Raw genomic sequence first — 55,393 nt, 5'->3', positions numbered from 1 at the left:
ACGTGCAGCCCTATCTCGACCAGGCCGCCGCCCTGCAACGCGGGCTGGCTGTTGCAACCGTCAATCCGCGCAGCCCTCACGCGGCGGCTGCGCTCGCGCCCTGGTGTGGCGAGGGCCGCACCCTCGCGCTGGTCGGTTCGTCCGGCGTCGGCAAATCGACGCTTGTGAACGCGCTTGCCGGCATCATCGAGGGCGAACCGCAGCAGACCGGCGACATCCGCGCCCACGACGCTAAGGGGCGCCACACCACGACGTCGCGCTCGCTGCATGCGATTGCCGGCGGTGGCTGGGTGATCGACACGCCGGGCATGCGCACGCTCCATGTCAGCGATGCGGCGTCCGGTCTCGAAACGCTGTTCGCCGAGATCACGGAACTAAGCCCGCTCTGCCGCTTCCGCGACTGCACCCATGAGCACGAACCCGGCTGCGCGGTTCAGGAGGCAGTCGCCAAGGGCGTGATCGACCCTGAGCGTCTGGCACGCTGGCGCAAGCTCGGCCTGGAGAACAGGGCAAAGACGCCGCAGGTGAAGGGGCCAAGGGGGAAGCGGCGGTAGGCGGCGTCGCCAAATACCGCGCCTCCGAGGGCAAGACGGTCGAGGTGCCCTATCGCGGCCTGGTCGAAGGCACGATGTCGGAATTGATCGGCGGGGTACGCTCGGCGATGACCTATATCGGCGCGGTCAGGCTGAAGGAAATGCCCAAGCGCACCACCTTCATCATGGTCGGCAGCCAACTGAACACGGTGTTCGGGGGCTGATGGGCAGGCCCGGCGCGGCCTGGCTGGAGGAGCCGCTCCCGATCTATGTCGGACGTTGGGAACCTCGGCTTTCCGGCATGGGTTACGTCGCCTGGCGTCAAAATTGAGCTGTCGGGGATGCGGCCCGGGTCATCGCATTGAGACATAACCTGCGAGACGCAGCGGCAACGATATTCGCTGAAGACCCATGGCGATTCTGCCCATTGACGAGTGTGACCATGATCGACGACCCATTCGAGCTGCCGCACGGCGACGATTTTGACCCAGACTCTCCTGCGGCAGCCATGGCCCGACTACGGGATCGGTTGAGAGACATCCATCCGCAGGCCGCAGAGATCATCACTGCGCATGCGGCCCTGGAACTGGAAGTGGATCAAGTGCTGAAGCGGTTCCTCCTCCGGCCCGACAGGCTGCCTCGGCTCGGTCTGGAGCACCAGTTGGGCATCCTTCGCGCGCTTCTGGATGACGAATGGCTCGACTTTGTGCTGGACGCTATCAGCGCCTATGGCGCGGTCCGCAACTCCATCGCCCATGGCGATAGCCCAAGTACGATCACCAAAGTGATTGGCCGGCTCGGCGACAGAATGCATAAAATCGGAATGCCACTAGCACCTGATACCAACCTGGGCTCATTGGCCATGGGCTTGGCCGCCGCCCTGCACGTGGGCGCGGAGAGCCAAGACGGCTTTCAGCCCAAGCCTTGAGAACCTACACGCCAAAGCAGGCCCTCACTGAGGCTTTGCCAAAGTCCGCTAATCACCCGCAGCAGTCGCCGCCCCCGCTACCACTCTCGCCCCGTCTGTTGCATAGTCGCGTCTTCAACGCAGAAAGCCGCTCACGGCTTCGGGGAGAGCGACGATCATGAAGACGACAATTCTAGCCGCGGCACTGCTGGCCGCAGGGGCTTCGTTTGCCAATGCCCAGCAACTCGCTCCGAGCCCGACGCTCGATGCGATCAAGGCGCGCGGCAATATCGAATGCGGCGTGCATCTCGGCCTGCCCGGCTTCTCCTTCGCTAATGACAAGGGCGAATGGACCGGCCTCGATGTCGATTATTGCAAGGCGCTGGCGGCCGCCGTGCTCGGCGACGCGACCAAGGTCAAGTTCACCCCGACCTCGGTGCAGCAGCGCTGGCCGATCCTGCAATCGGGCCAGGTCGACCTGCTCTCGCGCAACTCGACCATCACCTTCTCGCGCAATGCGACGCTCGGCCTCAACTTCCAGGGCATCAATTTCTACGAGGGCCAGACCTTCATCGTCCGCAAGAAGGCCAACGCCAAGACGGCGGCCGATCTCGACGGCGCCTCGGTCTGCGTCGCCGCCGGCTCGACCGAGGAGAAGAACGCGGCCGACTGGTTCCGCGAGCGCAATCTCAAGGTCACCATCACCAATTTCCAGAAGAATGACGACGCCATCACCGCCTATGATTCCGGCCGCTGCGACGCCTATACCGCCGGCGTCGGCGCGCTCGCCGGCCAGCGCGTCAAGCTCAAGGTGCCCGACGACCATGTCATCCTGACCCAGCCGATCTCGAATGATCCGCAGGGGCCGGTGACGCGCTGGGGCGACGAGCGCTGGCAGTTGATCGTGCGCTGGGTGCTGAACGGCACCATCGCCGCCGAGGCGCTCGGCATCACCTCCGCCAATGTCGACGAGATGAAGGCCAACTCCAAGAACACCGAAGTCCGCCGCCTGCTCGGCGCGGAAGGCGGCTTCGGCGCGATGCTCGGGCTGCCCGACGACTGGGTGTACAAGGTCATCAAGCAGGTCGGGAATTATGGCGAGAGCTTCGAGCGCACCGTCGGCATGGGTTCGACGCTGAAGCTGGAGCGCGGCCAGAACCAGCTCTGGACCAAGGGCGGCCTGCTCTTCACGCCGCCGTTCCAGTGAGAGCTGAGCTGCTTCCGCTGTGACGCCTCGATAGAACGACGCCGTCATCCCGGACAAGCGGCATCGGGGATCCACGCCAGAGTGCCAAGCACCACAGCGGTGCTTGGCACTCGACATTCAACTGAATGGCGCGTTTCGGGCCGAAACCTTTCGTGATTTGGATATTTGGGGATGATCAGCCGAATACCGAATTCCGATGAAATCGCACGGATCGACAGTGAGCATCTCCTAACCACGGAGCTCAAACCAGCCGACCTCTTGTTCGTATTCGGAACGCGCGATGGCGTGAAAGAGCGCATCGATGCCGCCTATCATCTCTGGCGTGATGGATATTGCCGCTGGCTCATTGTCAGCGGCGGCCTTACGCCAGGCTCCGACATGACTGAGTGTCACATCATCAAGGCGGGGCTTGTGTCGCTCGGGGTACCCGCTGGTTCGATCCTTGAGGAGCACAAGGCGACGAACACCGGCGAGAACGTCATATTCTCATTGCCGATCATCGACGCGCATCTTGGCCTCGACACGATCCGCACTGTGATTTGCCTTGGTAACCTCTGGACTTCGCGCCGGTATCCGATGACGCTTCATCGCCACTGGCCGGAGCCCGAGAAAATGCTCGTTGTCGTAAATCACTACGAAACGCCCAATGCGCTCTGGCATACCAACCCGGAACTTTGTGCGCGCGTGCTCGGTGAATGGGATAAGATACAGCCTTACATGGCTAACGGGTTTATTGCCGAATGGCCGCAATAGAATGCCGCTTTAATAAGTCTGAATCTCGAAATTAGCGGATTTTCCGACGTTCTACAAAATTGTTATTAGAGATCAGGATATAGATTTCTTGACCAAAGCCCTCGCCCTCATCAACGACAAGCGCGTGCGCGACTGGATCTACCAACTCGCGCTCGTCGCCGGACTTGTCGTCCTGACCATCTATTTCGTGCGCAACGCCTCGCAGAACATGGTCAAGGCCGGCATCGCCTCGGGCTTCGATTTCCTCTGGCGCACCTCGGGCATCGACGTTCCCTTCGTGCTGACGAGCTACACCCAGGCCGACAATATCCTTAGCTTGTTCTGGGCCGGCGTCGCCAACACCATGCTGGTGACGGTGATCGCGATCGTGCTGGCGACGCTGCTCGGCTTCGTGCTCGGCATCGCAAGGCTGTCCTCGCATTGGCTGCTCTCGACGCTGGCTGGGGCCTATATCGAGTTCGTCCGCAACATCCCGCTGCTGTTCTTCGTGCTGTTCTGGTATTTCGGCGTGATCGCGGCCCTGCCGGCGCCGCGCGACAGCCTGAGCGTCTTCGGTATCGCCTTCCTCAACAATCGCGGGCTGACGATCCCGCTGCCGGATGCGCCCGCGAATTTCCGCTGGGCTGTGGCTGCGATCCTGCTGGCCTGGCTGGCGCAGTGGCTGGTCGCGTTCTGGGCGCGCAGGCGCAAGGAACGTACCGGCCGTGACGCGCCCGTACTCGCCATCGGCGCCGTGCTGGTCGTCCTGGTCCCGATCCTCGCCATAACCTGGGCCAGCCTCGCGACACGCTGGGACATCCCCATCCTGCGCGGCTTCAACTATCGCGGCGGCTTCGTGGTGATCCCGGAATTCGTCGCGCTGCTGGCCGCGCTGGTGACCTATACGGCGGGCTTCATCGCCGAGATCGTGCGCGGCGGTATCCAGGCCGTGCCGCATGGCCAGACCGAAGCCGCCTCGGCGCTCGGCCTGCGACGCGGGCAGATCCTGCGCTTCGTCACCATCCCCCAGGCGCTGCGGGTGATGATGCCGCCGATGACGAACCAGTATCTCAACGTGCTGAAGAACTCGTCCTTCGGCGCGGCGATCGCCTATCCCGACGTGGTCAGCCTGTTCATGGGCTCGGCGCTGAACAACACCGGCCAGGCGATCGAGATCATCGCCATGACGCTGGCGGTCTATCTCGTCATCGGGCTCGCCGTCTCCGCCCTGATGAACTGGTACAATGCCAGGATCGCGCTGGTGACGCGATGAGTGAAGCCACCCTCCCGCTCTGGCGCAAGCGCCTGTTCGGCACGCCCGCGACGGCCGTCGGCACGCTCGTCATCGCGTTCTGCATCGCCTGGATCGCGGTGCCCTTCCTGCGCTGGGCCTTGATCGACGCGAATTGGTCGGGCACCTCGCGCAACGACTGCACGGCCGGAGGCGCCTGCTGGGTCTTCATCCGCGCCCGTTTCGGCCAGTTCATGTACGGGCTCTATCCCGTCGATCAGCGCTGGCGCGTCGATCTGACCGGCATCCTGTTCCTGCTCTCGGTCGTGGCCATCGTATTCGCGCCGAAGCGCCTGCAATTGCGGCTGGGCCTGTTCTCTCTCGTCATCCTGCCGCCGCTCGGCATCTGGCTCCTGGCCGGCGGCTTCGGCCTCAGGCCGGTCGAGACGCGCGAATGGGGCGGGCTGATGCTGACCCTGTTCATCTCGGTCTATTCCAGCCTGATCGCGATCCCGCTCGGCATTTTGTTCGCGCTCGGGCGGCAATCCGAGCTTAAGGTCATCCGCCTCGTCAGCATTCTGTTCATCGAATTCTGGCGCGGCGTGCCGATCATCGCGGTGATCTTCCTCGCCTCGCTCCTGCTGCCATTGATCCTGCCCAGCGGCGTCGGCATCGACAGGCTGGCGCGCGCCGTGATTGGGCTCGGTCTCGTCATCGCGGCCTATATGGCGGAAGCCGTGCGCGGCGGCCTACAGGCGCTGCCCTCGGGCCAGCGCGAGGCGGCGACCGCGCTCGGCCTGACCTATTGGAAGGCGACCGGGCTGATCATCCTGCCGCAGGCGCTGCGCATCTCGCTGCCGGCGATGACGAACGAGTTCATCGCGCTGGTGAAGAACACCACGCTGGTGCTGGTGGTCTCGATCCTCGATCTGCTCGGCATCGCCCAGGCCTCGCTCGCCGATCCGAACTGGGTCGGCATGAACATGGAGGCCTATTTCTTCTCCGGCGGGATCTACTGGCTGATCTGCTACGGCCTGTCGCGCTGGAGCCGGGCGCTGGAACGTCGCGGCCGCCAGAGGCAGCGCTGATAATCCACATGGCCGCCCTTGCTGGCGTTCATGCGGGAAACGGAGCTTCAGCGGCCGCCAGGGGCGGCCGCTGAAGGTATTTTTCCGCATGGATCAGACCAGGTCGAAGCGATCGAGGTTCGTCACCTTGGTCCAGGCCGCGACGAAGTCCTTCACGAACTTCTCCTGCGCATCCGAGCTGGCATAGACCTCGGCCAAAGCGCGCAGCACCGAGTTCGAACCGAAGACGAGATCGACGCGTGTGCCGGTCCATTTCACGGCGCCGCTCTTGCGGTCGGTGCCCTCGAACACGTCCTTGGCCTCGGAGACCGCCTTCCACTGCGTCCCCATGTCGAGCAGGTTGACGAAGAAGTCGTTGGTCAGCGCGCCCGGCCGGTCGGTCAGGATGCCGTGGCCGGAGCCGTCGGCATTGATGTTGATCGCGCGCAGGCCGCCGATCAGCACGGTCAGTTCGGGCGCGGTCAGGGTCAGCAACTGCGCCTTGTCGATCAGGGCCGCCTCGGCGGGGACCTTAAGCGCCGCCTTCTGGTAGTTGCGGAAGCCGTCAGCGGCCGGCTCCATGACCTCGAAGGAATGGATGTCGGTCTGCGCCTGCGAGGCGTCGGTGCGGCCGGGCGTAAACGGCACGGTCACATCATGGCCCGCGGCCTTCGCCGCCTGCTCGACGCCGGCATTGCCGGCGAGCACGATCAGATCGGCGAGCGAAATCTTCTTGCCGCCGCTCGCTGCCCTGTTGAAGGCGATCTGGATGTCCTCGAGCGCCCTGAGCACCTTGGCGAGCTGCTGGGGCTGGTTGACCTCCCAGTCCTTCTGGGGAGCCAGGCGCAGGCGCGCGCCATTGGCGCCGCCGCGCTTGTCGCCGCCACGGAAGGTCGAGGCCGAGGCCCAGGCCGTGCCGACGAGTTCCGACACGGTCAGGCCCGAGGCCGCGACCTGGGCCTTGAGCGCGGCGACATCCGCGTCATTGACCAGGGGATGATCGACGGCCGGCACCGGATCCTGCCAGATCAGCTCTTCCCGCGGCACTTCCGGCCCGAGATAGCGCGAGCGCGGGCCGAGATCGCGATGGGTCAGCTTGAACCAGGCGCGGGCGAAGGCCTCGGCGAAGGCCTGCGGATTGTTCAGGAAGCGGCGCGAGATCTTCTCATAGGCCGGGTCGAAGCGCAGCGACAGGTCGGTCGTCAGCATGGTCGGCTTGTGCTTCTTCGACGGATCATGGGCGTCGGGGATGACGGCCTCGGCGTCCTTGGCCTCCCACTGGATCGCGCCGGCGGGGCTGCGCGTCTGCACCCATTCGAATTTAAACAGGTTCTCGAAGAAGTGGTTGCTCCACTGCGCCGGCGTCTGCGTCCAGGTGACCTCGAGACCGCTGCCGATGGCGTCCGCGCCATGGCCGGTACCGTAATTGCTGGCCCAGCCGAGGCCCTGCGCCTCCAGATCGGCGGCTTCGGGATCCGGCCCCTTATGGGACTCGGCCGAAGCGCCATGGGTCTTGCCGAAGGTGTGGCCGCCGCCGATCAGCGCGACGGTCTCCTCGTCGTCCATCGCCATGCGGGCGAAGGTCTCGCGGATGAAATGGGCGGCCGAGATCGGATCGCCATTGGCGCCCGGGCCTTCCGGATTGACATAGATCAGGCCCATTTCGGTGGCGCTGAGCGGGGCAGCGAATGTGTCGAGGGGACGATGGGTCAGCCAGGCGGTCTCTGCCCCCCAGTTGACGTCCTGATCGGGCTCCCAGCTATCGGGACGGCCGGCGGCGAAGCCGAAGGTGCGGAAGCCCATGGTCTCCAAGGCGACGTTGCCGGTGAGGATCAGCAGGTCGGCCCAGGAAATCCTCTGGCCGTATTTCTGCTTGATCGGCCAGAGCAGGCGGCGCGACTTGTCGATGTTGACGTTGTCCGGCCAGCTGTTGAGCGGGGCGAAGCGCTGCTGGCCGCGACCGCCGCCGCCACGGCCGTCGCTCAGGCGGTAGGTGCCGGCGGCGTGCCAGGACATGCGGATGAACTGGGGGCCGTAATGACCGAAATCGGCAGGCCACCAGTCCTGCGAGTCGGTCATCAGCTTGCGCAGGTCGGTCTTCAGCTCCTCATAGTCGAGCTTGCCGAATTCCTGGCGGTAGTCGAAGGCCTGGTCCAGCGGGTCGGATTTCGACGAGTGCTGGTTCAGCAGATCGACGCGCAGCTGATTGGGCCACCAGTCGCGGCTCTGGGTGCCGCTGGTCCCGTGAGCGACCGGGCATTTTCCCGCGCCCGCTTCAGTCTTCGCATTCATGCTTCTCTCCAGTTCACGTTACGCCGGTTGCGCGGTTCTCTCGACAAGCCGATCGATGCCAGGCATGCGATCCGATGTCGTGGCCTGTTAGACGAGTTGGGTCGGACGCGCGGAACGCCGCTGAGAGCGTCTTAGCAAAGGAGTTTCATTATATTAATTCCGATTTTCTGATTGTAGCGATAAGCTAGGATTATGACGAACCTGACACTGAAGCAGCTGCGCTATTTCGAGGCGCTGACACGCCATGGTCATTTCGGACGCGCGGCGGAGAGCTGCGCCATCTCTCAGCCGGCCCTCTCGATGCAGATCAAGGCCTTCGAGGAAGAGCTCGGCGCCGAGCTCTTCGAGAGAGACAGGCGCCAGCTGCGATTGACGAGCTTCGGCGAAGAGATCGCCCTGCGCAGCAAGGACATCCTGCGTTCGCTCGAGGAGCTGGAAGATTATGCGCGCAGCTCTCGCGGCGGGCTGGTCACGAGGCTGCGCATCGGCGTGATACCGACGGTCGCGCCCTATCTGCTGCCGAGCCTGATAGGCGAGCTGAACCGTCTCTATGACGGCCTTGACCTGCATGTGCGCGAAACGCTGACGCCGAAGCTGGTTCAGGAACTGAATGAAGGTCGGCTCGACATGGCGATTGTCGCCTTGCCGGTGTCGGAGCCTTCATTGACCGAAACCACCCTCTTCACGGAAAGCTTCGTCCTCGTCCGGCCGCGCGAGGACGAGGGCAAACCCGCTCCAAATCCCGAGGATCTCCGCGAAATGCGCTTGCTGCTGCTGGAAGAAGGGCACTGCTTTCGCGAGCAGGCCCTCTCGTTCTGCAACAAGAACCCGCGTGCGGTGCAGTCGCGCGATCTGCTGGATGCAAGCTCACTGTCGACACTGGTGCAGATGGTCGATGCGGGTCTGGGGGTCACCTTGCTGCCGGAAATGGCGGTAGCGGTCGAGACGCGCTCGGCTTCGGTATCCGTCACACGCTTCAAGCCACCCCAGCCATCGCGCACGATCGGCATGGTCTGGCGCAAGACCAGCCCGCTATCCAAGCAGTTTTCGCAGATTTCCGAAGCTGTGCGCCTGTCGGCCGGGGCGGCTCGCTCATAGAGCCCGCAAACGCGGAAACGCGCCGTCATCCCGAGCAAGCCGCGTTAGCGGGCAGATCCGGGATGACGGCGCGTTTCCGAGCATAAGCGGCATGGTCTAGAGGCGCTCAGCCGAAGAAGCCGAGCGCCTGAATTGCTGTCGAGCCCTCAGCCCCGCCCGGCCATCTTGCTGCGATCGCGCCTGCGATCCGCCGCCGGCTGGTAGGCGATGCGCGAGTGGTAGGTGCAGTAAGGCATGCCGGTCTGCGAACGGCCGCCGCAGAAGCGGAATTCCGGGGTCGTCGGATCGCCCATCGGCCAGCGGCACATATATTCGCGCAGGTCCATGATGGTGACGCGTTCGGAGAACGGCACCACCACATCCTCGGAGAGGACCGTCTCCTGCTGGGCTTCAGCATCCGCCTCGGCGGCGTATTGCGGAGCCAGCGCGTTGTTGCCGCGCGTCATGCCGGCGTGAGCGCCGCCCATCGGATGGCTCGGCGAGCGGGTCGGCGCCTTGCGCGGCGTGCTGGCGCGCGGCGTGCTCGCCGCGGCGGGGTTCTTGGCCCGGCCGGACAGGCCGAGACGGTGGACTTTTCCGATCACGGCATTGCGCGTGACGCTGCCGAGCTCACCCGCGATCTGGCTGGCGCTCAGGCCGTCGCTCCAGAGCTTCTTGAGAAGCTCGACGCGTTCTTCCGTCCATGCTCCGGCTTCGTTCATCGGCTTCACCTATCGTCTCCGCCCAGTCCCTTGCGGGTCCAGGCTGGGGTGGCTCATGACGGAATCCATGACCGGCAGCGTCCGTTGCTCAACGGAAGCTGTTACACCCGGAACTGACGGTACAGGGGACGCCGCACGAGATGTCGTATCTGACTGACGAGATCATACAAGATGGCGGGACTCGGCGACAAGAGTCCGCGAATCGGAAAACGGCTTTTCCCCAGGCCATTCGTGAATGTCTCGTCAAGTGAATCCATTCGGCAACGCTGACGTTGCGGCATGAATCCATTTGCGGCGCAATTGACAGGGCCTGACCGCTTTTGCATAGTCAGCCTTGTCGAGCCGCCCTTTTGGGCGGCGCTTATGTTTTTGACGGATCAGGGTCCTCCTGCGATGCGGATGACGGCGCGACGAGAGATCGGGAACTGGCTGCGACGATAACGTCGCCGTCGGGTCGCATGATGCTGGCAAGATGCCGGCTCGCGCCCAGATTGTCGTTCAAGCTCAGCGCCCTTCCGTTCTCATCCGCCCCGTCGCGAGGACCGTCTCCATGTCATCCGCCGTTCCTGTTTCCACTGCCCCGTCCGTATTGTTGCCGACCTATGCCCGCGCGCCTGTCGCCTTCGAGCGTGGCGAAGGCGCCTGGGCGATCACCAGCGACGGCACGCGCTATCTCGATTTCGGCGCCGGCATCGCCGTCAATTCGCTCGGCCACGCCCATCCGCATCTGGTCAAGGCCCTGACCGAGCAGGCGGGCAAGATCTGGCACACCTCCAACCTCTACACGATGCCCGATGGCGAGAAGCTGGCGCGCCGGCTCTGCGAGGCGACCTTCGCGGAGCGCGTCTTCTTCACCAATTCAGGCGCCGAGGCGAATGAGTGCGCCATCAAGATGGCGCGGAAGTATCATGCCGCGAAGGGCCATCCCGAGCGCTATCGCATCATCACCTTCGAGGGCGCCTTCCATGGCCGGACGCTGGCGACCATCGCCGCCGGCGGCCAGCAGAAATACATCGACGGTTTCGGCCCCAAGGTCGACGGCTTCGACCAGGTGCCGTTCGACGACGAGGCCGCGCTGAAGGCCGCGATTACGCCCGAGACCGCAGCCCTGATGATCGAGCCGATCCAGGGCGAGGGCGGCCTGCGTTCGGTGCCGCCGCGCATGTTGCGGCAGCTGCGCGAGCTCTGCGACGAGCACGGGCTGATGCTGATCTTCGACGAGATCCAGACCGGTGTCGGCCGCACCGGCAAGTTCTTCTCCTATGAGCATGCCGGCGTTGCGCCTGACATCATGTCGATCGCCAAGGGCATCGGCGGCGGCTTCCCGATGGGCGCGTGCCTGGCGACCGAAGAGGCGGCCTCGGGCATGACGCTCGGCACGCATGGCACCACTTTTGGCGGCAACCCGCTCGCCATGGCGGTCGGCAACGCCGTGCTCGATGTCATTCTCGGCGATGGCTTCATCGAAAAGGTTGCGCAGACCAGCCTGCGGCTGCGCCAGTCGCTGGCCCAGCTCAAGGACCAGCATCCCGACGTGATCGAGGAGATTCGCGGGGAGGGGCTGATGCTCGGGCTGAAGCTCATTACGCCGAATACCGATTTCGTCGCGGAGGCGCGGGCCGCCGGCCTGCTCGTCGTCGCCGCCGGCGACAATGTCGTGCGCCTGCTGCCGCCCTTGATCATCGGCGATGCCGAGGTCTCCGAGGCGGTCTCGCGGCTCGACCAGGCGGCGCGCGGCGTTGAGGCCACGCTGAAGCGCCCCGCCGCCGAATAAGCCCCGCTCTTTCCATGACCCCCGACCTGCCATGACCCACGACCTGAAGGAAGCGCCCGTGACGCGCCATTTCCTCGACATCTCCGATTTCTCGACCAAGGAATTGCGCGCCATCCTGCGCGCCGGCGAAGAGATCAAGGCGCGCCGGCGCACCCCTGATGCAGCCGGAGATCGTCTGCTCGAAGGCAAGGTCATCGCCATGATCTTCGAGCAGCCTTCCCTGCGCACCCGCGTCTCCTTCGATGTCGGCATCCGCGAACTCGGCGGTTCGCCGATGATGGTGACCGGCCAGGAGATTGAACTCGGCGAGCGCGAGACCATCGCCGACACCGCCCGCGTGCTCTCGCGTTATGTCGACGCGATCATGATCCGCATGCTCGACCATGACGCCGTGGTCGAGATGTCGAAATACGCCACCGTGCCGGTAATCAACGGGCTGACCAAGCGCCAGCATCCCTGCCAGGTCATGGCCGACGTCATGACCTTCGAGGAGCGCAAGGGCCCGATCAAGGGCAAGCGCATCGCCTGGACAGGCGACACCAACAATGTCCTGACCTCCTGGGTCCATGCCGCCGGCCGGCTCGACTTCGAGTTGGCCATCGCCACGCCCGAGGAGTTGGCGCCGCCACCGGCACTGCTCGACTGGGCTCGCGACCAGGGCGCCAGGGTGAAGCTGACGACGCGGCCGGAAGCGGCGGTCGAGGGCGCCGATTGCGTCATCACCGATTGCTGGGTCTCGATGGGCGACGAGGAAGGCACGCGCCACAATCTGCTGCGGCCCTACCAGGTCGATGACCGCCTGCTCGACCGCGCCGAAAAGGATGCGATCTTCATGCATTGCCTGCCGGCGAGCCGCGGCGAGGAGGTCACCGATTCCGTGATGGACGGGCCGCAATCGGCCGTGTTCGACGAGGCTGAGAACCGCCTGCACGCGCAGAAGGGCATCCTGGCCTGGTGCTTCGGCGGAGTCTCCGCCTGATGGCGGCCGATGATCTGGGGGCCGGCGTCGCCGTGCTCGACGACCGGGTGGTGCCGTTCACCGTGCCCGATCTCGACGTGCGCGGCCGCGTCGTGCGGCTCGGCCCCTCGATCGACACCATTCTCGGCCGGCACGATTATCCCGAGCCGGTTTCGCGCGTGCTCGGCGAGGCGGCGGCGCTGACCGTGCTGCTTGGGACGGCGTTGAAATTCGAGGGCCGCTTCCAGCTCCAGACCAAGAGCGACGGGCCGATCTCGATGATGGTCGTCGATTTCAACGCGCCCGACACCTATCGCGCCGTCGCGCATATCGACGAGGCCAAGCTGGAGCAGGCCGTGGCCTCGGGCAATCTGAGCACCGGCGACCTGCTCGGCGAAGGCCATCTCGCCATGACGGTCGACCAGGGCTCGCAGACCACGCGCTATCAGGGCGTCGTGACTCTGAACCGGCAGAGCCTGGAAGAGGCGGCGCATCAGTATTTCCGCCAGTCGGAGCAGATTCCCAGCCGCATCCGGCTCGGCGTCGGCAGCGTCGTCACCGGCGCGGGCCGGGAATGGCGCGCCGGCGGATTGCTCGTGCAGTTCATGCCGCATTCGCCCGATCGGCTGCGTGCGGCCGACCTGCATCCCGGCGATGCGCCTGAAGGCCATGAGATCCTGAGCAACACCGACCCGGACGGCATCAGCGACGATTCCTGGGCCGAGGCGCGCTCGCTGGTCGAGACGGTCGAGGATCATGAATTGCTCGACCCGATGCTGGAGAGCGAGCGCCTGCTCTACCGGCTGTTCCATGAGCGCGGTGCGCGCGTCTTCGAGCCGGTCGCGGTGCAGGAGGCCTGCCGCTGCTCACGCGAGCGCGTGCTCGGCATGCTGCGCGGCTTTTCAGCCGAGGACCGCAAGGCGATGGTTGCCGATGACGGCACGCTCGGCGTGACCTGCGAATTCTGCTCGCGGCGCTATACTTTTGAGGCGTCGGAAGTCGAGGCAGGGCCGCCGGCGGCGGAGTAGAGCTCTGGAACCGCGACGGGAAATCCTTCCTCCCTCGCGGGGGAAGGTGGCATGGCGAAGCCATGACGGATGAGGGGGCGCTGTGAGCCTTCCGCCTCAGCCGAAACACGACGCCAACCGGACAGGGCACGGCGCCCCCTCATCCGGCGCTGCGCGCCACCTTCTCCCGCATCAAAGTCGGCTGTTGCCGACTTTGACACTTTGGGCTGCCCATCTCGGGCAAGCCCGAGATGGGTGGGAGAAGGGAAGAGGGCACGCGCCTCTCTCATTCAGCGCTATGCCCGATTACCCCGGCATTCCGCCAGCAGCCTGCGCATGAAAGCCTCGCCGGCGGCGAACTGCTCCAGCGTGATGAACTCGTCGGGCTGATGGGCCTGGTCGATCGAGCCCGGGCCGCAGACGATGGTGGGCAGGCCGGCGCGCTGGAAATGGCCGGCCTCGGTGGCATAGGCGACCGCGATGGTGCTGTTGCGGCCGGCGAGCCGCATCACCAGCGTCTCGGCTTCCGACCCCGGATCAGGCGCGAGGCCGGGCACATCCGAGCTCATCACCGTCTCGATGGCCGCCGAGGGCGCGGTCTTGTGCATCCGGCCGAGAACCTCGTCCGAGAGGGTCTTGAAACGCGCCGGCACATCCTCCGGATCCGAGCCCGGCAAGGTGCGCACCTCCCAGGACAGGTCGCAGCGATCCGCCAGGATGTTGCGGGCGATGCCGCCATGGAATTTTCCGACATGGACGGTGTCGTAGGGCGGATCGAAGCGACCGCTCGGGTCGAGCCTGCCTTCCCGCTCATCGGCCATCGCCACCAGCCCGGCCGCCAGACGCGTGCCGGCATGGACGGCGCTGGCGCCCAGATGCGGTTTCGACGAATGCGCGGCGACGCCGGTGATCGTGGTGAAGAAGGTGCGGATACCCTTATGCGCATCGGCGAGGTCGAGCGAGGTCGGCTCGCCGACGATGACGGCACGCGGACGCGGCAGGTCCTTCCCCATCCGCGCGATGCCGTCGACCACGCCGAGGCAAGTGACCTCCTCGTCATAGGAGAAGAACAGGTGGATCGGTGTCTTGAGATCGGCGGCGAGGAAATCCGGCACCAGCGCCAGCGCCAGCGCGATGAAGCCCTTCATGTCGACGGCGCCGCGGCCATAGGCCTTGCCGCCCTCGACATGCAGCGTGAACGGATCGCGGCTCCAGGCCTGGCCCTCGACCGGCACGACATCGGTATGGCCCGACAGCAGGACGCCGCCGCGATCCGGCGGGCCGATGGTGGCGAAGAGCGCCGCCTTGTCCCCGGTCGCATTAGGGATGCGTATGGAGGCAACGCCCCAGCCGGCGAGGTAGTCCTCGACGAAGGCGATCAGATCGAGATTGGATTTATGGCTGACCGTGTCGAAGGCGACGAGGCGGGCAAGCATGTCGAGCGGCGCGTAAAGCTGCCCGGTCGGCTGGGAGGAAGCAGTCAATGCAGAACCTTCTTCACATAGGGCGAATCGAGCGGAAAGAGCGGCACGACGACATTGAAGATCGCGCCGTCCTCGCCAAGCATGGCGTAAAAGCCGCTCATCGAGCCGTCCGGCGTCATCAAGGGGCAGCCGGAGGTATAGCTGAAGCTTTCGCCCGGGCGCAGCACCGGCTGCTGGCCGATGACGCCGTCGCCGCGCACCTCATGAACCTCGCCGCGGCCATCGGTGATGAACCAGTGCCGGGTCATCAATTGCACGGTCTGAAGCGACAGATTCACGATCTCGATGGAATAGGCCCAGAAATAGCGGCGCTGCTCATGCGAGGATTCCCCCTCCATGAATTTCGGCGCGGCGGTCACGCGCACGCCATGCGTCTCCGCTTGATACATCGTGACGGCTCCCTCGATGGCGCGGGCGCCGCGCGGCCCGATCGTGGCCGGCGGGCGAGGCCGAGGCCTCTGTTATGAACCGGGCGGCGGCGGCGTCAATCCTGATGCGGCCGGACAGGCGAGCGCAAGCCCGGACGCACGCCCGAGGAGCGGTTCACCGCACCGGCAAAGAGGCCGGGCGATGCCGATCCAGGACCCAGCTGGCGCGTTCAAGCGCCGATTTGCCGCGTCGAGACGCCCAACAGCACTGTGGATGGCTGTGCCGGAGGCGCGGAATGCGCTGCGCTTTCGCTGTAAGCTTCCGGCGAGCCCTTCATCGGACATCTGAGTATGAATTACGGAATTTGGCCTTCGCAGACAATTCGCTCGGCGATCGCGGACGGGACCATACGCGCGAGCTCGCCGATCCATGAGGATCTGATCCAGCCTGCGAGCCTCGATCTGCGGCTCGGCGCCACCGCGTTCAGGGTTCCGACCAGCTTCCTGCCGGGCAAGGGCAAAGCGGTCTCGGAGAGGCTCAAGGAGCTCGCGACGCATGAGGTCGACCTGTCCAAGCCCCAGGTGCTCGAGCGCAACTGCGTCCACATCATCCCGCTGCAGGAGCGTGTCTCGCTGGGAGCGGATACGAGCGCCCGCGCCAACCCCAAGAGTTCCTCTGGCCGCCTCGACATCTTCGTCCGGTTGATCGCCGATGGCGGCATGTCCTTCGACGAAATCCCGGCGGGCTATGACGGGCCGCTCTATGCGGAGGTCGTGCCGCGCTCGTTTCCGATCATCGCGCGCGCCGGCGACACGCTGAGCCAGTTGCGCTTCCGCCACCACGCCTCCGACGCAGCGCAGCCGGCGAACCGGTCGATCTCGGTCTCCATCGACCTGGAGGGCGCTGCGGCTGACGGGGTCATCGCTTACCGGGCCCGCAAGACCACCGGCCTGATCGACCTGCAAAAGGTCGGAGAATACGACCGGAACGATTTCTGGGAGCCGATCAAATGCCGCCCGGGCCGGCGCGAGCTCGTCCTGGTCCCGGACGAATTCTACATCATGGCCTCGCTCGAGGACATCGTCATCAACGAGAACGAGGCGGCCGAGATGGTCGCCTATGACACGGCGGTTGGAGAAGTGCGGGTGCATTATGCGGGCTTCCTGGACCCGTTCTTCGGCCGGGTCACCGATTCCTCCGGCAAGAGCAAGATCGTCCTCGAGATCCGGAGCCACGACGTTCCGTTCATGCTTGACCACGGCCAGAGGGTCGGCACGATCGTCTTCGAGAACATGATCGAGCGCCCCGACAAGCTCTATGGACAGTCGATAAAGTCGAACTATCAGGGCCAGGGGCTGAAGCTCGCGAAGCAGTTTTTCTAGGCCATTCGGATTTGAGCGTTGAATCGAGTGAGGAGCCAATAGGGCGGTCTTATCTGGACAGCCTGCCCTCGTCGTCGATCAGGGTAAGTTGGGTGGGTGGGGCATCGCTCCAGGCCCAGAGCACGAGATTGAGATCACTCGCTCCGGCCCCGGCAGCGAAGCTGCGGACCAAAAGCCCGCGATAGCCATCCGCCATCAATCGCTGCGCGAAGGATTGCGTTCGAGATTTGCCATTCGCCTTCGCCTCGTCGCGCCAGCTTGGCGCTGCGAGCAGATCGGCGTCGATGCCCTCTGCAGCGATTGCTGTGGTATCGCGAGTGTCAAAAATCTGCTCGATCGCCGCTTCATAGGAAACGAGCGTGGTCGGTTGGAGGCTCCCGACTTGGTTGGCCTCGCGCAGCGCTGTCATGACAGACAGCGAGGTATAAAGCGCCGGCACGCCCTTTGGATTGAACCGTCCGCCATATAATTCAGATCCACGGCCCGACAGCGGTTCGCGCGCATAAAGCGGATTGAGCGCGCGATAGAGCTTCCCCTGGTAGTTGAGCGCCATCGTCAGGCGTGGACGCCCGCATCCACCGCGTCGACGTAGTCGAGAACATCTTCGGCACGACCCGCGCGCACAAGCTGCATGGCGGTCTGGCCGGAAAACCCAGGCAGCGGTTCCGAACGATACCAGGCATAGGCGATCAGCGCTGAGCCAAAGCGCGGCTCAACCTTGTTGATGACCTCGATCATCTCGCGCAGCCGGCTTTGCGTCCGGTCCGACTGAACCCGGTCGCGGCGCTGGACGGCGTCCTTGCCGAGACCAGCGGTGCGGGCAACCTCTTCACTGGTGGTGCGGAAAACGTCGGCGATTTTGCGGGGAGCAAAAATGCCGTCATCCGCGTACTGAGCAAGACCCATGACGCCCTCCCTTGCTCCGCTCACTCTGACGCTATATTGCGTCAGAATGAGCGGAATGCAAGAGTGCCGGCCCGTCCATCTTACAGAAATCCGATCGAGATCCACGGGATGAAGGTGATCAGCAGCAGGCCCAGGAAAAGCCAGGCCAGGTAGATCCAGATGCGGTGCATGCCGGCGTCGGGCGGCACGTCGCCGATGATGCAGGCGGCGTAGTAGCAAAGCCCGAAGGGCGGCGCGAACAGCCCGAGCCCCATCGCGAGGATGACGACCATGCTGTAATGCACCTCGTGGATGCCGAACTGCTTGGCGATCGGGAACAGCAGCGGCCCGAACAGCACGATCGCCGGAATGCCCTCCAGCACGCTGCCGAGCACGATGAAGGCGATCACCGAGATCAGCAGGAAGCCGTTGGCACCGCCTGGCACGCCGGCCATGCGTGCCGCGAGTTCGTGCGAGAAACCCGACTGGGCAAGGGCCCAGGCCATGGCGCTGGCTGCGCCGACGATGAACAGGATCGCGCCCGAAAGCGAGGCCGTCTGCACCAGCATGGGCAAGGCGTTTCGCCAGACCAAGCCGCCGCGATAGATCAAGAGGCCGAGTACGAGACTGTAAGCGATGCCGATGGTCGAGACCTCGGTGGCGGTCGCGACGCCCTCGACAACCGCGCTGCGGATCAGGAAGGGCAGGATCAGCGCCGGGATCGCGATCCAGAGCGTCTTGGCCACGAGCGACATCGGCGCGCGCGCGATCTTGACGCTGGAATCCTCTTCTTTTCCGGCGCGATAGCGCGCCACCAGCGCCAGCACGAAGGCAAGCACCAAGGCCGGCAGGATACCAGCCGTGAACAGGGCCGCGATCGAGACGCCTGTGACCGAGGCGATCGCGATCAGCACGATCGAGGGTGGGATCGTCTCGCTCATCGCGCCGGAGGCCGCGAGCAGCGAGACGAGCTCGCCATCCTTCATGCCGCGCTTGCGCATCTCCGGAAACAGCACCGGGGCGATCGCCGCCATATCGGCGGTCTTCGAGCCCGAGATGCCCGAGACCAGGAGCATCGCGCCCAGCATGACATAGGACATGCCGCCCCGGACATGGCCGAGCACCGAGGCCAGGAAGGCGACCATGACGCGCGCCATGCCGGTCGCCTCGACCAGTTGTCCGAGCAAGACGAAGAGCGGCACCGCGAGCAGGATCAGCGAGCTCATGCCCTCGTCGATGCGCCCGACCACGACCAGCAACGGCGTCCGCGTCGTGATCAGCAGGAAGGCCGCCGTCGCCAGGCAGAAGGAAAAGGCGATCGGCACGCCCGCCATGACGGCGAGCCCGAGCAGCCCGACGAAGAAGATCAGCAGGTTCCAGTTGCCGAGCCCCTTCAGCGAGGGGCCGATGAGATAAAGCGCTCCGGCGATCAGCGCATACAGCGCAGCGACCGAAAGCACATCGCGCCATGAATGCCGCGCCAGGCTCAAGAGCACGCTGACCAGCGCGATCAGGCAGCCCACCGGAATGGCGGCGGCGCGGATGGTGCCGGGCCAGCCGAGTGCGGGCGTCTCAACAAAGGACTGGTCCTCCATATACTCCCAGGTCGGATGCAGGATCAGGGCAAGGAAGATCGCCACGCCGCCGGCGGCGAGCGTCGCCGCCCAGGCCTCGGCGCGCGGCGAAAGGAACGAGACGAAGAAGGTCAATCGCATATGCGAGGCGCGCTGGACGGCGATGGCGCTGCCCAGCATGGCGAGCCAGAGGAACAGGATCGAGGCCAATTCGTCCGACCAGATCAGCGGCTGGTGGAAAGTGCGGGCGAGAATCCCTACGAACAGGATCACCACCTCGGCGACGACGACCGCCGCGGCAGGGATTTCGACGAGCAGGCGCAAGCCGCGCTCGATCCTCCCGATCAACCCGGAGCTATGCCCCGGGTTGAGTGCGACCATGCCGGGATCGCCGATCGCCGCGCTCATGCCAGCGCCCCGACCACGGCCTCGAGCGCCTTCCAGTTATCCTCGCCGAACTTACCCCGCCACTCCTTGTAGAAGCCGGCCGCGCTGAGGCCCTTGCGGAAAGCCTCCTTGTCGGCAGCCTCGAAGGTCAGGCCCTTGGCGATGAGCTGGTCCTTCAGCGTGGTGTTGAGCTTGGTCGTATCGTCGCGCTGCTCCAGGGCGGCGCGGTCGAGTTCGCGCTTGACGATCGCCTTCAGATCATCAGGCAGGGCGCTCATCGAGCGGCGGTTGCCCAGGATAAAGAACGGATCCCAGATGTGGTTGGTCTCGGAGACGTATTTCTGGACCTCGTAGATCTTGCCGGCCTCGATGGTGACGAGCCCGTTTTCCTGGCCGTCGACGAGGCGGGTCTGCAGCGCCGTGTAGAGCTCGTTGAAGTTGATCGAGGTCGGGCTGGCGCCGAGTGATTTGAACAGCGAGGTGAAGATCGGCGAGACCGGCACGCGGATGCGATAGCCGGCGAGGTCTGCCGGCGTCCTGATCGGCTTGGCCGAGGAGGTGATCTGCCGGAAGGTGTTGTCGGCCGGTTTGGCGACGACGAGCGCGCCGGTCTTCTCGATCTGCGTGGCGATCAGCTTGCCGAGATCGCCATCCATCGCCTTCCAGACCTGGCCGTAATCGGCGAAGGCGAAGCCGACATTGGCGATGCCCGCCAGCGGCGCGACGGTGGAGAGCACCGAGCCGGCGATGTTGAGGAAATCGACGCCGCCGCTCCGGATCTGCGTCAGCAGATCGGTATCGGAACCGAGCTGCGAGGCGGGGAAGAAGCGGATCTCCATCCGGCCGCCGCTCGCCTCCTTGATGCGCAGCGCCGCTTCGCCGAGCCGGGTGTTGATCGGCTGCGTCAGGGATTGCCCGGTCGCGAGCTTGTACTCGAATTCGGCGGCGCGCGCCGGCGCGGTGCGAATGGCGACGAGCGGGATGGCGGCCGCACCAGCAAGGAGGCTGCGCCGGGTCAGCGTCGCGCATGGCGACGATGCGGGCGCGGATGAAGGCTTCTGATGATCTGGCATGGACGGTCCTCCTGAATTTTGTCTCCAACGTCGCTGATGCGCGTCGGTATCCTGTTCGAGTCTGGCTGCGCCTGGCTTGAAAGCCGCGCCTCGACTGAGCGCCAGTCGCGACAAGCGGCGCGCATGGCGTCGCCGGCATCATCCCGCGGCGAGAATGCGTGTGTTCAGCTTGCGCGTGGTCAGCGATAGCGGGGGCTGTGCGAGCGGTCCTCTTCCTTGGGCGGTCCGACCTTTGGCCGGTATCCAGCGTTCCTGACGCCTCTCTGAACGGAGGCTTTCCCTTCTGGCGCCGGCCTTCCGGCCGTCTCCAGCAGCGTCAGCCTAGATTGCTGGCCACTGCGCACAATTGAGTTATATTTCGCGTCCTTTTAGCTGACCTTAAAGGTTCGCGATGCAGATTCCGTTCCGCTCGATCATCGTCTTCCATGCGGTGGCGCGCGCCGGCAGCGTCTCGCGCGCCGCCGAGGAATTGCGCGTCACGCCCTCGGCCGTCAGCCAGCAGATCCAGGCGCTGGAGCTGCATCTGGGAACGGCGCTGACCCTGAAGGTCGGCCGCAACATCACGTTGACCGAGGCCGGCGAGCGCTATTTCCAGATGGTTGGGCGCGAGATCGAGCATATCGCCGATGTGACGCAGCATGTGCGCGGCATCCGCTCGGCCACGACCCTGACGGTGCGGGCCGCGCCCAGCGTATCCAGCAAATGGCTCCTGCCGCGCCTCCACAGCTTCGTCGACGCCAATCCGGATATCGAATTGCGGCTCGACGGCACCAATGAACCGACCGATTTCAGCAAGGAGAACGTCGATATCGAGATCAGGCATGGCGAAGGCGTCTGGCCCGGCCTGTTCATCGAGGGGCTCGGCAAGGAGCGCTTCTTCCCGCTCTGCTCGCCCTCGCTGCTGGCGCCAGCCAGCCTCAAAGCCGCGGATCTGCCCGAGCAGCGCCTGATCCATTCCGTCAAATCGCAGATGCAATGGCCGCGCTGGTTTGCCGAGGCCGGCGTCGAGCCGGAGCGGCGCTGGCATCGCGTCCTCTTCGACCGCAGCCATATGGCGATCGACGCTGCCGCCAGCGGCATGGGCATCGCGCTCGAAAGCGAATTGCTCGCCTGGCGCGAGCTTGCCGATGGCTCCCTGATCCGCCCGGTCCGCGACGCCCCCGAGGTCATGGCCGCAACGCAATGGATCGTCTGCCCGCATAACCATCTGCGGCACCGCAAGACCCGCACCTTCCTCGACTGGCTCCGGGCCGAGCGGGATCGTTCGCAGCTGCAGCACACTGAGGCCGCGACAGTTTAGCCGTTCTACATCGTTGGCGCAGATAATCTGAATTGCCCCGATGCCGGCCGCTCCCTAACCTTCTGATCGAAGCAAGGCGGGGCAGATTGGCCTCCAGTCGCGACAACCCGCCGCTCGACAGGGAAACGCAATGACCAAAGAGGATGTCGCCTCAAGCCTGGCGACGGCCCTGGCGGCTGTCTGCGCCTCTCCCGGCCGAGCCTTCGCGACGCATTTCCCGAAGACCGCTCCCGATCCGGCTTTGAGGCCGACGCGGTTGAATCCGCTCTCCTAGAGGACACGTCATGAATCTGCATCGCATGCTGCTGGAGCGTCAGGCCGCGGGTAAGCCGGTCACCGTCGGATTGATCGGAGCCGGCAAGTTCGGCCTGATGTTCCTGTCGCAGGTCCGCTCGACCGACGGCATGCATCTCGTCGGTGTCGCCGATCTGAACACCGCCCGCGCCCGCTCGCAGCTCAAGCTCGGCTGCTGGCCTGAACAGCAATACGCCGCGACCTCTGTCGACGACGCGCTCAAGAACGGCAGCACGATCGTGACCGATAATGCCGAGGCGCTGATCACGCATCCCGGCGTCGAGGTGATCATCGAGGCGACGGGCGACCCCGGCGCGGGCATCCGCTTCGCGCTCAAGGCGATCGAGCACGGCAAGCACATCATCATGGTCAATGTCGAGGCCGACGCCGTCGCCGGGCCGCTCCTGGCGCGCAAGGCGAAGCAGGCTGGCGTGGTCTATTCGCTCGCCTGGGGCGACCAGCCGGCCCTGATCGCCGACCATGTCGACTGGGCTCGCGCCGCCGGTTTCAAGGTGGTCTCCGCCGGCAAGGGCACGCGCTACCACCCGACCTACCATCAGTCGACGCCCGATACGGTCTGGGACATCCTCGACAAATACATGAAGATCAAGGATCGCAACTCGATCAATCCGAAGATGTTCAACTCCTTCGTCGACGGCACGAAGTCGGGCATCGAGATGACGGCGGTCTGCAACGCCACGGGGCTGCATTCTCAAGCTGACGGCCTGTCCTTCCCGCCGGCGACGCGCTTCGAGCATGCCGAGATCTGCAAGCCCAAGGCCGATGGCGGCGTATTGGAGCGCAAAGGCGTCACCGAGGTCACCTCCTCGGTCTATCGCGACGGCAGCGACGTGCCCCATAGCCTGGTCATGGGCACCTATGTCGTCTTCGAGAGCGACAGCGCCTATAGCGAGGAGTGCTTCCGCGAATACAGCATGCTGCCCGACAAGACCGGAAAATACGCCTCGCTCTATCGCCCCATCCATATGATCGGCCTGGAGCTCGGCATCTCGGTGGCCTCAGCCGCGCTGCGCAAGGAATCGACGGGCGCACCGATCTGCTTCAACTCCGACGTCGTCGCCACCGCCAAGCGCAAGCTCACGCCCGGCGAGATGCTCGATGGCGAAGGCGGCTTCTGCGTCTGGGGCAAGCAGACCCCGGCCGATGCCTCGCTGAAGGAGGGCTATCTGCCGCTCGGACTGGCTCACAACGTCAAGCTCAAGACCGAGATCGCCGAGGGCCAGCGGATCAAATGGGACGATGTCGTCTACGATCCCGACAGCCAGGCCGTCCGCGTCCGCCGCGAGATGGAGGCGGCTTTCCGCCAGCCCAACGCCGTGTGACGGCCGGCCGAGAGAAGGGCGGGCGGTAACCCGCACGACTCCGGGCCCTGTCGAGAGACAGGGCCCCGTCTGCACGTGATCAGCGGCCGTGCTCGAACGCCTCGTCGATGATGTCACAGCCCATCCGCGCCAGGGCCTCGTCCGCATAGGCCGAGCGGTCCCATGTGCCCTCCGCGATGCTTTCGCGCGTCTTGAGCTCCTTGGCGAGCTTGCCCTTGGCGCGTTCGAGGATGGCCTGCGCCTCGCGCGGCGGAACGATCAGGACGCCGTCGCCATCGCCGAGCACGATATCGCCGGGGTTGACGACGACACCGCCGCAGGAGATCGGCACATTGATCTCGCCCGGCCCGTTGCGATGCGGGCCGCGAGGGGTGGCGCCGCGCGCATAGACGGGAAAATCCAGCTCGCGGATGGCGTCGACATCACGCATTGCGCCATCGACCACGAGGCCGGCGAGGCCGCGCTTGCGCGCCCAGAGCACCATGTTCTCGCCGGCGAGCGCCGTCGTCAGATCGCCGCCATCCTCGACGATCACGACATCCCCGGGCGCGGCCATGTCCAGCGCCTTGTGGACCAGGAGGTTGCAGCCCGGCCGGGCCCGCACCGTGAAGGCACAGCCCGCCATCAGCGCCCGGTTCCACGGCCGGATCGCGGCATCCAGACAGAACAATCGGTTCATCTCGTCGGCGATATTGGCGACCGGGATCACGGCCAGTGCTCGGACCAGGCCCGGATCGGGGCGGTTGATCCTTCGGAAAATCCGGAAGCCGACATTGCTCATAGCGGGGTGTCCAGTCTCAACGGGTTGTGAAATGAAGCGGCTGGGACCTCAGCCGAAACCGTAAAGCTCTGCGGGATTGTCGACGAGGATGCGCGTCCGCACCGCCTCCGCGCCGGACCAGCCATCGAGGAGATCGAGCAGGACGGCATCGTCCGGCTTGTGCCCGGCAGGCTCCGTGACATGCGGCCAGTCGCTGCCCCAGACGAGCCGCTCGGGCGCGAGAGCGACGAAGGCGCGCGCGATCTGGCTGGCGTCGGGATAATCGGGCGCGCCGGCTTGCGTATTGAGATAGGCGCCGGCGAGCTTGACCCAGGCCCGGCCCGCCGCAACCAGATCGCCGATCACCGCGAAGGCTGCGTGCTCTGGCCCGAGTGACAGCGGCAGCCTGCCCATATGGTCGAAGACGATCGGGCATGGCAGGCGCTTGAGCAGGGCCGCATGCGCGACGATCTGGTCGCCCATCATATGCAGCTGCACATGCCAGCCGAGATCGGCAATGCGCCGGGCCAATGGCTCGATCATCTCGATCGTCGTGACGGTGTCGGCCGGGTTCCAGACGCTGAAGCGCAAACCGCGTACGCCGCCCGCGTCGAGCCGCTTCAGTTCGGCGTCGTCGACGCCGGGATCGAGCACGCCGATGCCGCGACCAGCCCCGCCGAAGCGGCGCAATGCGTCGAGCAGGCAGGCATGGTCCTTGCGATGGAATTTGGACTGCACCACCACCGCCCGCTGCGTGCCGAGCCGCCCCTGCAGCCGCCGGTAGTCCTCGAACGTCATGCCGGACGGCTTCACCGCATCCGGGCTCGGAAAGCGCGGATCCAGGATATGGCAATGCGCGTCGCAAGCACCCGCCGGCACGGCAGAGCGAGGCGCCGCCATGCCGGTGGAATTGGGGACCGGACCATCATCCGCCATCGGCGGCTCCTTCGCGTGACCGAGATGCGACGCGCTTCAGTCGATCTTGATGTTGCGGGATTTGACGGTGGTGGCCGCGCGGCCGATCTCGTCGTCCAGGAAGCGCGCGAAGGCGTCAGGCTTGTTGCCGACCGGCTCGAGCCCGAGCTTTTCGAGCTTCGCCTTGATCTCCGGATTGGCGACCGCGGCGACGATTTCGCGCGAGAGGCGCTCGACGATGGCTGGCGGTGTGCCCTTCGGCGCGAAGAGCCCGTTCCATTCCTGCGTCTCGAAATCCTTGAGGCCGCTTTCGATCAGCGTGGGAACCTCGGGCAGCAATGGCGAGCGCTTCGGAGAACCGATGGCGAGCGCCTGCACGGAACCCGAGGTGACCTGGCCGAGCGTGGAGGCCGTATTGCCGAAATAGAGCGAGACGCGGTCGCCGATGACATCGTTGAGCGCCGGTGCTCCGCCGCGATAGGGCACATGCACGATGTTGAGATCCGCGGCACGGTTCAGCGCCTCGCCGGCGAGATGAGAGGCCGATCCCGCGCCTGCCGAGGCGTAGCTCGCCTTCTCCGGGTTCTTGCGCGCGTAGTCGAGCAGCTCCGCGACCGTCTTGTAGGGCGCCTTGGGGCTGGCGACGAGGATATTGGGCGCGATCACGACGAGCGAGACCGGGATGAAATCCGCCTTGGGGTCGAAGGGCAATTTGCGCAGGGTCGGATTGGCGGCGAAGGCCGAGGCATCGAAGAGCAGCGTGTAGCCGTCGGCCAGGGCCTTGGCGACGAAATCGGCACCGATCACGCCGCCGGCGCCCGGACGGTTCTCGATCACGATCTGCTGGCCGAGCGTCTGGCTCATCTGCTGGCCGACGATGCGGGCGGTGCTGTCGGCGCCGCCGCCGGCCGCATAGGGCACGACCATCTTGATCGGCCTGTCCGGATATTGCGCGAGCGTCGGCAAAGGCGACAACGCAAACAGTACGGCGGCGATACGGAGCAGCGTCTGGCTCATTTATGGATGTCCTTGCTGGATCTGCATGGTCTGGGAATATCGATGGGCTGGGATCAGCCGCCGTGGAGCACGCCGGCCTGCGCCAATTCCACTATCGCGTCCTCGGTCACGCCGAGCCCGGCCAGGATCTCGCGATTGTGCTCGCCCAGGCGCGGCGCCTTGGTGCGGATCGAGCCCGGTGTGTCGGTCAGGCGCGGCACGACATGGTGCATCGGCAGGCTGCCCATATCCGGGTCGGGATAGTCGGCAATCAGCTCGCGCGCGATCACATGCGGATCGGCCATGATCTGCGGCGTATCGTAGATCGGGCCGATCGTGACCTCGGCCTTCTCGAAGAAGGCGACGTTCTCGGCCTGGCTTCGCTGCGCGATGAAGGCGCCGATGATGGCGTCCAATTCCTCGACATGGCGCAATCTATCGGCATTGGTGCGGAAGCGCGGATCTTCGATCAAGTCCGGCCGGCCGATCGCACGGAAGAGCCGTTCGGTCATCTTCTGGATCGAGCCGGACAGGCTGACATAGGCGCCGTCGCTGCAGCGATAGGCATTGCGCGGGGCGGAGTTGGTCGAGCGGCTGCCGGTGCGCGGCTTGACCTTGCCGGTCAGGCGGTAATTCGCGGCTTGCGGGCTCAGGATCGCAAAGAGCGGGTCGAGCAGCGGCAGGTCGACGACCTGGCCCTTGCCGCCATTGATCTCGACCTCGCGCAACGCGATCATCGCCGCCGAGACGCCATAGAGCCCGGCGATGCCGTCAGCGAGATACATTGGCGGCAGCACGGGCTCGCGATCGGCGAAGCCGTTGATCGCGGCGAAGCCTGAGGCGCCCTCGATGACCGTGCCGAAGCCGGGGCGCTGGGCATAAGGCCCGTCCTGGCCCCAGCCCGAGATGCGGATGATGACGAGGCGGGGGTTGATCGCAAGCAGCGCTTCAGGCGAGAGCCCCATCTTCTCCAGCACGCCGGGCCGGAAGCTCTCGATCAGGATCTGGGCGCTCGGGACCAGATCGCGGATCAGCCCACAGGCGCGCGGGTCGCGCAGGTTGAGGCACAGGCTCTTCTTGTTGCGCGCATAGACCTTCCAATGCGTCTCGATGCCTTCGGTCTTCCAGGCCCGCAAAGTGTCGCCCTCGGGCGGCTCGACCTTGATCACCTCGGCGCCGAAATCGCCGAGCACCTGGGTCAGCACATTGCCGGCGAAGAGACGCGACAGGTCGAGGATGCGGATGCCGTCGAGGCTGCCTTTCGCGGCCGGCTCGTAATCGCGGCGATGAAGTTCGCTCATGTCTCAGATGTCCGGATTGGTTTGCGCGCGCTCGGTCGCATCAGCCAAGGCGACGATGGCGCGGGCGCGGATCAGGAAGGGCGCATCGATCATCTGGCCATCGACCAGATAGGCGCCGACGCCCTTGGCTTGCGCATCCTCGGCTGCGGCCAGGATTGTCCGGGCGCGGGCGATCTCGGCGGCCGTGGGCATGAAGCTCTCATTGGCGATCGCGATCTGGCTCGGATGGATGCAGCTCTTGCCGGCGAAGCCATGGCGCCGGGCCGCCGCGCACTCGGCGCGATATCCATCGGGATCATTGACCCCGCCGAAGGCACCGTCATAGGCCGCGACGCCGGCTTCAGCGGCGGCGAGGCGGACGGCAACGCGGATATGAGCCAGCGCCGCCTCGTCGCGCCGGTCGATGCCGGTCGGTTCGAGCAGGTCGGCGTAGCCGATCTGAAGCCCGGCGACGCGGGGATGGGCGGTTGCGAGCTCGGCTGCCCGGCGCAAGGCCTTCGGCGTCTCGATATTGATCAGCAGCCCGGTAGGCTGGGCACGACCAGCCGCGGCGTCAAGCGTGTCGAGCAGCAGGGCAGCCTGCCGCACCGTCTCCGCATCCTCGACCATCGGCAGGTTGACGAGGTGCACAGCCGGCATGACCACCGCCATCATATCCGCCTGGAAATGCCGGGTACCCAGCGCGTTGACGCGCACGACGACGGTCTTGCCGCGCGCGGCTTCGGGAGAGCGCAGGAACGCCGCGAGCTGGGCCCGGGCCTCGTCCTTGCGCTCCTCGGCGACGGCGTCCTCCAGATCGAAGGACAGCGAATCCGCAGCCGAGCCGGCCGCCTTGGCGAAGAGCTCCGGCCGCGAGCAGGGGACGAAGAGCTTGCTGCGCATCAGCATGGCGATGATCCCTTGTTCAAAGCGGGTCCCTTGTTCAAAGCGCTTCGGGGCCGTTCTGGAAGATCATGATCGCCTCCGGCGGGATGCGGACCAGCACCTCGGGTGAGCTCACCGCCCGGCTCGTCTGGACACGCAGCCTGAAGCCTTGCCCCGCCATTTCGTGCTCATGGACCGAGCCGAGATAGGAGCTGTGCGTGATCCGCGCGCCGAGCACATTCGCGCCGGGAGCATCGGTCAGTTCGATGCGCTCGGGCCGGACGGCCAGGACGAGCTTGCCGCTGACCGCGTCGGGGCAGGAGCTGGCGACGAGCTGCGTGCCGTCGCCGAGGCGCAATTGCGCCAGCCCGGCGGAGCGGCCGACAAGCTCCGCCTCGATGAAATTGGCCGAGCCGATGAAATCGGCGACGAAGGCGTTGGCCGGGCGCTCATAGATATCGGTCGGCGTGCCCAGCTGCTGGATCTTGCCCATGCTCATCACCGCGATGCGGTCGGACACTGCGAGCGCCTCTGACTGGTCGTGAGTGACGTAGATCGTCGTGACGTTGAGGCGCTCCTGCAATTCGCGCAGCCAGATGCGGGCCCGCTCGCGCAATTTGGCGTCGAGATTGGACAAGGGCTCGTCCAGCAGCAGCAGGCGCGGCCGGTAGACCAAAGCGCGCGCCAGCGCGACGCGCTGCTGCTGGCCGCCGGAAAGCTCGAAAGGGTAGCGCTCGGCGTATTTGCCCATCTCGACGAGGTCGAGCGCTTCCTTGATGCGGCTGTCGCGTTCTGCGCGTCCGATCTTGCGCAGCTCCAGCGGGAAGGAGAGGTTCTGCGCCACCGTCTTGTGCGGCCAGAGCGCATAGCTCTGGAAGACGAGGCCGATATTGCGCGCCTCCGGCGGCACGGCGATGCGCTTGGCGCCGTCGAAGAAGACCTTGTCGCCGATGCGGATCGTGCCGGAGGTCGCCTCATTCAGGCCCGAGATCGCAAACAATGTCGTCGATTTGCCGCAGCCGGAGGGGCCGAGCAGCGTCAGGAACTCGCCCGAGGGGACCGTGAGCGAGATGTCGTCGACGGCATTGACGTCGCCATAGGCGATGGTGAGACGGTCGAGAACGAGATCAGCCATAGATTTTGGCTCCCAGGACGCGGCGTGCGACGAGCACGAAGATGGCGGTGATGACGACCTGGATGGTCGCGAGAGCCGAGACGGGGCCGTTATCGCCCTGGGCCCAGAGCTGCAGCATCGTCGTACCGATGATCTCGGAGCCGGGCTGGAACAGGAAGACGGCCGTCACATACTCCTTGAAGAAATGGATGAAGAGCAGCGCAAAGGTCGAGAACAGCGCCGGCTTGAGCAGCGGTGCGATGATCCGCGTCACCGTCGTCCACCAGTCGGCGCCGGAGATGCGCGCGCCGCGATCGAGTTCGTCGCCGATCTGGGCCAGCGCCGGCGCGATCGTGCCGAAGCCCACCGGGATGTAGCGCACCATGAAGGCGAGGATCAGGATCCAGATCGTGCCACGAATCGTGTCGAGCCCCGGCACCCAGATCACCGCGTAGAAGAAGCCGAGGCCGGCGATGATGCCGGGCAGCGAGCGCGGGAACAGTGCGATGTATTCCAGTGGGCGCGCGCCCTTGAATTCGGAACGGCGCGAGACCAGCGTGATGATCGCGACCAGAACGGTGCCGATCACGCCGCCGATGAGCGAGATCAGCACCGAATTGCCGATCGAGCGCATATAGTTCGGCGTCTGCAGGATCAGGTCGAAATTCTTCGTCGTCAGCAGCGTCCAGAACGGCACGAGCGGGGTCAGGAAGCTGACGCTCGCCCGCATCAGCGTGCCGGCGAAGACGAGGACGATGGTGAAGAAGACATAGGCGAACACCGCCGCGAAGACGATCCAGCGCCAGCGGCCGAGATCGAGGAGAGCGGGCCGGCTCGCCTTGCCGCGCACGGTGACGAAGCGGTTGCTGCCGACCATGAGGCGGCCCTGGAGCCAGACCAGGAAGGCGACGATCGCGAGCAGGATGAGCGCGGCCGCGCCGACGATACCGTAATCGGGCTGGACGGCGGCGTTGATGCCCTTGTCATAGAGGAAGCTGGTGATGGTCTCGATCTTGTTGGGAGCGCCGAACAAGAGCGGGATCGAGAGCATCTCGATCGCGACGACAAAGTTCAGCACGGTCGAATAGATCAGGGCCGGGCGCATCATCGGCACGGTGACGCTCCACAGCGCCCGGAACGGACCGGCGCCGACCGAACGCGCCGCCGCCTCGAGCTGCGCATCGGCCTTGCTGACGGCGCCCAGGCACATGAGAAAGGCGAGCGGCGCCTGCGACAGCCCGGCGACGACGCCCATGCCGGAGAGGGAATAGAGATCCCACGGCGTCACGCCGGTCCAGCTCCGTACCGCGAGCGTGACGTAGCCCGAAGGGCCGTACATGGTGAGCCAGCCGAAGGCGATGACGAGATGGCTGACGAAGAGCGGCCAGACCAGGACCTCGCCGAGCCAGCCTCGGCCGGGCAGGTTGGTGCGCCCGATCACAACCGCAGCCAGCGCCCCGAAGACCTGGGCGAAGATGGTCGAGAGAACCGCGAAGATCACCGTGTTGAGCGCGATCTCGCCGATGCCGGCTTCAGTGACGAGACGGCCGAAATTGGCCGCGGTCAGCGTAGCCGAGGCGTCGTAGAGCGGCTTGTTCAGGAAGGCCTGCATCGCGATCGGCGCGATCGGCCCGATGACGAGCAGCGTCGTCAGCGCGGCGACGCTCCAGAAGATCAGGCGCGAACGGTCGAAGCCCGTTCGCTCGAGGGCGGCATCCATGATGGGGCGAACCTTGTGATTGGAGCGGCTGCAGCGTGCGGACGGCCTCAGCGGCCCTGCATGGCGGCGTTCCATTTCTCGACGAAGGGTTTGGCCTGCTCGATCAGGGCCTTGTCGAAGCCGACGACGATCATGTTCTTCTCGCCGACCTTCTGGGCGATGCCCTGATAGGTGTAGCGGACCTCGCTTTCCGCCACGTCCTCGCGATAGGGCACGAGACCGCCCTTGCCGAGCAGGGTCTGGCCCTTGTTGCTGAGCAGGAAATCGAGAAAGAGCTTGGCGGAATTGATGTTGGCGGCCTGCTTGGGAATGCCCATGCCGCGCAGCATCACCGGCGTACCGTCATCGGGGAAGGCAAAGCCCAGGATCTTGCCGCCCGGCTCGTCGAGGCGCGGGAAGATGGTGATACCGGAGACCGCGATGCCGACGACATATTCGCCGGCCGCGATCTTCTCGTTCATCGGCCCGCCCGAGACCTCGCCGCGGATCATAGGCCCGATCGCGCGCAAGGCCGTCCAGCCGGCATCGCCCTTCTCGTGCAAGGTCTGCCACCAGGCCGCTAGGCCGAAGGAGTTGCGCGCCGCGTCATAGGTGGTGATCCGGCCCTTATAGGTTCCGGGATCGGCTGCGGCCATCTTGGCGAGCGAGGCGAGGCCGGTCGGCCGCTGGCCCTCCTTCAGAAGCGCCGTGTTGTAGGTCAGCACCAGCGGATCGGACGAGGCCACGAACACGCCGGGATAGGGCTTGCCGAAGGCGGGCACCTTCTCGGCCTCGGGGCTCCTGTAGTCGAGCATGCGCCCGTCCAGGCCATAGGCGGCCCAGCGGTCATTGGCGCCGGAGATCAGCAGATCGGCCGTGCGCGCGCCGCTGCCGGCCTCGGCCTCCCAGCGTGAATGCACGGTGCCGGAGCCGAGATCGAGCGTCTCGACCTTGATCCAGGGATAGCTCTGGCGGAAGCCGTCGAGCACCGGCTTCCAGTTGTTGTTCGCCATGTTGGAATAGATGACGAGCCCGTTTTCCTTGCGCGACGCCTCGATCGTCGCGCCGTAATCGGCGGGATAATAGCTCGGCGTGGCAGGCGCCTGCGCCGAGCCGATGCCGGGCGAGGCCACCAGCGCGGCAGCGGTGAACAAACTAGTCAGAAGGCCCTTGATCACGGTCGTTTCTCCCTGTGTTTTTCGCAAAGAACGCCGAGCGCTTCGCAAGCTCGTGGCTTGCCTGCGCCGCGGCGGCGATGGTCAGCGCCTTCAGGCGCTCTTGGTCTTGCGCGATCCGCTCACGCGGTCCCGAGATGTTGAGGGCCGCGACGACCCTGCCGTCCTGCGACAGGATCGGCGCCGCGATTCCGGCTGCGCCTTCGACGACCCCCTTGAGATTGACGAAGGCGCCGTCGCGCCTGGCGGCTTCGACATGCGCCCTCACGGTGGCCGCCGTCGCCTCGTCGAGCCCGGCGAGATAGGCCTCGCGCTCGCCCGGGCTCATTCCGGTCAAAAGGACGATGCCGCTGGCGACTTCGTGCAGGGTGCGCGCATGCGAGATATCCCGGTCGTAGCGGATCTCGCGCAGGGGCAGGAGCTTGTTGAGGTAGCGGACCTTGCCTTCGGTCAGGATGGCGATGAAGCCCGACTCGCGGGCGGCATTGACGGCCTCGCGCAGGACGGGTTCGACGACCCGCAGGATCGTGCCCCAGCCCTGCTGCCCGGCGGAAGGCTCGCCCGGCAAACGGATGAGCACATAAAGCCCGTCGGGCTGCCGCAGCACATAGCCGGCCGAAACCAACGAGCGCAGCAGCAACAGCGCGCTGCTCTTGGGCACCGCCATCGCCTGCGTGATCTCGGCAAGCGTCGCCGGCTCGTAGCGGCGTGCCAGCCATTCGATGAATTCGAGGATGCGCTCAGCGCCTCGCCCACTCATCCTGTCGCCTCATCCCATCGTTCAGTATTTTGAACGCGTTTTATTTTATGAATGAGCCATAGCGCCTGGGCACCTGGGCTGTCAAACCGCAGGCCTGAGCACAGGGCCGCCTCGGCGCGGGCCCGCAGCGGGATCGACCGAGGTGATGATTGTGTTGGTTGGTGGATTGAGAGCATCGCCCTCTGCGAGCGATGCCTGACGGCGACCTTCGGCCTCGCCTCAGCTCATGGTCAGCAGGCCCGGCGCCTTCGTCTCCACAAGCCCGGACCAGTCGGCCCCGATCCGAGCGCTGACCTCGGATGCGAGCGCTTCGGGACGGCCGCGGCCCTCCGCCCCCTCCTCGATCCAATAGGCGATCAGCTTGCTGCGGCCGTCCTGGAAGACGGGCATCTTGCGCGCTCTCTGGCGGATCGCGCGGATGGCGGTCTGCTCGCCCGATCCCCAGAGATAGCCGCAGCCCTCCGGTAGAGGAATCCGCTGGAAAACCTCCGCCAGCCTGCTGGCGCAGAGCCCGTTGCCGGAGCCATGCAGCCAGGTCACCAAGGCCCGGGGATGAGGCGGCAGCGCCTGCTTATGCGCCTCATCCGCGACTTCGATGACGACGCGGCTGGCGATAGCGTCGGGCGTGTCCTCGATGAGCCGCGCCAGGGCCGGCAAGCCGGTCGCGTCGGCCAGCAGCACTTGCCAGCGGAAATCCGGAGGCGGCTGATACAGGCCGCGCGGATTATTGATGACGATGCGGTGCCCGGGCGGAGCAGCCTGCGCCCATTCGCTGGCCAGACCGCCCTCATGCACGACGAAATCGATGTCGAGCTCGCGCGCAGCCGCATCGAAGCGGCGCACGGTATAGGTGGAGTAGCGGACCGGCGGCTTGCCTTCCGGATAGGTCCAGCGCCCCTCGCCATCGATGATGGGGAGCACCGTTTCGCCGGTCGCCTCGTCGGGAAAGAACAGGCGGACATATTCGTCCCCGATTCCGGTGGAGGCAAACGCGGCGAGGCCCTCTCCCGCGAATGTCAGCCGCACCATGCCCGGCGTCAGGATCTGGCGCCGCGCGACCGCTATTTCGTGAAACATCTGCTGCGTCATCGATCGTTCCAAACCTGCCGGCGGCAAGAACGTACCTGCCCTTGGATCGCCAGGGCCTGTCTCATAAGTCGTCGCGCGCAAGTTGAAAACCGCTCTGCAAGACTATCTCATTGGTATATTTCTAAACTATACATGGTTAAGCAAGGAGTGGCGGCCTGAAAATGGATCATATTCTACCGTTTTCGCTGGTGCGAGGCGATATGCCATGTCCGCAAGTCCGGACGATGTCGAGAGTCTGCACATCTCCTAGCATCGTCGGCTCCTATCCGGGGCGGCAAGCGACAAGCTAGACGAGACGTTCCGTCTCACTTAACTTAGCTCATGACCTCCGCCGCCATCACCGCTCCCCGCCGATCGGCACAGTCCCACGAGGCCGTGCTTGCGGCCGCGGCCGACATCGCCGGCCGGCGCGGCTATGGCCATACAGGGATCGAGGACATCGCCGCGCAGGCCGGCGTCGGCAAGCAGACGATCTACCGCTGGTGGCCAAACAAGGCCGCGCTCTTCATCGAGGTCTATGGCAGGCTCGTCCCCGCCGGCCTCGGGGCCGAGAATGCGGGCAGCCTGGCCAGCGATCTGACGAGGCTCCTGCAACGATTATCTGACCTTTACGCGGACACGCCCGCCGGCAACATCCTCTCGGGGCTGATCGCCGAGGCCCAGACCGATCCGGGCCTCGCCAGCCAGTTGCACGACGCCTATGTCGCGCCGCGCCGGGAGATTCTGCGCTCCATCCTGAAGCGGGCCACTGATCGCGGGGAAATCGCCTTTCCCGACAATGCGGATTTCGTCATCGACCTGTTCTCGGGCGCCGTCTGGTTCCGGATCCTGCTCGGCACGCGCCGGCTGGACCCGACATTCATACAACAGCTCGTCGACGCGCTGCTGCGCATGGTCCAGCGCGCTCAGCCTGCCCCCGCGATGCCTGCGGACATCCAGGCGAAGGATTGATCGGGGAGGGTTTCTGCCATGGCGCGCATCGATCCACTCAATGTGGCCCATTACTGGCGGGACCACCGCTGGGATGGCTTGAGCCTGATGCACGCCGACTTCCAGACGCAGCACTATGCCCCGCATCGCCACGAGGCTTTCGTCATCGCCGCAACCGAGTTTGGCGGCTCCGTCTTCCGCAGCAGGGGGCTTGTCGAACAGGCGAGCGCCTCCACCCTGCTGGCCTTCAATCCCGCCGAGCCGCATTCGGGCGGAATGGGAGCAAGCCCGAGATGGCGCTACCGCTCGCTCTATCTCGAGCAAGCCGCGATCGACGCGGTGGCGCGGGGGCTCGGCATCGACACGGTGCCCTATTTCACCCGGAACCTGTTCCCCGATCTCGACCTCATCTCGCGCTTCCTGTTGCTGCACGGCGTGCTCCAGGATGGGCGCGACGCGCTCCAGGCCAATGAGCTGATGATCTCGACATTCGCGATGCTGTTTGCGCGCCATGGCAGCGGCGGCGGCCGCATCGAGCCGGCGCCGCGTGATCGCGCCCGGCTGAAGATGGCCCTCGAGATGATACGGGCGAGGCTGAACGAGGCTGTCTCCCTGTCCGATCTCGGCCAGGCGCTGGCGCTGACCCAGTATCAGGTCATCAGCCTGTTCAAGCGGACGACGGGGCTGACGCCCCATGCCTATGTCACGCAGCTTCGCCTGGATGTGGCTTGCCGCCGCCTCGGCCAAGGCGCTGGTATCGCCGATGTCGCGGTTGATTGCGGCTTCTACGATCAAAGCGCCCTGACCCGGCACTTCAAGCGCTGCTACGGCGTGACCCCGCTGCAATTCGCCACCGCCGCTCGCAGCTGAATGGGCCGGGGAGCGATCGACCCCGGCCCTTGATCGATCAGCCTTCGCGACCGGCCGGAGCCAGGATCGGATCGGGCATCCCGCGGCTTTCGGACGCCCCACGCGGGCGGCCATGCAGCGCCAGGATGATCGCGGCGCTGAAGGCCACCGCCGCGGTCACATACCAGGCCGGCGACAGGCCGTTGCCGGTCCTGGCGATGAGCCAGGTGGCGATGAACGGCGCAAAGCCGCCGAATATCGTGACGGCAAGATTGTAGGCGATCGAGGTTCCCGTCGAACGGATCTCCGCCGGGCATATTTCCGCGATCGCGGCCGGCGCGGTTCCGGTGAAGGCCGCGATCAGGGTCGCGAAGACGATCTGGAAGGCGAGCAGCGACCATAGCGTCGGCGACGCGCTGAGGAGCGCGAGCAAGGGATAGGTCAGCACCACGATGGCGAGGGCGGGACCGACCAGAAGCGGGCGGCGGCCGATGCGGTCCGACAAGGCTCCGAAGACCGGCGCCAGCACGAGCAGCACGACCAGGCTGACCGCATTGGCCAGGAAGGTCGTGCTCTGCGGCAGGTGGAGCTGGCGCACCGCATAGGTCGGCATGTAGATCAGGAAAAAATAAGTGCAGACGGTCCAGGTGATCGTGATGCCGAAACCCGTGGCGATGCTGCGCTTATGGAAGCGCAGTGCCTCGCTCAGCGGCGAACCGGGCAGCTTGTTGGCGGCTTGCGTGAACTCCTCGGCTTCCTCGGTCTGGGCGCGGATATAGAAGCCGACAGGGCCGATGAGCAGGCCGAGCAGGAACGGAATGCGCCAGCCCCAGCTCTCCAGCGCTTCCTGGGAGAGCAGGCCGGTGATGGCCGCGCCCAGGAGCGAGCCGAGCAGCAAGGCGCAGGCCTGGCTGGCCTGCTGCCAGCTCGCGAAGAAGCCTCGGCGGCCTGGCGGCGCATGCTCGACGAGGAAAGCTGTCGCGGCGCCGATCTCGCCCCCGGCCGAAAAACCCTGGATCAGGCGCGCCAGCACGATGATGGCGGGAGCCCAGGCGCCGATGCTGGCATAGGTCGGCGCGAAACCGATCATGGCGGTACCCAGCGCCATCAGCAGGATCGTCACCGACAGCGCGAATTTGCGCCCCCTGCTATCGGCCATGCTGCCGAGCACGATCGCGCCGACGGGCCGCATGAAGAAGCCGACGCCGAAGGTCGCGACCGTGAGAAGCAGCGACACCGTCTCGTCGCCGGCGGGAAAGAAAAGCCGCGAGATGATGATCGCGAAGAAGCCATAGACCGCGAAATCGTAGGTTTCGAGCATATTGCCGATCGTCGCCGCGATGATGGCGCGACGGGATTTGGCACGCATGGGCGCCGAGATTGGCCCGGACTGTCCGAGGCCTGCTTGCATCTGTTCTGCCGACATGAAGATCCCCTTGTTTTTGTGTTGCCTTAAGCTGTTTTGTGTTGCCTCAGGCCTCGGCCCATTGCGTCGCGCGAGCGAGGAAGCGCATCGCTTCCTCCAACTGTTCCGCCGCGATCCATTCATCCGCCTGATGCGCCTGCTCGATCGAGCCCGGGCCGCAGACCACGGTCGGGATACCCGCCGCCTGGAAGAAGCCGGCCTCGGTTCCAAAGGGCAGCTCCATCAGCGGCAAGGTCGCGCCGAGCTCCTGGGCGATCGCGAGCGCCGGATTGTCCGCCTCCGGCCGCAGCGGCGGGATCGTCACGGTTTCCCGGGTTTCAGGCGGCAGGCCCGGCGGCGCGGCGCGCGCGATGAACGCCTCGGTCGTGCTCCTCAACGCAGTGATGTCGGCGCTCGCGGCCGGCCGTATCTCCCAGAGGACCTCGCAGCGGCCTGGCACGACGTTGATGCCGGTCCCGCCGGAGATCTGGCCGACATTGAACGTCGTCCGGTCGTCGCCTTCGGCGTCGTGCGCCCCATGCCCGTCGAGAAGGCCGACAAAACGCGCCGCAGCCGCGATGGCGCTCACCCCCCTGCCGGGATTGCCGGAATGCACGGCATGGCCGTGGAAAACCGTCCGGAAGCCGAGATAGCCGCGATGGCGATCGCCGATGCGCATGCCGGTGGGTTCGCCGACCACGACGAGTGCCGGCCTGGACAGGTTTGCGACGAGATCAGCGACGAGCCTCGGCACGCCGAAGCAGCCGACCTCCTCGTCATAGCTCAAGGCCAGGTGGACCGGGCGCTTCAATCGCGCCTGGCCCCATTGCGGCGCGAAAGCCAGGCAACAGGCGACGAAGCCTTTCATGTCGGTCGCGCCACGCCCGTAGAAGCGGCCGTCGCGCCGCGTCAATTCGAAAGGGTTGCTGCTCCAGCTCTGGCCGTCGACAGGCACGGTGTCGGTATGGGCGGAGAGCACGATCCCACCCGGCGCATCCGGCCCGAAGCTGGCGAGCAGATTGGCCTTGGCGCCGCCGCCGTCATGCGTGAGCCGGATTCTGGCGCCGGCGGTTTCGAGCAAGGCCGCCGCCCAGCCCACGAGCTCCAGATTGGAGTTGCGGGAGGTCGTGTCGAAGGCGACGAGACGGTGGAGCAAACCGGCGGGCGTCATCGCATCGCTCATGCCGCCCGCGCCCTGGCCGATGTCAGGCGCTCCTGCGATCCTCCGGACAGGGCGCTGCCGGAGCCGATGCCGACGGGTTTCGCCGGTGCCAAGAGCTTCGCAGCGGGCCTCAGCTTATCGGGGTCGTGATGGTGGAATCTGTGCGCCATGCCCTGCCAGCCATTTCGAGCGTGCCGGGCAGCGTGATGCGGAGGCGCCTGATGCTATTGGTGAAAATCGAGGGTTTGGGAAAAGAACCGCCGCCTCGTCATCTCCCTGGCCAACCGGCGATGCCGCTTTGCCAGGGAGATGACCGCGCGAATCGAGATCGTGCATTGGCCCTTATTGGGAGATGACTCGCGCCGGCGATCCCGCTATGGAGGGCGATGTCGGCGGCAGGCGCATGCCCGCGAACCGGCATGCGGGCGTAGTTCAGTGGTAGAACGTCAGCTTCCCAAGCTGAATGTCGTCGGTTCGATCCCGATCGCCCGCTCCATTTTATCCCGGTATCTCAATATCTTAGAAAGCGACCGTCGCCCTAGCATGGCTGTGGTCGCGAATGACCGGTCGATTGCCCGTGCCCTGTTGGTCGGCGTCCGAAGCGATTTCATCAGGGAAAAGATCAGAGCCGATTTTGACCCGAACGCATGATGGGTTAGGCGTTCCCAGCGATCAAGATCACGCGCGGCTAACTATTAATGTGCAGCTTGGTCAGGACGCCGCGATATAGTCTTGCATCAAGATCGTAAATTTCGCGAGGCATTCCCGATCCGGAGAAAGTCAGATGTCGATTTGGACTCTCATTCGCTTCGGGAGAGAAGCCAGAAGGATGCTTCGCCAAATCGAAGCCGAGCTTGAGAGCACCTTCATGCAGTTTGTGATGATGCCGGATGACAAGCGCTTCCTTGTCTCGACCTACATGGTCCAGACGATCCAGAAAGCGATCCCAGACTATGATTTCCGGCGGCAGTTCTATGCGCAGTTCGTGGCGCACATCATCCACCTGTCCGATGAATCCATCGGAGTCGAAGTGATCTCATATCGGCAGTTGCGCGATCGGTCGAAGGAGCAGGGCGACCATGAAGCGGAAATCGCATTCAATCTCCTTATGCTGTTCTATTCGCTGTTTCTAATTCGATACCGATCGCAGGATTTCAGTCGCATCTTCACCGAACGATCACGCTCGATGAACGATGTCATCCAGAACTTCCTAGCCACCAAGCTCGATCAGGTGGCCGGCATGCGAGTGGACACGGCCTCCGAAAGCTTCCGGTTCGCTGCTAACGCTAGGGCGAACGGAACCGTCGTCCCAACGAAGGGGATGCCTTAGGGGCTGGCTTTCGCGATATCTACTTCCCACCCCTCGTCCGACCTTCCGAACGTCTGCAAACGGGCAAGGCCGCCCCGCTCTTCTCGGACCCGTTAGGGCGCCCTCGGGCGGATACCAAGCGTCTGATTAGTGTCATCTCCGCACTTGAGTGCATACGCTCAATCAGCGACAATGTTAACGCGGGCGGTGCCATGAGATATTTTTGTTTCGGACCCGAAAAACATGCAATTGCTGCCGCTATATGAGGTGATATGGACGATAGGGCGACTCTGATCTATAGGATAGTCGATAGGTACGATGTGACTTTGCCGCCGAGCGGCAAACATTACTGGAGATACCAAATTTAGACATACTCTCTATTGAGATTGGGGGAGAAATTACGCCAATGCCGGCTCCATCCAACGTGCCCCTCAAAGGATCACAGTCTCGGTAGGCATCCGCGGTAGGGGAGCCCCGAACTTTCCGGCATGGTCCGGCTGGGGACACCGTCGTGCATTCTCAATCGTTCAGGAATTTCCCCTGGCGCTGCGCAAGCATCTCAGCCGGTGCGTTCGGCGATGGCGGTCCCTGCCGCCCAGCCTGATGACCATGCCCATTGGAAGTTGTAGCCGCCAAGCCAGCCGGTGACGTCGACCACTTCACCGATGAAGTACAGGCCGTCGACTGTGCTTGCTTCCATAGTCCGTGAGTTCAGACCGGACGTATCGACGCCACCGAGCGTCACCTCCGCTGTCCGGTATCCTTCCGATCCGATGGGCATGACGTCCCAGCCCTGAATGGTGGACGCGATCGCGGCGAGCTTCTTGTCGCTTGCGTCGCCGATGGGTCCCGCCCAGCCATGGGCATCGGCGAGATAAGCCGCCAATCGCTTCGGCAGGATATCACCAAGCGTATTGGCGATGCTTCTGCGGCCGTTATCCTGTCTGGAAGCGCGCAACGCGGCGAACACGTCCTGCGTGGGCAGGAAGGCGATCCTGATCGGTGCTTTCTCGCGCCAGTAGGACGAAATCTGCAGGATCGCGGGGCCGGAAAGTCCGCGATGCGTGAACAGCAGCGCCTCGTCGAATGTCGCCTTGCCGCACGAGACGCGCGCAGCCGCGGCAACGCCGGCCATGTCGCGAAACCCGGCAAGCACGTCTTCACCGAATGTCAGCGGCACCAAAGCCGGGCGTGTCTCCGTCACCGCCAGACCAAACTGGCCGGCGATCTGGTAGCCAAGACCGGATGCCCCCATTTTCGGGATCGATTTTCCTCCGGACGCAACGACGAACTGCCGGCACCGAATCTTTGTAGCGCCATCGCCGCCAAGCGTGACTGCAAAGCCGCCGTCAACCCGCTCAAGGCTTTGCAGCGTGGTTTTGAGGCGCAGCTCGCAGGCCGCGCGCGCCATCTCGTCCATCAGCATTGCGATGATGTCCTTGGCGGACTCATCGCAGAAGAGCTGCCCGAGCGTCTTCTCGTGATAGGCGATGCCGTGTTTTTCGACCAACGCCACGAAATCATGCTGCGTGTAGCGGCCCAACGCGGATTTGGCGAAATGCGGATTATTCGACGAAAAATTGCGCGCGCTCGTACCGATATTGGTGAAGTTGCAGCGGCCCCCGCCGGAAATGCGGATTTTTTCGCCGGGCGCTTTGGCATGATCGACGATGAGAACACGCCCACCGCGCGATGCGGCATGGATCGCGCACATCATTCCAGCAGCACCGGCGCCCAGGACGACAGTGTCGAAACGCTCAATCGACATCGAATGCTGCTAGCCTCGGAAGAGCCCTGACGGGGCATTGCGCAGCGTTTCGGGTGGCATCGCGCTACGCTTAAGCTTCGGGTAGATGATCCGCGCCCCTCCATCAACCGATGAGATCGCGAGCGAGCGTCTTATCGCAATCCAGCCATTCCGCCGGTCCATCTGTACGGGAACACAGGCGCAGTATTTCAATGGCTTGGTCCCGCTTCCCAAGCTGAATGGCGTTGGTTCGATCTCGATCGCCCGCTTCATTTCCCGTATCTCACGCGATTTCGCTTCGCTCACCGCTCCGATGGGGCGGCCTGACCGGCCGGCGGGCAGTCGCCCTTGCGAACCCTTCGGGTTCGACCTCGCTCCGCTTCGTCGCTCCAATCCTCCCCAAACGCTCATGACCTGCGTCACGGAGGCCGCTTCCGGCGGCGGCCGCGCGGGGGTAAGAGTTAGCGCATGACGCAAGCGCAGGACGATCCGCAGCAGGATACGGCCCCGCCGTCGCGAGCGGGCATCCTGCTGCTCGCGGGCGGCGCGCTCGGCCTGCTTTTGACCGGGCTCTTGCTGTGGTGGCGCGAAGGCGATCGGCTTTTCACCGATGGCCTCATCGCCGCCCTCGTCGCCTGCTTCTGAGCCCCGTCCAAACGCCCTGAAACCGGATCGTCCGCCGTGCAACGCCGCCTCATCCTGCCCCTGATCGTCTTTCTTCTGGGGGCGCTTGCGCTCGCCGCGGCCGCGATCATCACCTTTTCGCCGACACGACAGAATCAGACCGGGACGGCGAGCGTTGGTGGGCCATTCTCGTTGACGACGCCGGACGGCAAGACGCTGACCGACAAGGAGCTGCGCGGCGCGCCCTTCCTGGTGTTCTTCGGCTTCACCCATTGCCCCGACATCTGCCCGACCAAGCTGTTCGAGATCTCGGAGATGCTGCGCGCCGCCGGCGCCAAGGGCGAGAAGCTGCGCGCGCTCTTCATCAGCGTCGATCCCGCGCGCGATACGCCGGAGACCCTGAAGAGCTATCTCGGCAGCTTCGATCCGCGCATCGTCGGACTGACCGGCGATCAGGCGGCGATCGACGCCACGGTCAAGGCCTACCGCGCCTACGCCAAGAAGGTCCCGCTCAAGGATGGCGACTACACCATGGACCACACCGCGCTGGTCTATCTGATGGGCAAGGACGGCAACTTCATCGGCGCCTTCAACAGCGAGCGGCCGCCGGCCGAGGCTGCAGCGGAGTGGCTGCGGCATCTATAAGGCTCGCGCTGCCGCGCACGGCGCAAACTAAGCCGGCAGCTTGTTCATGAGTTCCAGCTGAGCCAGGTGCTCTTTGATATGGCCGCGAATCAGCATCGCGATCGAGCGATGGGTCTGATTCTTGCCGTTGGTCAGATAGACCTCCTGGATTTGCAGAAGCCGCTGGTGGCCCTCGACCTGCCCTTTCACATAGGCCTTGTCGAATTCCGGACCGTTCGGCATCGCCTTCAGAATCTCGACCATGGCTTTCGCCTCGGCAGTCAGGGGTGGAGGAGCGGTCTCCGACATGCCGGTGGCGGCCTTGACCACGGATGCCGCCACCTCTTGCTCAGCCGCCTCGAACTGGGCAAATCGTCGGACATTCGCATCGACGGCCTTGGTGGCCGCCGCGCGGCTTGCCTCCAGCGACGTCGCGCTCGCTTCCAGGGTTTCCGCCGCATGTTTCTGTTCAGGTGACATCCCAGCCGGCGCGCTTTGTCCAAGTGCTGCCGAGGGGAGAGCAGAAACCATGGCTGCTTGCAGAAATGACCGGCGATCCATGAAACTCTCCCCAGATTAGCTAAAACTTAAAAGGGGTGAACTTCCGCCAGCGATGAATGTTCATTTGCGCGCGAAGCTTGGTATCCGCAGGTTACGGACCTGCCCAGACCGGCATCAACTGGTGAGGCTGCTTGATTGCGACGGATGCCGCCCCGGCCACCATTCGATCACGGCGCATTCGGACGATGCCGTCCGAATGCGAATAACGTGATCGATTCTAAAAGCTTGGAGCATTGCTCCCACGAAAAACCGGTACCCACTTTTTCGCGCAATGCTCTGGGAGGGGAAGGGCCGGGGCGGCAAGGCTGCGCAAACGCGATGCCCGATCGGTTAGTCGCGGCAGAACGGCAACAGGTTCACGAGCACGCCACATTCCGGATCGGGCGCCTGGAGCGCTTTCGAGCGAAGGGGGCACCGGTTCGCTCGCGACAAACGCGAAGCGTTTGCGCGGAGAAAGCGCGCTCCAACACAGGGCAAGCGGCCATGCCGAGCGTCGCGGCCGCACAGACTGCTGCCTTAAACGTGCCAGCATCGATGTAGCCTTTCGACATAAGGCTGCCTTCGAGGGTCGGGAGGATGCCGGGCGAAACTCCAGAACCGAACGTTGTCGAACATGCTGCTCGCCATGCTGACACTGATGATGAAAGCCGTCAGACGCCGGCGTGCGCGCTCCAACCGGCGGCGCAGGCGGTAGGGCGTTTTCGAGCGAGCGACCCGGCCGGATCGGAAATGCTCGAGAGCCGGATCAATGCGAAAAACCGGCTTCCACTTTTTCGCATCCTGCCCCAGCCGCAGCCAGGCACTCCCCGTGAAGACGGCGTTGGCGCGGGATTTGCTCCTCATGCCCGGCGAGGCTTCTTAAGGCTCGGGTAACCATGAAGCATCACTTTTGAGCGGAGAGAGGCCACCCCCGGCGCAGAGCCACCTTGGGAGTGAATTCATGGATGCCTTTACGATGGTCATCATGGCCTGCGTGTCGGGGGAGCCGACCTGCACGGCAACGCGAATCAGCGAGATGGGCTTCACCAGTGTCGAAGCCTGCGAGGCCCGGATCGACGAGATCACGCGCTCCATGACCAAACAGCTCGCCACTCATCAGGAATTCAAAGGTCGCGAAGTGACCTATGACGTCTCCTGCCTGGACAGGGCGCAGCTCCGGCGACAGCTCGGTGTCACGCAGGCTGATACTTAGCAGCGGTCGTAGGGCGCGGCTTGCCAGCTGATTCGCCGGTAACCGTCACCAATCTTCATCGGTCGCGGGTAAAGGCTGGGATCAGCGTGCCCTTTCAAAGGCGCATCGCCCCCTCATGGCCACGGCGTTGCCGACTCCGGCGCGTCTCCTGTCAAGCTGAGGTTCTGAACGAAGATCACGCGCGAGAGGCTGAAGACACGCACGAAGGTTGCTTGCGGCTCCCACCAAGGCTCCACGACGGTGCCCCAGTAGTTCATGGCCACGTGCGGCAATCGCAGCAGCTTGGCCCGGACAAACAGCTCCTCCAGCGCCCGCTGCTGTTGTGCCGTGCCAAACAGCTGGAGATGCAGGGAGGGCGGGCTGCGCGTCTCCCAGTTCGTCGTTTGGCCCCAGCCCATTGCCCCTTCACCAAGCCGGCTGGCGAGCCGCAAGCTCTCAGAAGTGGGCTCGAACCCGACACTGACCCGCATTTGCCTCAATGCACTTTGCGTGTCCGCGCCCAGTCTCCCCGAAAACTGGACCTTAATGTCTGCGGGGTGGCCGGGGTCATCCATGTCACAGCGAGTGTTCATGGCGTCTAGGCCGACGAAGCCTTGCACCACATGGTTCTTGCGCGAGAACTCGTCCCATAGGTCTGAGGTCCACTCCCCGGGCAGGGTGGGAGGTGGCGTGTCCTTCTTGCTCCAGAATCCCAAGGCGCCCCCCAACAGCGAGTTCCGCATGCACTATGGAGGTCCTTTTGTGACCGTCCCGTGCGAACCGCACAAGACGTTCAGCCACCTCCCGAGTGGTTCTGGCGAAAGCTCGGTGTCGCGCAGGCCGATACTTGCCACGGTCGCGGGGCGTGCTGCCGGCTGATTCGCCGGAAACCGTCGCCAATCTTGATCGATCGGGGTAAAGACGGGGATAGTCCCGGTCGATCCCGGGCAATCCTGCCTCGTTCCAGCTATTCAGCTTGGAGAAGAAATGGTGGAGCCAGGCGGAATCGAACCGCCGACCTCTTGAATGCCATTCAAGCGCTCTCCCAACTGAGCTATGGCCCCACGCTAGCCGGCTGATTTGGGGGTCAGCCGGGATATTCCCGGGCGGTCATGCCTCACCTTTGCGGTGATCGACCGTCCCGTCCTTGTCGCCGCTGCGAGCGGCGAAGCGCTCTATAGGCGGGAGTGCCGGAAGACTCAAGCGCTGAATGTCGCCTAATCGTCATTCCTTCACAGGGCCCGCCCAGAGGGCGGAATCCTCAAACGTCCTCGTCGCCCTCGATGTCGCCATCGATCAGGTCGGCGACGTCGTCATCGCCTTCCTCGTCTTCTTCGAGGAAGGTGTCGTCCTCGGGGGCGATGTCGTCGTCCTCGACTTCGATATCGTCCTCGCTGGTGACGACGGCCTCCTTCTCGGTGGCTTCCGCATCGGCCTCGTCGAGCGAGACGAGTTCGACTGCGCCGTCGGCGACCTCGATCTCATCCTCGTCATCGGCAGGCTTGGCGGCAACGGCCGCCGCCTTCGCCTGGGGCTCGAACATCGAACGCGGGAACGTCTGCCCGGTATAGGGCGAGACGATCGGATCCTTGTTCAGGTCGTAGAATTTGCGGCCCGTTGTCGGGCAAACGCGCTTAGTTCCAAGTTCCGGTTTCGCCACTGCGTCGGACCTTCAATCATTCATGTTCTGAAAAGCAGGCGCGTCCGTTAGTCGGGGCAGGCGGCCCTGTCAAATGTTGATTTCGCCCCGAGGGGCGCGTGACGCCTGGCTAAGGGTCATGCTAGGCAGCCCGCGCTTCCCCGAGACCAGCCGGCAGAGACCAAAGTGGCCCACGCGCAGCCCCCGATCCCCGTCACCGCACGCAGCAGGGGCCCACTTGCGGGACGCGTGCGCGTGCCCGGCGACAAGTCGATCTCGCACCGCTCGCTCATCTTCGGCCTGCTCGCAATCGGCGAGACGAGGATCAGCGGCCTGCTCGAGGGCGAGGACGTGATGCGCACGGCCGATGCCGCGCGCGCGCTCGGCGCGATCGTCCATCACGACAGGCCGGGCAGCTGGCGCATCCGCGGTGTCGGTGTCGGTGGCTTGCGCGAACCCGGCGGCGTACTCGATTTCGGCAATGCCGGCACCGGCTCGCGCTTGATGATGGGCGTTTGCGGCGCCCACCCGATCACCACGGTTTTCGACGGCGACGCCTCGCTGCGCAAGCGCCCGATGCGGCGCATCCTCGACCCGCTCGAACTGATGGGCACGACGATCGTCGCGCAGGAGGAGGGCGGGCGCGTGCCGCTGACCCTGCGCGGGCCGAAGGAGGCGGTGCCGATCACCTATCGCACGCCGGTCACCTCGGCGCAGATCAAGTCCGCCGTGCTGCTGGCGGGCCTGGCCGCTCCCGGCGAGACGACCGTGATCGAAACGGAGGCGACGCGCGACCATACCGAAAAGATGCTGACGCATTTCGGCGCGGATGTCTCGGTTTCGCCGGATGGAGCGCATGGACGGCGCATCATGCTCAAGGGCCAGCCCGAATTGCAGGCTGCGCCGATCGTGGTGCCGGCAGACCCGTCCTCGGCCGCCTTTCCGCTGGTCGCGGCCCTGATCGTGCCGGGCTCGGACATCCTGATCGAGAGCGTGATGACCAATCCGCTGCGCAGCGGGCTTTTGACCACTTTGCGCGAGATGGGCGCGGATATCAGCGTCGAGAGCGAGGCGAATGAGGGCGGCGAGGCGGTCGCGACGCTGCGCGTGCGGGCCGGCGCCCTGAAGGGCGTCACGGTTCCGCCCGAGCGCGCGCCCTCGATGATCGACGAATATCCGGTGCTGGCGGTCGCGGCCTCCTTCGCCGCGGGCACGACGCGGATGCGCGGCCTGCAGGAACTGCGCGTCAAGGAATCCGATCGCCTGGCTGCCGTGGAGGCCGGGCTGAAGGCAGCCGGCGTCATTTGCGCGATCGAAGGCGACGATCTCATCGTCGAGGGCCGTGGCGGCGAGGTTGCCGGCGGCGGCCTGGTAGCGACCCATCTCGACCACCGCATCGCCATGAGCTTCCTGGTGATGGGGCTGGCGACGCGGCAACCGATGACGGTCGATGACGGCGCGATGATCGCGACGAGCTTTCCGAGCTTCGTCGCCTTGATGAACGGGCTTGGAGGCGACATCGCATGAGCCGCAACGATGGGCGGGAGCGGCTTGTCATCGCGGTCGACGGTCCCGCCGCCTCCGGCAAGGGCACGTTGGCGCGCCGGCTCGCCGCGCATTACGGCCTGCCCTATCTCGATACCGGACTGCTCTACCGCATGGTCGCGAGGGCCGTGCTCGATGCAGGCCACGACATCCAGGACGCGGACGCCGCAGCGGCAATCGTCGCGAGCTTCGATGAAGCCGCCTTTCCCGAAGACAGCTTGCGCGGGCGCGAGATCGGCGAGGCCGCCTCCGTCGTCGCGGCGATGCCGGCCGTGCGCAGCGGTTTGATCGCGCGCCAGCGCCGCTTCGCCGGGCAACCCGGCGGCGCGGTGCTGGACGGGCGCGATATCGGCACGGTGATCTGCCCGGAGGCGGGCGCAAAACTCTTCGTCACCGCCACGCCCGAAGTGCGTGCCGCGCGCCGCCATCGCGAGCTGACGGGACGCGGCGAGCCTGCCACTTTCGAAGGCATCCTGGCCGATATCCGCCGGCGCGACGCGCGCGATTCCGGTCGCAGCGACGCTCCCCTCAAGCTGGCGGAGGACGCCGTCCTGCTCGACACCTCGGCCCTGACCATCGAGGAAGCGGCCGCCGCCGCGATCGGCATCGTCGATGCCCGTCGCGTCGGCTGACGATCCGCAGGCCAATCCAAGTCACGAGAATGCGATAATAAGCGACTGAGCCTGCCCAGCTTTCGCCCTTGGCGGGGATCGAAACCGAGCGCACACTGCCATCACGATAGGATGACGGAGGTGGCGATGCGGCGTTGGCTGTTCGGTCTCTTGAGTCTCACGGCGGCGAGTCTGCTGACCGGTACGGCGCCCAGGGCGCAGCAAGCGCCTGTGCCTACCGAGGAGGTCGATGTCGCGCTCGTCCTGGCGCTCGACGTGTCCTATTCGATGGATATCGACGAGCTCGCCTTGCAGCGAAACGGCTATATCGAGGCCTTCCGCTCGAAAGAGCTGCATAACGCCATCGCCAAGGGGGCGATCGGCAAGATCGCCGTGACCTATTTCGAATGGGCCGGCGGCGATTTCCAGCACATCGTCAAATCCTGGACCATCATCGACACGCCGCAATCGGCGCTGGCCTTCGCCGAAGAGCTGGGCGAGGCGCCGACGCGGCGTGGCCGGCGCACCTCGATCTCGGGGGCGATCGACCTCGGTATGGCGCTTCTGGAAAAGTCCAACGTCACGGCGATGCGCCGGGTCATCGACATCTCCGGTGACGGCGCCAACAATGACGGGCGCCCCGTCACCGCCGCGCGCGATGCCGCCGCCGCCAAGGGCATCAACATCAACGGCCTGCCGATCATGCTGAAGCAGGCGAGTTATTTCGATATCGACAATCTCGACGTCTACTACAAGGACTGCGTGGTCACCGGCATCGGCGCCTTCGTGATCCCGATTCGCGAGCGCCATCAATTCGTCGATGCGACGCGGACCAAGCTGGTGCGCGAGATCGCCGAGATGCCGCGTGACGGCGAGGCGCTCGTCCAGAAGGCGCAGTCGACCGGCCAGAACCCGAGCTGCCTGGCGGGCGAGCGGCAATGGCGCGACCGAATGGGGAATTGAGACGGCCGCCTCATGTCCCGCGCGGCTTCGCCCTTGTCGTCGGCGGGGCGGCGGCCGGATCGTCCGGCCAGGGATGGCGCGGGTAGCGGCCCTTCATCTCGGACTTCACCGCCGACCATGAGCCGCGCCAGAAGCCCGGCAAGTCGCGGGTGATCTGGATGGGCTTGTGCCCCGGCGAGAGCAATTCCAGCACCAGCGGCACGCGCCCGCCGGCCAGCGCAGGGTGGAGGCCAAGCCCGAAGAGCTCCTGCACCCGCACCGAGATCGTCGGGCCGGCCTCGGCGGCATAGTCGACTGCGAGATTGGAGCCTGTCGGCGCGGTAAAATGCGTCGGGGCCTCGGCATCGAGCCGGCGTTTCAGATCCCAGGGCAAAAGCTCGATCAGCGCCGCATCGAGATCGGAGGCCTGGATCGCCGCAAGCGAGGCGCGCCCCAGAAGATGCGGCGCGAGCCATGTCGCGGCATCGGGGCCAAGCCCCTCATCCGTCAGATCGGGCCAGGGATTGTCGCCACCCGAGGCCAGCATCGCCTTGCGCAGGAAGTCGACGCGCCCGCGCAATTGCATTTGTGCCTTCGTCCAGGGCAGGAGCCCGATGCCGAGCGCTGCAATGCCCCCGGCCAGCGCCGTGGCGTTGTCGAGGGAAGCCTCGACCGGCAATGGCCGTTCCGCCAGCAGCAGCGCGCCATAGCGCCTGACGGCGCGGACACGCAGCGCGCGCGCGGCCCGCTCGAATGTGACCTCGCTGCGCTCCTCGATCGTGAAAGGCGCGAGCCCCTCGCCCGCGAGCCAGAGGATGTCCGCCTCCGTGATCGCCACAGCCGCCATGATCCGCGCCTGCTGGGCGGCCCCGGTCATCTCCGCCACCACGAGCCAGGGCTCGCGTGCCAGCCGCTGGGAGGGCTCCAGCGCCGCGCCGCGGCCATTGGCGAGCAGATACTGGCCGGAGCCCGCGCTGCGCGCCCTGGCGATGCGGTCAGGATAGGCCAGCGCCAGCAAGAGGCCAGGCCGCAGCGCCAGCTCCCGCAGCTTCGGACGCGCCTTCTCCGCGCTGCGCGCCCAGCCTTCGGCCAGCCGGCGCATATCCGCAGCGCGGCCGCCGCGCTCGCGACCGAGTCGCTCCAAGCGCTCGGCCAGATCGATCGCATCGCCGCCCAGCCCGCGCTCGACCAGCAGCGCGGCAAGCGCGGCGGCCGGGCTCGCTTGGCCGAAGCCCGCGGCGGCCACGACCATGCGCGCCAACCGGGGCGGCAGCGGCAGCGCCTGCAGCGCCTTGCCTTCCGGCGTGATGCGGCCATCGCCGTCGAGCGCGTGCAGCGTCGTCAGCAGGGCGCGCGCCTCCTTCAGGGCAGGTGCGGGCGGCGTATCGAGGAAGGCGAGGCTCGTCGGGTCGGTCACGCCCCAGGCAGCGCAATCGAGCAGCAGGGGGGCAAGGTCGGCGGAGAGGATTTCGGGCCGTGCGAAGGCCTCCAGCGCGCCGGTGCCGGCCTCCTCCCAGAGCCGGTAGCAGATGCCGGGCTCGGTGCGCCCGGCGCGGCCGCGACGCTGGTCGGCCGCTGCGCGGCTGACGCGGCGCGTCTCCAATCGGGTCACGCCGATATCGGGCTCGTAGACCGGTACGCGGGCAAGGCCTGAATCGATCACCACGCGCACGCCCTCGATCGTCAGCGAGGTTTCGGCGATGGCGCTCGCCAGCACGACCTTGCGGCGGCCCTTGGGCGCAGGCAGCACGGCGCGATCCTGCTCGGCCTGGTCGAGCGCGCCATAGAGCGGCGCGATCTCGACGGAAGCCTCGCGGATGCGTTCGCGCAGGCGCTCCTCGACACGGCGGATCTCGCCCTGGCCGGGCAGGAAGACGAGCAGCGAGCCCGCCTGCTCGTTCAGCGCCAGAAGCACCGCATCGGTGACCTGATCCTCGATGCGCTTCAGCGGATCGCGGCCGCGATAGCGCGTCTCGACGGGAAAGGCCCGCCCCTGGCTCTCGATCACGGGCGCTTTGCCGAGCAATCGCGCCACGCGCGCGCCGTCGAGCGTCGCCGACATCACCAGGATGCGCAGATCCTCGCGCAGGCCTGCTTGCGCATCGAGCGCCAGCGCCAGGCCGAAATCGGCATCGAGCGAGCGCTCGTGGAATTCGTCGAAGAGCACGGCCGCGACTCCCTCGAGCCCGGGATCGTCGAGGATCATCCGGGCGAAGACGCCTTCGGTGACGACTTCGATGCGGGTCTTCGGGCCGATCTTGGAGCCGAGCCGGACGCGCAGGCCGACCGTCTCGCCAACGCGCTCACCCAGCGTCTGAGCCATGCGGTTGGCGGCCCCGCGCGCCGCCAGACGGCGCGGCTCCAGCAGGATCAGCTTGCCGCCCTTCGTCCAGGGCTCGTCGAGCAAGGCGAGCGGCACGCGCGTGGTCTTGCCCGCGCCGGGGGGGGCGACGAGGACGGCGTTGGGCCGCGCCCGCAGCGAGGCTGCAAGTTCGTCCAGGACGGCATCGATGGGGAGCTTCGTGTCGAAGGCGCGCATGACGTCTCGCCTGTGGCGCGACGGGAGGCGAAGCGCAAGCCTTTGAGCGGAATGCGGCGCCCGGGTTTCCGGCAAGGCCTGATGCTCAACCGGGACGCTTGCAACAGGAATCGATTGCCCAAGGCCGACAGGATTCGGCAGGATCGCGCGGGCCCGCTGAAGCAGGCCCCGCTTTCGAGAGACCCAGCGTCAGGCGGCCTGCTTCAGCCCGACCTCGAAGGGCGACAGCACGACCGCACCATTGCGCACCGTGACCAGCGTGTTGGCCGGCAGAGCCTGCCAGCAATCGCGCGCGGCATCGACCGGCTCGGAGGCGATGATGACGCTGTCGCCGCGGTCGCAGAGATAGAGCGTCGGCGGCTTGGGGTCGGAGGACCAGCGCACGGCATGGACGCTGTCGCCATCGGCAAGCGCCGCAGCGCAGCGCAAGGGCTCGCGGATGCCAGCCTGCTGCATCAAGGAAAGCGCTTCGCCCAGCGCCCAGGCGAGCGCTTCGCCAGGCGCCATTCCGTCGGCCATGCCGGCCAGGGTGAGCAGGAAGATCGCCTCGGAATCGGTCGTGCCGACGCGGACGCCATAGAGCGCATCCGGAATCAGGCTCTCCAGCTTGCGGCGGATCAGGCCGTAGCCGCCGATCTGGCCGTTATGCATGAAGAGGTGGTGGCCATGGGCGAAGGGGTGGCAGTTGGCCCGCGTCGTCGCAGTGCCGGTCGCGGCGCGGACATGGGCGAAGAACAGATGCGAGCGGACCTGGCGCGCGATCGAGAGCAGGTTTTCGTCCGCCCAGGCGGGCCTGACCTCCCGGTAGAGCCCAGGCTCCGGCCTGTCGCCATACCAGCCGACGCCGAAACCGTCGCCATTCGTACCGGTCTTGGTTTCCTCGGCATGGAGCGATTGGTGGATCAGCGAATGGCAGGGTGCCGCGACGAGATCCTCAAGAAAGACTGGCGCGCCTGAATAGGCGAGGAAACGGCACATGTTCGGTCCCGAATCGGCCGCGGCCGGGGTGCCGCTAGGAGGAGATTATTCTACAGGGATGAATGCCGGCATAACAATCGACCAATGCGGGTCATTCCGCATCTGCGCAGCGGCGCGCAGTGCCGCTGCGCAGATGCGGAACCGCAAGACGCGAAGGCGCCTCATCCTGACGACGGGCTACTCGCCGCAGCTGAAATCGAGCTTCGCGCTCTTGGCGCTGCGGCCGACCTTGACCTCGATATCGAGCGGCGCGCAGGTCGCGTTGTCGAGCAGGAAAGCCTTGTGGATGCGCCCGCTCTCGCCGAACAGGAAACCGCCATAAACGCGCCGCAGCAGGGTCTTCTCGCCGGTCTTGGCGCTCTGCTTGACCGTGATGGAGGCAAGGTCGCGGGCGATCTTGTCGGAGGATTTGGTGTTCTTCGCGCCGGTGAACACCAATGTCACCAGGACCGCATCTGCCGGCTCGCCGGCATCGCCCTCGCCGATGACCGTGTTGTGCAGCGCCTTGTTGGCGCCGATGAGATTATCCGAGAGCTTGCCGGAGCGTTCGAGGAAGATCTGGGCCCTGATCTCGGCGACCGCGACCTGGGCGAAGACCGGGCTGACCAGGGTCGGGGCGAAGATAAGGGCCAGCAGAACTGGCAGAAGCGCTCGCATCCTCGAAATCCCCCGTCGTCTCTCGTTGCGTCAACCGGGCCTATACTGATTTGGCCCTCGGTTGCTAGGCTTTCGGTCCTCGTCTAACCAGCTAGGCTCGGCGATGATGACAACCACGCGAAAAGCGGGCGGGGAATGGCTTTGGCGAGCTTTCTGACACGAACCGGCGCGGTGCTCGCGCTATGCCTGATCTCCAGCGCGGCGCTGGCCGCAGGCGATATCGGCGGCGCGACGATGGGAGCGGCCTGGGCGCTGCCCTTCGCCGGCATGCTGCTCTCGATCGCGCTCGGCCCCGTGCTGTTCCCGCATTTCTGGGAGCTGAACTACGGCAAGTTCGCTGCTTTCTGGTCGGTGCTGGTGCTGGCGCCGCTGGTCCTGTCGCGCGGCTTCGACCCGGCGCTGGGCGCGCTCCTGCATATGGGGCTGCTCGACTATATCCCCTTCATCATCCTGCTCTTCGCCCTGTTCACGATCGCTGGCGGCATCCTGATCATGGGCAATCTGCACGGCACGCCCGCGACCAACACGGTTCTTCTGGCGATCGGCACGCTGATGGCGAGTTTCGTCGGCACCACGGGCGCCTCGATCATCATGATCCGTCCGATCCTGCGCGCCAATGATGCGCGGCGCCGCAATGTCCATGTCGTCGTGTTCTTCATCTTCCTGGTCTCGAATATCGGCGGCTCGCTGACGCCGCTCGGCGACCCGCCATTGTTCCTCGGCTTCCTGCGCGGGGTGAGCTTCTTCTGGACGACCACGCATCTGCTGCCGGAGACCGGCTTTGCCGTCATCGTGCTGCTCGCGCTGTTCTATGGGCTCGACAGCTGGTTCTACCGCAAGGAGGACGGCCTGCCGCCGCTCAAGGACCCGACGCCGGACCGCGACATCAAGCTCTATGGCAAGGTCAACATCGCCCTGCTCGGCGGCGTCATTCTCGCCATCCTGATGTCGGCGAGCTGGAAGCCGGGCGTCGCCTTCACCGTGCACGGCATCGCGGTGGAATGGCAGAACCTGGCGCGCGACGTCATCCTGCTCGCGCTGGCGGGACTTTCGCTGAAGCTGACGCCGGGGCCCGTGCGCGCCGGCAACGAATTCAGCTGGGGGCCGATCAAGGAGGTCGCGAAGCTCTTCGCCGGCATCTTCATCTGCATCATCCCGGTGCTGGCGATGCTGCAGGCGGGCCGGAACGGAGCCTTCGCGCCGCTGGTCGCGTTGGTGACGAACCCGGACGGAAGCGCCAACAACGCCGCCTATTTCTGGCTCGCTGGCGGCCTGTCCTCCTTCCTCGACAATGCGCCGACCTATCTCGTCTTCTTCGAGCTCGCCGGCGGCGATCCGCAAAAGCTGATGACGACGGGCGCGCTGACGCTGACGGCGATCTCGGCCGGCGCGGTCTTCATGGGCGCCAACAGCTATATCGGCAACGCGCCGAACTTCATGGTCTATGCCATCGCCAAGGACCGGAAGGTCGCGATGCCGAGCTTCTTCGGCTACATGCTCTGGTCGGGCGCGATCCTGATCCCGCTGTTTCTGGTGCAGACGCTGATTTTCTTCAGGTGAAGCGGCGATCTCGTCACGCTCGGGCCTGATCCGAGCGTCTCTTGCCGGGAGCTCGGGTTCCCACGGCTTGCATTGCGGCTTGCGCGTCGATCAACGCCACGCATGGCTGATGTCACCGTCTCTGACTTGAAGCGGGACTGCCTGTGCTGGCAGATAGCGTTGAGACGATCACGCCGCAGGATACATTTCCATGACCGACGCAACCGCCAGCAAGCCCTCCCTGCCGACCTATGCCGATGTCGAGGCGGCAGCAGCGCGCATCAAGGGCG

General features: G+C 65.4%; 53 protein-coding genes and 2 tRNA genes (2 of these 55 running past the window's edge). 27 read left to right on the top strand and 28 right to left on the bottom strand.

Translation table 11 applies throughout. The features are described from left to right. The 7 genes from rsgA to ACSQ3P_RS31145 form a co-directional block, all read left to right on the top strand. On the top strand, window positions 1–554 hold the 3' portion of the coding sequence (gene rsgA, locus ACSQ3P_RS31175) for a ribosome small subunit-dependent GTPase A (protein WP_436169284.1). It extends 460 nt beyond the left edge of the window; 554 of the gene's 1,014 nt are visible here — the last part of the coding sequence; its start codon lies off the left edge, out of view; it ends in the stop codon at window positions 552–554. Next, complete coding sequence (locus tag ACSQ3P_RS31170; RefSeq protein WP_436169308.1) at window positions 482–757, top strand: IMP dehydrogenase; 276 nt, start codon at window positions 482–484, stop codon at window positions 755–757. The genes rsgA and ACSQ3P_RS31170 overlap by 73 nt, the downstream gene beginning before the upstream one ends. A 218-nt stretch (window positions 758–975) precedes the next feature. Then, complete coding sequence (locus ACSQ3P_RS31165; RefSeq protein WP_436169283.1) at window positions 976–1,461, top strand: hypothetical protein; 486 nt, start codon at window positions 976–978, stop codon at window positions 1,459–1,461. A 157-nt stretch (window positions 1,462–1,618) separates the two neighbouring features. Further along, a complete protein-coding gene (locus ACSQ3P_RS31160; protein WP_436169282.1) occupies window positions 1,619–2,647 on the top strand; it encodes an amino acid ABC transporter substrate-binding protein in 1,029 nt (342 codons plus the stop codon). Between the two features lie 171 nt (window positions 2,648–2,818). Continuing rightward, a complete protein-coding gene (locus ACSQ3P_RS31155; RefSeq protein WP_436169281.1) occupies window positions 2,819–3,400 on the top strand; it encodes a YdcF family protein in 582 nt (193 codons plus the stop codon). An 88-nt stretch (window positions 3,401–3,488) separates the two neighbouring features. After that, window positions 3,489–4,652, top strand: coding sequence for an amino acid ABC transporter permease (locus ACSQ3P_RS31150; protein ID WP_436169280.1), 1,164 nt, complete (start codon window positions 3,489–3,491; stop codon window positions 4,650–4,652). Further along, window positions 4,649–5,698 carry an amino acid ABC transporter permease gene (locus tag ACSQ3P_RS31145; RefSeq protein ID WP_436169279.1) on the top strand — a complete coding sequence of 350 codons (1,050 nt, stop codon included), beginning with the start codon at window positions 4,649–4,651 and terminating at the stop codon, window positions 5,696–5,698. Before ACSQ3P_RS31150 ends, ACSQ3P_RS31145 begins: the two co-directional genes overlap by 4 nt. A 93-nt stretch (window positions 5,699–5,791) precedes the next feature. Here the strand turns inward: ACSQ3P_RS31145 and katG are convergent, their stop codons facing one another. Next, window positions 5,792–7,969 (bottom strand): catalase/peroxidase HPI, encoded by a 2,178-nt coding sequence (katG, locus tag ACSQ3P_RS31140; protein WP_436169278.1) that lies wholly within the window; start codon window positions 7,967–7,969, stop codon window positions 5,792–5,794. A 192-nt stretch (window positions 7,970–8,161) separates the two neighbouring features. Here katG and ACSQ3P_RS31135 point away from each other — a divergent pair, with 192 nt between their 5' ends. Beyond that, the gene (locus tag ACSQ3P_RS31135; protein ID WP_436169277.1) at window positions 8,162–9,067 is read left to right on the top strand and encodes a LysR substrate-binding domain-containing protein; all 906 of its coding nucleotides are present in this window, start codon (window positions 8,162–8,164) and stop codon (window positions 9,065–9,067) included. Window positions 9,068–9,213: 146 nt separating this feature from the next. Here the strand turns inward: ACSQ3P_RS31135 and ACSQ3P_RS31130 are convergent, their stop codons facing one another. Next, window positions 9,214–9,768: a GcrA family cell cycle regulator gene (locus tag ACSQ3P_RS31130; RefSeq protein ID WP_436169307.1), complete on the bottom strand. Its 555-nt coding sequence runs from the start codon at window positions 9,766–9,768 to the stop codon at window positions 9,214–9,216. Window positions 9,769–10,318: 550 nt separating this feature from the next. Between ACSQ3P_RS31130 and ACSQ3P_RS31125 the strand changes: the two genes are divergently transcribed. Genes ACSQ3P_RS31125 through ACSQ3P_RS31115 form a run of 3 tightly spaced genes read left to right on the top strand, consistent with a single transcriptional unit; the run spans window position 10,319 to window position 13,528 of the window. Then, window positions 10,319–11,542, top strand: a complete 1,224-nt coding sequence (locus tag ACSQ3P_RS31125) for an aspartate aminotransferase family protein (protein ID WP_436169276.1) — start codon at window positions 10,319–10,321, stop codon at window positions 11,540–11,542. Between the two features lie 31 nt (window positions 11,543–11,573). Then, entirely contained in the window at window positions 11,574–12,521 is a 948-nt protein-coding gene (gene argF / locus ACSQ3P_RS31120; RefSeq protein WP_310155742.1) for an ornithine carbamoyltransferase, read from the top strand. Continuing rightward, window positions 12,521–13,528, top strand: a complete 1,008-nt coding sequence (locus ACSQ3P_RS31115) for an Hsp33 family molecular chaperone (protein WP_436169275.1) — start codon at window positions 12,521–12,523, stop codon at window positions 13,526–13,528. Before argF ends, ACSQ3P_RS31115 begins: the two co-directional genes overlap by 1 nt. Window positions 13,529–13,803: 275 nt before the next feature. On the opposite strand, the gene argE (ACSQ3P_RS31110) is transcribed toward ACSQ3P_RS31115, so the two are convergent. Together argE (ACSQ3P_RS31110) and apaG are read right to left on the bottom strand one after the other, a co-directional pair. Beyond that, a complete protein-coding gene (gene argE / locus ACSQ3P_RS31110; RefSeq protein ID WP_436169306.1) occupies window positions 13,804–14,943 on the bottom strand; it encodes an acetylornithine deacetylase in 1,140 nt (379 codons plus the stop codon). A gap of 44 nt (window positions 14,944–14,987) precedes the next feature. Next, a complete protein-coding gene (apaG, locus tag ACSQ3P_RS31105; protein WP_069689217.1) occupies window positions 14,988–15,380 on the bottom strand; it encodes a Co2+/Mg2+ efflux protein ApaG in 393 nt (130 codons plus the stop codon). Window positions 15,381–15,710: 330 nt separating this feature from the next. Here apaG and ACSQ3P_RS31100 point away from each other — a divergent pair, with 330 nt between their 5' ends. Next, complete coding sequence (locus tag ACSQ3P_RS31100) at window positions 15,711–16,742, top strand: 2'-deoxycytidine 5'-triphosphate deaminase (protein ID WP_436169274.1); 1,032 nt, start codon at window positions 15,711–15,713, stop codon at window positions 16,740–16,742. Between the two features lie 49 nt (window positions 16,743–16,791). Here the strand turns inward: ACSQ3P_RS31100 and ACSQ3P_RS31095 are convergent, their stop codons facing one another. From ACSQ3P_RS31095 to ACSQ3P_RS31080, 4 genes are all read right to left on the bottom strand, one after another. After that, window positions 16,792–17,295, bottom strand: coding sequence for an RES family NAD+ phosphorylase (locus ACSQ3P_RS31095; protein ID WP_436169273.1), 504 nt, complete (start codon window positions 17,293–17,295; stop codon window positions 16,792–16,794). Between the two features lie 2 nt (window positions 17,296–17,297). After that, a complete protein-coding gene (locus ACSQ3P_RS31090; protein ID WP_436169272.1) occupies window positions 17,298–17,648 on the bottom strand; it encodes an antitoxin Xre/MbcA/ParS toxin-binding domain-containing protein in 351 nt (116 codons plus the stop codon). 80 nt (window positions 17,649–17,728) lie between these two features. Beyond that, a complete protein-coding gene (locus ACSQ3P_RS31085) occupies window positions 17,729–19,609 on the bottom strand; it encodes a TRAP transporter large permease (protein ID WP_436169271.1) in 1,881 nt (626 codons plus the stop codon). Next, window positions 19,606–20,661, bottom strand: coding sequence for a TRAP transporter substrate-binding protein (locus ACSQ3P_RS31080; protein ID WP_436169270.1), 1,056 nt, complete (start codon window positions 20,659–20,661; stop codon window positions 19,606–19,608). Before ACSQ3P_RS31080 ends, ACSQ3P_RS31085 begins: the two co-directional genes overlap by 4 nt. A gap of 391 nt (window positions 20,662–21,052) precedes the next feature. Here ACSQ3P_RS31080 and ACSQ3P_RS31075 point away from each other — a divergent pair, with 391 nt between their 5' ends. The 3 genes from ACSQ3P_RS31075 to ACSQ3P_RS31065 all read left to right on the top strand — a co-directional run bounded on the left by ACSQ3P_RS31075 (window position 21,053) and on the right by ACSQ3P_RS31065 (window position 23,598). After that, window positions 21,053–21,961 carry a LysR substrate-binding domain-containing protein gene (locus tag ACSQ3P_RS31075; protein WP_436169269.1) on the top strand — a complete coding sequence of 303 codons (909 nt, stop codon included), beginning with the start codon at window positions 21,053–21,055 and terminating at the stop codon, window positions 21,959–21,961. Between the two features lie 130 nt (window positions 21,962–22,091). Next, window positions 22,092–22,235 carry a hypothetical protein gene (locus ACSQ3P_RS31070; protein WP_436169268.1) on the top strand — a complete coding sequence of 48 codons (144 nt, stop codon included), beginning with the start codon at window positions 22,092–22,094 and terminating at the stop codon, window positions 22,233–22,235. A gap of 10 nt (window positions 22,236–22,245) precedes the next feature. Beyond that, a complete protein-coding gene (locus ACSQ3P_RS31065; protein WP_436169267.1) occupies window positions 22,246–23,598 on the top strand; it encodes an NAD(P)H-dependent oxidoreductase in 1,353 nt (450 codons plus the stop codon). 79 nt (window positions 23,599–23,677) lie between these two features. On the opposite strand, the gene ACSQ3P_RS31060 is transcribed toward ACSQ3P_RS31065, so the two are convergent. The 10 genes from ACSQ3P_RS31060 to ACSQ3P_RS31015 all read right to left on the bottom strand — a co-directional run bounded on the left by ACSQ3P_RS31060 (window position 23,678) and on the right by ACSQ3P_RS31015 (window position 34,271). Further along, window positions 23,678–24,379, bottom strand: coding sequence for an RraA family protein (locus ACSQ3P_RS31060; protein WP_436169266.1), 702 nt, complete (start codon window positions 24,377–24,379; stop codon window positions 23,678–23,680). A gap of 48 nt (window positions 24,380–24,427) precedes the next feature. Continuing rightward, window positions 24,428–25,294: an amidohydrolase family protein gene (locus ACSQ3P_RS31055; protein WP_436169265.1), complete on the bottom strand. Its 867-nt coding sequence runs from the start codon at window positions 25,292–25,294 to the stop codon at window positions 24,428–24,430. Window positions 25,295–25,330: 36 nt separating this feature from the next. Further along, on the bottom strand, window positions 25,331–26,290 hold the full coding sequence (locus ACSQ3P_RS31050; RefSeq protein ID WP_436169264.1) for a Bug family tripartite tricarboxylate transporter substrate binding protein: 960 nt from the start codon (window positions 26,288–26,290) through the stop codon (window positions 25,331–25,333). Between the two features lie 53 nt (window positions 26,291–26,343). Further along, the gene (locus ACSQ3P_RS31045) at window positions 26,344–27,570 is read right to left on the bottom strand and encodes a CaiB/BaiF CoA transferase family protein (RefSeq protein ID WP_436169263.1); all 1,227 of its coding nucleotides are present in this window, start codon (window positions 27,568–27,570) and stop codon (window positions 26,344–26,346) included. 3 nt (window positions 27,571–27,573) lie between these two features. After that, complete coding sequence (locus ACSQ3P_RS31040) at window positions 27,574–28,458, bottom strand: HpcH/HpaI aldolase/citrate lyase family protein (RefSeq protein WP_436169262.1); 885 nt, start codon at window positions 28,456–28,458, stop codon at window positions 27,574–27,576. A 34-nt stretch (window positions 28,459–28,492) separates the two neighbouring features. Continuing rightward, window positions 28,493–29,569, bottom strand: coding sequence for an ABC transporter ATP-binding protein (locus ACSQ3P_RS31035; protein ID WP_436169261.1), 1,077 nt, complete (start codon window positions 29,567–29,569; stop codon window positions 28,493–28,495). Continuing rightward, window positions 29,562–31,268 (bottom strand): ABC transporter permease, encoded by a 1,707-nt coding sequence (locus ACSQ3P_RS31030; RefSeq protein WP_436169260.1) that lies wholly within the window; start codon window positions 31,266–31,268, stop codon window positions 29,562–29,564. The genes ACSQ3P_RS31035 and ACSQ3P_RS31030 overlap by 8 nt, the downstream gene beginning before the upstream one ends. Before the next feature lie 47 nt (window positions 31,269–31,315). Continuing rightward, window positions 31,316–32,425: an ABC transporter substrate-binding protein gene (locus ACSQ3P_RS31025; RefSeq protein WP_436169259.1), complete on the bottom strand. Its 1,110-nt coding sequence runs from the start codon at window positions 32,423–32,425 to the stop codon at window positions 31,316–31,318. Then, on the bottom strand, window positions 32,403–33,182 hold the full coding sequence (locus ACSQ3P_RS31020; protein ID WP_436169258.1) for an IclR family transcriptional regulator domain-containing protein: 780 nt from the start codon (window positions 33,180–33,182) through the stop codon (window positions 32,403–32,405). Before ACSQ3P_RS31020 ends, ACSQ3P_RS31025 begins: the two co-directional genes overlap by 23 nt. A gap of 219 nt (window positions 33,183–33,401) precedes the next feature. Continuing rightward, entirely contained in the window at window positions 33,402–34,271 is an 870-nt protein-coding gene (locus ACSQ3P_RS31015) for a siderophore-interacting protein (protein WP_436169257.1), read from the bottom strand. A 321-nt stretch (window positions 34,272–34,592) separates the two neighbouring features. Between ACSQ3P_RS31015 and ACSQ3P_RS31010 the strand changes: the two genes are divergently transcribed. Next, window positions 34,593–35,222, top strand: coding sequence for a TetR/AcrR family transcriptional regulator (locus ACSQ3P_RS31010; protein WP_436169256.1), 630 nt, complete (start codon window positions 34,593–34,595; stop codon window positions 35,220–35,222). 18 nt (window positions 35,223–35,240) lie between these two features. Beyond that, complete coding sequence (locus tag ACSQ3P_RS31005) at window positions 35,241–36,071, top strand: helix-turn-helix domain-containing protein (protein ID WP_436169255.1); 831 nt, start codon at window positions 35,241–35,243, stop codon at window positions 36,069–36,071. Window positions 36,072–36,108: 37 nt separating this feature from the next. On the opposite strand, the gene ACSQ3P_RS31000 is transcribed toward ACSQ3P_RS31005, so the two are convergent. Continuing rightward, the gene (locus ACSQ3P_RS31000) at window positions 36,109–37,419 is read right to left on the bottom strand and encodes an MFS transporter (protein WP_436169254.1); all 1,311 of its coding nucleotides are present in this window, start codon (window positions 37,417–37,419) and stop codon (window positions 36,109–36,111) included. Between the two features lie 103 nt (window positions 37,420–37,522). After that, on the bottom strand, window positions 37,523–38,638 hold the full coding sequence (gene argE, locus ACSQ3P_RS30995; RefSeq protein WP_436169253.1) for an acetylornithine deacetylase: 1,116 nt from the start codon (window positions 38,636–38,638) through the stop codon (window positions 37,523–37,525). A gap of 400 nt (window positions 38,639–39,038) precedes the next feature. Between argE (ACSQ3P_RS30995) and ACSQ3P_RS30990 the strand changes: the two genes are divergently transcribed. Next, window positions 39,039–39,113: transfer RNA gene (locus ACSQ3P_RS30990), tRNA-Gly, on the top strand. Window positions 39,114–39,401: 288 nt separating this feature from the next. Then, on the top strand, window positions 39,402–39,947 hold the full coding sequence (locus ACSQ3P_RS30985; protein WP_436169252.1) for a hypothetical protein: 546 nt from the start codon (window positions 39,402–39,404) through the stop codon (window positions 39,945–39,947). 538 nt (window positions 39,948–40,485) lie between these two features. Here the strand turns inward: ACSQ3P_RS30985 and ACSQ3P_RS30980 are convergent. After that, window positions 40,486–41,688 carry an NAD(P)/FAD-dependent oxidoreductase gene (locus tag ACSQ3P_RS30980; RefSeq protein ID WP_436169305.1) on the bottom strand — a complete coding sequence of 401 codons (1,203 nt, stop codon included), beginning with the start codon at window positions 41,686–41,688 and terminating at the stop codon, window positions 40,486–40,488. A gap of 453 nt (window positions 41,689–42,141) precedes the next feature. Here ACSQ3P_RS30980 and ACSQ3P_RS30975 point away from each other — a divergent pair, with 453 nt between their 5' ends. Both ACSQ3P_RS30975 and ACSQ3P_RS30970 read left to right on the top strand, forming a co-directional pair. Next, complete coding sequence (locus ACSQ3P_RS30975) at window positions 42,142–42,318, top strand: hypothetical protein (protein WP_158516160.1); 177 nt, start codon at window positions 42,142–42,144, stop codon at window positions 42,316–42,318. 36 nt (window positions 42,319–42,354) lie between these two features. Next, window positions 42,355–42,942: an SCO family protein gene (locus ACSQ3P_RS30970; RefSeq protein ID WP_436169251.1), complete on the top strand. Its 588-nt coding sequence runs from the start codon at window positions 42,355–42,357 to the stop codon at window positions 42,940–42,942. Between the two features lie 27 nt (window positions 42,943–42,969). Here ACSQ3P_RS30970 and ACSQ3P_RS30965 read toward each other — a convergent pair whose 3' ends face one another. Beyond that, the gene (locus ACSQ3P_RS30965; protein ID WP_436169250.1) at window positions 42,970–43,482 is read right to left on the bottom strand and encodes a DUF4142 domain-containing protein; all 513 of its coding nucleotides are present in this window, start codon (window positions 43,480–43,482) and stop codon (window positions 42,970–42,972) included. Window positions 43,483–44,422: 940 nt separating this feature from the next. Between ACSQ3P_RS30965 and ACSQ3P_RS30960 the strand changes: the two genes are divergently transcribed. After that, window positions 44,423–44,674, top strand: a complete 252-nt coding sequence (locus ACSQ3P_RS30960) for a hypothetical protein (protein ID WP_436169249.1) — start codon at window positions 44,423–44,425, stop codon at window positions 44,672–44,674. Window positions 44,675–44,787: 113 nt separating this feature from the next. Here the strand turns inward: ACSQ3P_RS30960 and ACSQ3P_RS30955 are convergent, their stop codons facing one another. The 3 genes from ACSQ3P_RS30955 to ACSQ3P_RS30945 all read right to left on the bottom strand — a co-directional run bounded on the left by ACSQ3P_RS30955 (window position 44,788) and on the right by ACSQ3P_RS30945 (window position 46,313). After that, a complete protein-coding gene (locus ACSQ3P_RS30955; RefSeq protein ID WP_436169248.1) occupies window positions 44,788–45,396 on the bottom strand; it encodes a hypothetical protein in 609 nt (202 codons plus the stop codon). A 245-nt stretch (window positions 45,397–45,641) separates the two neighbouring features. Then, window positions 45,642–45,717, bottom strand: a tRNA-Ala gene (locus ACSQ3P_RS30950). Between the two features lie 197 nt (window positions 45,718–45,914). Next, window positions 45,915–46,313: a TIGR02300 family protein gene (locus tag ACSQ3P_RS30945; protein WP_436169247.1), complete on the bottom strand. Its 399-nt coding sequence runs from the start codon at window positions 46,311–46,313 to the stop codon at window positions 45,915–45,917. A 165-nt stretch (window positions 46,314–46,478) separates the two neighbouring features. On the opposite strand from ACSQ3P_RS30945, the gene aroA reads away from it, so the two are divergent. From aroA to ACSQ3P_RS30930, 3 genes are all read left to right on the top strand, one after another. Beyond that, window positions 46,479–47,819: a 3-phosphoshikimate 1-carboxyvinyltransferase gene (gene aroA / locus ACSQ3P_RS30940; RefSeq protein WP_436169246.1), complete on the top strand. Its 1,341-nt coding sequence runs from the start codon at window positions 46,479–46,481 to the stop codon at window positions 47,817–47,819. Next, on the top strand, window positions 47,816–48,469 hold the full coding sequence (cmk, locus tag ACSQ3P_RS30935) for a (d)CMP kinase (protein WP_436169245.1): 654 nt from the start codon (window positions 47,816–47,818) through the stop codon (window positions 48,467–48,469). Before aroA ends, cmk begins: the two co-directional genes overlap by 4 nt. Window positions 48,470–48,595: 126 nt before the next feature. Continuing rightward, entirely contained in the window at window positions 48,596–49,411 is an 816-nt protein-coding gene (locus ACSQ3P_RS30930) for a DUF1194 domain-containing protein (protein WP_436169244.1), read from the top strand. 10 nt (window positions 49,412–49,421) lie between these two features. On the opposite strand, the gene hrpB is transcribed toward ACSQ3P_RS30930, so the two are convergent. From hrpB to ACSQ3P_RS30915, 3 genes are all read right to left on the bottom strand, one after another. Continuing rightward, window positions 49,422–51,929: an ATP-dependent helicase HrpB gene (gene hrpB, locus ACSQ3P_RS30925; RefSeq protein WP_436169243.1), complete on the bottom strand. Its 2,508-nt coding sequence runs from the start codon at window positions 51,927–51,929 to the stop codon at window positions 49,422–49,424. A 189-nt stretch (window positions 51,930–52,118) separates the two neighbouring features. After that, window positions 52,119–52,907: a class II glutamine amidotransferase gene (locus tag ACSQ3P_RS30920; protein ID WP_436169242.1), complete on the bottom strand. Its 789-nt coding sequence runs from the start codon at window positions 52,905–52,907 to the stop codon at window positions 52,119–52,121. A gap of 177 nt (window positions 52,908–53,084) precedes the next feature. After that, entirely contained in the window at window positions 53,085–53,564 is a 480-nt protein-coding gene (locus ACSQ3P_RS30915; RefSeq protein ID WP_436169241.1) for a hypothetical protein, read from the bottom strand. 135 nt (window positions 53,565–53,699) lie between these two features. Here ACSQ3P_RS30915 and ACSQ3P_RS30910 point away from each other — a divergent pair, with 135 nt between their 5' ends. Together ACSQ3P_RS30910 and ACSQ3P_RS30905 are read left to right on the top strand one after the other, a co-directional pair. Further along, window positions 53,700–55,124: a sodium:proton antiporter gene (locus ACSQ3P_RS30910; protein WP_436169240.1), complete on the top strand. Its 1,425-nt coding sequence runs from the start codon at window positions 53,700–53,702 to the stop codon at window positions 55,122–55,124. Between the two features lie 190 nt (window positions 55,125–55,314). Continuing rightward, window positions 55,315–55,393, top strand: the 5' portion of a protein-coding gene (locus ACSQ3P_RS30905) for a threo-3-hydroxy-L-aspartate ammonia-lyase (RefSeq protein ID WP_436169239.1). The gene runs 911 nt beyond the window's last position; 79 of the gene's 990 nt are visible here — the first part of the coding sequence; it begins with the start codon at window positions 55,315–55,317; the stop codon falls past the right edge of the window.

It is taken from the genome of Allobosea sp. LjRoot9, assembly GCF_964252745.1.
In the GTDB taxonomy this organism is placed as follows: Bacteria; Pseudomonadota; Alphaproteobacteria; order Rhizobiales; family Beijerinckiaceae; genus Allobosea.
The sequence above is the reverse complement of the archived record's forward strand: the minus strand, read 5'-3'. Positions and strand labels throughout refer to the sequence as shown.

Bases quoted from the DNA above. Each gene is read 5' to 3' on its own strand.
- ACSQ3P_RS31165 (WP_436169283.1), top strand. From the start codon at position 976: ATGATCGACGACCCATTCGAGCTGCCGCACGGCGACGATTTTGACCCA.
- ACSQ3P_RS31160 (WP_436169282.1), top strand. From the start codon at position 1,619: ATGAAGACGACAATTCTAGCCGCGGCACTGCTGGCCGCAGGGGCTTCG.
- ACSQ3P_RS31155 (WP_436169281.1), top strand. From the start codon at position 2,819: ATGATCAGCCGAATACCGAATTCCGATGAAATCGCACGGATCGACAGT.
- ACSQ3P_RS31145 (WP_436169279.1), top strand. From the start codon at position 4,649: ATGAGTGAAGCCACCCTCCCGCTCTGGCGCAAGCGCCTGTTCGGCACG.
- katG (WP_436169278.1), bottom strand. From the start codon at position 7,969: ATGAATGCGAAGACTGAAGCGGGCGCGGGAAAATGCCCGGTCGCTCAC.
- ACSQ3P_RS31135 (WP_436169277.1), top strand. From the start codon at position 8,162: ATGACGAACCTGACACTGAAGCAGCTGCGCTATTTCGAGGCGCTGACA.
- ACSQ3P_RS31130 (WP_436169307.1), bottom strand. From the start codon at position 9,768: ATGAACGAAGCCGGAGCATGGACGGAAGAACGCGTCGAGCTTCTCAAG.
- ACSQ3P_RS31125 (WP_436169276.1), top strand. From the start codon at position 10,319: ATGTCATCCGCCGTTCCTGTTTCCACTGCCCCGTCCGTATTGTTGCCG.
- argF (WP_310155742.1), top strand. From the start codon at position 11,574: ATGACCCACGACCTGAAGGAAGCGCCCGTGACGCGCCATTTCCTCGAC.
- ACSQ3P_RS31115 (WP_436169275.1), top strand. From the start codon at position 12,521: ATGGCGGCCGATGATCTGGGGGCCGGCGTCGCCGTGCTCGACGACCGG.
- argE (WP_436169306.1), bottom strand. From the start codon at position 14,943: ATGCTTGCCCGCCTCGTCGCCTTCGACACGGTCAGCCATAAATCCAAT.
- apaG (WP_069689217.1), bottom strand. From the start codon at position 15,380: ATGTATCAAGCGGAGACGCATGGCGTGCGCGTGACCGCCGCGCCGAAA.
- ACSQ3P_RS31100 (WP_436169274.1), top strand. From the start codon at position 15,711: ATGAATTACGGAATTTGGCCTTCGCAGACAATTCGCTCGGCGATCGCG.
- ACSQ3P_RS31095 (WP_436169273.1), bottom strand. From the start codon at position 17,295: ATGGCGCTCAACTACCAGGGGAAGCTCTATCGCGCGCTCAATCCGCTT.
- ACSQ3P_RS31090 (WP_436169272.1), bottom strand. From the start codon at position 17,648: ATGGGTCTTGCTCAGTACGCGGATGACGGCATTTTTGCTCCCCGCAAA.
- ACSQ3P_RS31085 (WP_436169271.1), bottom strand. From the start codon at position 19,609: ATGAGCGCGGCGATCGGCGATCCCGGCATGGTCGCACTCAACCCGGGG.
- ACSQ3P_RS31080 (WP_436169270.1), bottom strand. From the start codon at position 20,661: ATGCCAGATCATCAGAAGCCTTCATCCGCGCCCGCATCGTCGCCATGC.
- ACSQ3P_RS31075 (WP_436169269.1), top strand. From the start codon at position 21,053: ATGCAGATTCCGTTCCGCTCGATCATCGTCTTCCATGCGGTGGCGCGC.
- ACSQ3P_RS31070 (WP_436169268.1), top strand. From the start codon at position 22,092: ATGACCAAAGAGGATGTCGCCTCAAGCCTGGCGACGGCCCTGGCGGCT.
- ACSQ3P_RS31065 (WP_436169267.1), top strand. From the start codon at position 22,246: ATGAATCTGCATCGCATGCTGCTGGAGCGTCAGGCCGCGGGTAAGCCG.
- ACSQ3P_RS31060 (WP_436169266.1), bottom strand. From the start codon at position 24,379: ATGAGCAATGTCGGCTTCCGGATTTTCCGAAGGATCAACCGCCCCGAT.
- ACSQ3P_RS31055 (WP_436169265.1), bottom strand. From the start codon at position 25,294: ATGGCGGATGATGGTCCGGTCCCCAATTCCACCGGCATGGCGGCGCCT.
- ACSQ3P_RS31050 (WP_436169264.1), bottom strand. From the start codon at position 26,290: ATGAGCCAGACGCTGCTCCGTATCGCCGCCGTACTGTTTGCGTTGTCG.
- ACSQ3P_RS31045 (WP_436169263.1), bottom strand. From the start codon at position 27,570: ATGAGCGAACTTCATCGCCGCGATTACGAGCCGGCCGCGAAAGGCAGC.
- ACSQ3P_RS31040 (WP_436169262.1), bottom strand. From the start codon at position 28,458: ATGCTGATGCGCAGCAAGCTCTTCGTCCCCTGCTCGCGGCCGGAGCTC.
- ACSQ3P_RS31035 (WP_436169261.1), bottom strand. From the start codon at position 29,569: ATGGCTGATCTCGTTCTCGACCGTCTCACCATCGCCTATGGCGACGTC.
- ACSQ3P_RS31030 (WP_436169260.1), bottom strand. From the start codon at position 31,268: ATGGATGCCGCCCTCGAGCGAACGGGCTTCGACCGTTCGCGCCTGATC.
- ACSQ3P_RS31020 (WP_436169258.1), bottom strand. From the start codon at position 33,182: ATGAGTGGGCGAGGCGCTGAGCGCATCCTCGAATTCATCGAATGGCTG.
- ACSQ3P_RS31015 (WP_436169257.1), bottom strand. From the start codon at position 34,271: ATGACGCAGCAGATGTTTCACGAAATAGCGGTCGCGCGGCGCCAGATC.
- ACSQ3P_RS31010 (WP_436169256.1), top strand. From the start codon at position 34,593: ATGACCTCCGCCGCCATCACCGCTCCCCGCCGATCGGCACAGTCCCAC.
- ACSQ3P_RS31005 (WP_436169255.1), top strand. From the start codon at position 35,241: ATGGCGCGCATCGATCCACTCAATGTGGCCCATTACTGGCGGGACCAC.
- ACSQ3P_RS31000 (WP_436169254.1), bottom strand. From the start codon at position 37,419: ATGCGTGCCAAATCCCGTCGCGCCATCATCGCGGCGACGATCGGCAAT.
- argE (WP_436169253.1), bottom strand. From the start codon at position 38,638: ATGAGCGATGCGATGACGCCCGCCGGTTTGCTCCACCGTCTCGTCGCC.
- ACSQ3P_RS30985 (WP_436169252.1), top strand. From the start codon at position 39,402: ATGTCGATTTGGACTCTCATTCGCTTCGGGAGAGAAGCCAGAAGGATG.
- ACSQ3P_RS30975 (WP_158516160.1), top strand. From the start codon at position 42,142: ATGACGCAAGCGCAGGACGATCCGCAGCAGGATACGGCCCCGCCGTCG.
- ACSQ3P_RS30965 (WP_436169250.1), bottom strand. From the start codon at position 43,482: ATGGATCGCCGGTCATTTCTGCAAGCAGCCATGGTTTCTGCTCTCCCC.
- ACSQ3P_RS30960 (WP_436169249.1), top strand. From the start codon at position 44,423: ATGGATGCCTTTACGATGGTCATCATGGCCTGCGTGTCGGGGGAGCCG.
- ACSQ3P_RS30955 (WP_436169248.1), bottom strand. From the start codon at position 45,396: ATGCGGAACTCGCTGTTGGGGGGCGCCTTGGGATTCTGGAGCAAGAAG.
- cmk (WP_436169245.1), top strand. From the start codon at position 47,816: ATGAGCCGCAACGATGGGCGGGAGCGGCTTGTCATCGCGGTCGACGGT.
- ACSQ3P_RS30930 (WP_436169244.1), top strand. From the start codon at position 48,596: ATGCGGCGTTGGCTGTTCGGTCTCTTGAGTCTCACGGCGGCGAGTCTG.
- hrpB (WP_436169243.1), bottom strand. From the start codon at position 51,929: ATGCGCGCCTTCGACACGAAGCTCCCCATCGATGCCGTCCTGGACGAA.
- ACSQ3P_RS30920 (WP_436169242.1), bottom strand. From the start codon at position 52,907: ATGTGCCGTTTCCTCGCCTATTCAGGCGCGCCAGTCTTTCTTGAGGAT.
- ACSQ3P_RS30915 (WP_436169241.1), bottom strand. From the start codon at position 53,564: ATGCGAGCGCTTCTGCCAGTTCTGCTGGCCCTTATCTTCGCCCCGACC.
- ACSQ3P_RS30910 (WP_436169240.1), top strand. From the start codon at position 53,700: ATGGCTTTGGCGAGCTTTCTGACACGAACCGGCGCGGTGCTCGCGCTA.